Origin of the sequence: Pseudoalteromonas sp. c7(2019) (assembly GCF_011378625.1) — a bacterium.
Lineage (GTDB): Bacteria > Pseudomonadota > Gammaproteobacteria > Enterobacterales > Alteromonadaceae > Pseudoalteromonas > Pseudoalteromonas arctica.
The window spans coordinates 230,686-288,356 of sequence record NZ_WTKS01000003.1 but is presented as its reverse complement, the minus strand read 5'-3'; the positions used below and the strand labels follow the sequence as shown (position 1 = coordinate 288,356).

The following is a 57,671-nucleotide window of genomic DNA, read 5'->3' as shown; positions in this document are numbered from 1 at the left end:
TAAAGTAATCAAACAAGCACGCAAAAGCGGCGAAGATCACTTATCTTTAACTGAAAACACTGTTGAGCTTGATAAACGTACTGCACTTTATTATAAAAACGATTTACGCTGGCGTGAGCTTGCAGATGTGCTGCGTATTGATCCTAAAAAGATTAATTCTCGACTCTTAAACGATCCTTCGCGTCGCTTTGTGTATTTAAAGCGCCAAGTTACTCCTGCTGTAGCAAATTATATTGGTGATTTACGCCTCCCTGGTATCCATTTACTAGATGAATCTAAACGCTACTACCCTGCAGGTGAAGTTACCGCGCATGTTATTGGTTTTACCAATATCGATGGCAAAGGCATTGAAGGTATTGAAAAACTATACGAAAACGCTTTAACGGGCGAGGAAGGCCGCCGTACCATTCGTAAAGACGCACAAGGGCGTGAGGTAGAAGTACTTGACGAGCGTGAACGTGTAGAGCCAGAAAGTATAGAACTAAGTATTGATCAACGAATTCAAGCCATTGCGTACAAGGCCGTAAAATCAGCTGTACTGACTTATAAAGCCACATCGGGCTCAGCTATGGTAGTTGATGTTAAAACCGGTGAAGTACTGGCAATGGTAAATAGCCCTTCATTTAATCCAAATAACTTAAGCGATGCTGCACCTCATAAACGTCGTAACCGCGCAATTACAGATTTGTTTGAACCAGGCTCAACTGTTAAGCCTCTAGCCATTTTGGCTGGGCTAGACTACGGCGCCATTCAGGCAGATGACACGATTGATACCTACCCAGGTTGGATGCGTTTAGGTGGTAGTTTAGTTAGAGATACTCGTAATCACGGCGAACTAACACTGCGCGAAATACTAAAGTACTCCTCAAACATGGGAGTTGCGAAGGTTACTCAGTTAGTGCCTAAAGATTACCTTGTTGGCTTATACCAAAAAGTAGGGTTTGGCAGTGACACTGGAACAGGCATGGTCGGTGAAAGCAGCGGTTTGTTTTATCCAAATCGTCGTTGGTCTGACTTTGAAATTGCCACTTTATCATTTGGTTATGCAATTTCGGTAAGTACTGCGCAAATGGCGCGCTTTTATACCATGTTAGGCGCTGGTGGAGTTAACCGACCTCTGACTATTTTAAAGCAAGATAATATACCTGAAGGCGAACGTATTTTTAAACAAAAAGACGTAGAAGCCGTAGTCCACATGATGGAAAGTGTATTTGAAAAAGACGGTACTGCTCGCAACATAAAAGTTGATGGGTATCGTGCTGCTGGTAAAACAGGTACATCTAAAAAAGCCGTAGCAGGTGGTTATGGTGATGAATATGTAGGTTACTTTGCAGGTGTAGCACCGGCAAGTAATCCTCGTTTAGCCGTGGTAGTTATGATTAATGAACCAGGTGGTGATGTGTACTATGGAGGTGCCACCGCTGGCCCTGCATTTGCAGAAATCATCTCTAACGCATTAAGAATATTAAACGTAGCGCCTGACAAGGAAGAGGTTGCGTACGTACAAGGTAAAGATAACGATGCGTGATTTAAAGGATATTTTAAAATACATCGAAATAGATGCGCCCTCGCAACTGGTAAAACATTTACGCCTTGATAGCCGTGAAGTAACGCCAGGTGATGTATTTGTTGCTATTAAAGGCCATGCACTTGATGGCGGTCAATTTATTAATAAAGCAATTGAAAATGGCGCAACAGCTATTATTGCTGACAGATTATGTGAATTTGAAACAAGTTTTGAGCCACTATATTTAGTTTCGGAGCTTGATAAAAAGCTTCCAGAATTAGCAAGTCGCTTTTATAGCCAGCCAAGTCAGGCTCTTGATTTAATTGGTGTGACAGGTACAAACGGTAAATCGACAACCACAGCAATGATTGCCCACTTAGCGCAATTTTGCAGTACTGATTCGGCTATTATTGGCACTTTAGGTTATGGTCATCCTGATAACTTAATTCCACTGATTAATACCACACCTTCAACGGTTGATTTACAGCATATTTTGAGCGATTTAAATTCGCAGCATAAAAAGCTGGTAGCCATGGAAGTGTCATCTCATGGATTGGTGCAGCAGCGTGTTGCTAAATGCGCGTTTAAAGCGGCTGTGTTTACTAATCTTTCGCGCGATCACTTAGATTACCATGGTGATATGGCAAGTTACGGTGATGCGAAACTAATGCTTTTCCGTGATTTTGAGCCGCAAGTTGTAGTGCTTAATCAAGATGATTCTCAAGCTGAGCAATGGCTTGAAAAGTATGATTTCAATAACTTAATTTGTTATGGCCGCAAAAACTTAGCCCCTAAGAATGCTCAGTACGTTTATTTTTCTGATGTTGAATATTCAAGTGAAGGTATTTCGGCGCAGTTATCGACTAGTTGGGGTGATATATCGATTAAATCCCCTCTGTTTGGCGAATTTAATTTATATAACTTAACGGCCGCGATCGCTACATTACTAGGACTTGGTTATCCGCTTGAGCAATTAGTTTCAGGTTGTGCGCAGTTACAGCCAGTAGCTGGGCGAATGCAAGCATTTAGCCAAGCAGACATGCCGACGTGTGTTGTTGATTACGCCCATACACCCGATGCACTTGCACTTGCATTACAAGCATTGCAGCTGCATGTGCCAGGTGGTGTAAGTTGTGTATTTGGTTGCGGTGGTGACAGAGACAAAGGAAAGCGTGCATTGATGGCGCAAGCTGCAGAGCAAAACGCTAATAAAGTTATTATTACCAGTGATAACCCTCGCTCAGAAAACCCTGATGACATTATTGCAGATGTAGCTGGCGGTTTAACCCATCCTCAAAATGCACATTTAGAGGCTGATAGAGCAACTGCAATTCGTTTTGCTATAGAAAACGCTACAGCTGATGAGGTTATTTTGATTGCAGGTAAAGGCCACGAAGATTATCAAATTATAGGCGATAAGCGAATCGACTTTTGCGATCGCCGATATGTACAAGAACAACTAAAAAAAGCAGTAAGAGGGATAACACAATGATCCCAATGGATTTTTATTGGTTAGCTAATGTGCTAACAACCGATTATCAAGGTGATAATCAACACGTGCTTAATATAAATACTGATACTCGTACAGTGTGCGATGGCGAAGTGTTTTTAGCACTGAAAGGGCCAAATTTTGATGGGCATAAATTTATAGCTGAGGCTAAACAAAAAGGCGCTATTGGCGTTATTGTTCAGCACAAAGTTGATGTAGATATTCCACAATTTATAGTAAGCGATACACGTATTGCACTAGGTGCAATTGGCACCGCTGTTATGGCCCAAGTGGCGCCTAAAACAATTGCAATTACAGGTAGTGTAGGCAAAACCACCGTAAAAGAAATGTGTGCGGCAATTTTGTCGGTTCACGGTGATGTATTAGCTACTAAAGGTAATTTTAATAACGATATTGGCGTCCCACTTACGTTATTGCGCTTAGAGCCTCAACATCGTTTTGCGGTTATTGAACTAGGTGCAAATCACTTAGGTGAAATTGCTTACACTACTGCAATGACAAAACCAGATGTAGCCGTTGTATGTAATGTTGCAGCAGCCCACTTAGAAGGTTTTGGTAGTTTAATGGGCGTCGCAAAAGCTAAAGGTGAGATTTTTGATGGCCTTAAAGATGATGGCGTTGCGATTGTTAACTGCGATAGTGAATTTAGCCAATATTGGTTAGATAAGCTTGAAGGGCGTAATGTTAAACGTTTTTCTACAACTGAAAAACTAGATATTTGGGCAGAGAACATCACGCTTGATGCCAATGCGCGTGCAAGCTTTACGCTTTGCACTAAAAACAAGCAAGTACCTGTTACTTTGGCACTTCCGGGTAAGCACAATATTAGTAATGCACTTATCGCTGCTGCACTGACCAGTGAATTTAATGTAACCCTTGAAGAAATAGCCAATGCACTTGCCACAATGGGGGATGTAAAAGGGCGCGTTAATTTAATTGAAGTGTCTGATTTACTCACCGTGGTTGATGATACCTATAATGCCAATGTTAAGTCTGTAAAGGCTGCGATTGACTTGTTAAGTGATATGCAAGGTCACCGCATTTTAGCACTCGGAGACATGGGTGAGCTAGGTGAAGATGCACGTAAGTACCATCAAGAAGTTGGCGAGTATGCACTTGAGCAAGGGATTGATGAGTTATTTACATTAGGTGTATTAAGTAAATACGCAAGTGATGTGTTTGAACTACCTAATCGCCACTTTTCGAGCCGCGAACAGATGCAGCAAAAAATTCAAGAAAGTATTAATAAAGTGAATACTAAAACAACAATAGTAGTGAAAGGATCGCGCAGTTCTCGCATGGAATTATTAGTAACCGATTTAGTTAATGGCCAGCAACAAGCCATCAATGGAGTATCATAATGTTAGTTTGGCTGGCAGAGTATTTAACACAGTATTTTAGTGGTTTTCATGTTTTTTCGTATTTAACGCTACGTGCCATTTTAGGTATTTTAACTGCGCTAATTATGTCTCTTTATTTAGGGCCTAAGTTAATTCGTGGTTTGCAACGTATGCAAATAGGTCAAACAGTTCGAGACGATGGTCCGCAATCGCATTTGTCTAAGTCGGGTACGCCGACTATGGGCGGCTTACTTATTTTAGCGGCTATTTTTACCAGCACGCTACTTTGGGCCGATTTATCAAATAAATACGTATGGGCAACACTATTTGTAATTGGCTCATTAGGTATTGTTGGCTTTGTTGATGATTATCGTAAAGTTATTCGTAAAGATCCAAAAGGCTTAATTGCTAAGTGGAAGTACTTTTGGCAGTCGGTCATTGCATTAGTTGTAGCTACTGCTTTGTATTTTACCAGTGCACAAGCATCTGAAACATCACTTGTTGTTCCATTTTTTAAAGACGTATTACCGCAATTAGGTTTGTTTTATATCGTGCTTACGTACTTTGCGATAGTAGGTACATCAAACGCGGTAAACCTGACCGATGGTTTAGATGGCTTGGCGATTGTGCCAATTATTTTAGTGGCTTCAGCGCTGGCAATTATTGCTTACTTAACAGGTAATATTAACTTTTCGGCTTACTTACATATTCCACATTTACCGCTGGCGAGTGAGCTTGTGGTTGTATGTACTGCCATTGTGGGCGCAGGGCTTGGCTTTTTATGGTTTAACACTTACCCAGCACAAGTATTTATGGGCGATGTTGGCTCATTAGCACTTGGTGGCGCATTAGGTATTATTGCTGTTTTAGTACGCCAAGAGTTACTGCTTATTATTATGGGCGGTGTATTTGTGATGGAAGCACTATCGGTAATATTACAAGTGGGGTCGTATAAATTACGCGGACAACGCATTTTTAGAATGGCGCCGATTCATCATCATTATGAATTAAAAGGTTGGCCAGAGCCTCGTGTTATTGTGCGCTTTTGGATTATTTCTGTTGTGCTAGTGCTTGCTGGCTTAGCTACTTTAAAGATTCGATAAATGCAGTATTTAAACGAGATAAAAAACAAACAAATAACAGTGCTCGGACTCGGTGTAACCGGTCTGGGCATTGTGCGTTTTCTATTATCTCATGGCCTCACACCAAAGGTCGTTGATAGCCGAGTAACCCCGCCGGGGATTGATTGGTTAAAAGAGCACGCGCCAACTTTAGATACCCACTTCGGTAATTTGGATGACGTAGAGCTTTGTTCAAGCGATATGATTATTATAAGCCCTGGGCTTAGCTTAAAAACACCAGCTGTTGCAGATGCAATTAACGCAGGTGTTGAAGTGATTGGCGACGTTGAGTTATTTGCACGTATTAATACAAAACCTGTTGTTGCAGTAACGGGCTCTAACGGTAAATCAACCGTGGTGACGCTCGCTTATGAAGTGTTAAAAGAAGCCGGCTATAAAGTTGCTTTGGGTGGGAATATTGGCACAGCGGTACTTGATTTACTCAATGATGATTTTGATGTATATGTGCTTGAGTTATCGAGTTTTCAGCTAGATACCACAACGAGTTTAAAACCAGTAAGTGCAACGGTATTAAATGTGTCTGAAGATCATCTTGACCGCTACGACAGTTACCAAGCTTATATAGATTCAAAGCTTAGTATTTATAATTTCGCAGAGCTTATTGTTGTCAATGCAGACGATAGTCAAACACATCCAGTTGAGCGCGGTACAACCCCTTTAATTAGCTTTGGTGCTCAACAAGGTGATTACCATTTAGCGCAGCACAATGGCGAAACTCACTTTATGGTTAAAGGCGATGCCTTTTTACCTGTTGATACACTTGCGGTAGTGGGTAAGCACAATTATTTAAATACGCTTGCAGTAATGGCGCTTTTAAGTCCGTTTGAAGTAAGCAAAGAGCAATATAAAAATGCATTAGGTCAATTTAATGGGTTGGCTCATCGCTGCCAATTTGTAGCTGAGCTTAACGGTGTAAAGTATTTTAACGATTCAAAGGCAACTAATGTTGGAGCGACCATTGCTGCAATAGATAGTTTAGCTAGTGACGGTGAAAATCTGATTGTTATTGCTGGTGGCGATGCCAAAGGCGCTGATTTAAATGCGCTTAAACCTTACATAGAACAGCATGTAAAAGCATTAATTTGTTTTGGTAAAGATGCAAGTGACTTAGCTGCGATTACCAATAAGAGTTATTTAACTAACAATATGGAAGAAGCCGTTACTTTGGCCAAAGTACTTAGTAGTACAGGCAATATTGTTTTATTAGCCCCCGCATGTGCCAGCATTGATATGTATAACAACTATATGCAACGCGGTGATGACTTTGTTCAGTGTGTTATGGCAGGGGCGTTATGATTGCTTTTGCCGATATAAGAGACGCATTAACACCTAAGCCTTCGGCGCAGTTATACGATGTACCGCTATTGTACTGCGTAATAATGCTAATTGGTGTTGGTTTTATCATGGTGACCAGCGCATCAATGCCTACCGCAGAGCGGTTATTTGATGACCCGTACCATATTACCATTCGCCACAGCATGTTTTTGGCAATGGCTTTTGTGCTTTTTTGGATAAGTGTTTGTGTGCCAATGGAGTGGTGGAAACGATCAAACCCTTATCTATTAATACTAGGTATGGTGCTATTAATAGCGGTATTGATTATTGGGCGTGAAGTAAACGGCGCTAAACGATGGATACCTATTGGACCTGTTGGTTTTCAGGTGGCTGAGGCCGCTAAGTTGTACTTTTTTAGTTATATTGCGGGTTATTTGGTAAGAAAACGCGAAGAAGTACAAGAAAATATTAAAGGCTTTGCAAAGCCAATTGCTGTATTTGCAGTGTATGCACTGCTTATTCTGCTGCAGCCAGATTTAGGCACAGTGGTTGTTATGTTTGTAACAACGGTTGGTTTATTGTTTTTAGCTGGTGCTAAGTTATGGCAGTTTTTTGTACTTATTTTAACGGGCGTGGGTCTGGTTGTATTACTTATTATTGTTGAACCATATCGTATGGCACGTGTTGTTGGCTTTTTAGACCCTTGGGATGATCCTTTTGGAAAGGGTTATCAGTTGGTGCAATCGCTAATGGCATATAGCCAGGGGGGTTGGTTTGGCCAAGGCTTAGGTAACAGTGTACAAAAGCTACAATATTTACCTGAAGCACATAACGATTTTATTTTTGCCGTTATAGGTGAAGAACTTGGCTTAATAGGCGTTGTAAGTATTTTAACTGTATTAGCTACTTTAGTATTTAGAGCCTTATTAATAGGCCAACAAGCGCTTAAGTGCGGCAAGGAATACGAAGGCTACTTTTCATTTGCCATTGGTATTTGGTTTGCATTTCAAACCATGGTGAATGTAGGTGCGAGCGCGGGTATTTTACCGACGAAGGGTTTAACCCTGCCGTTTATTTCTTATGGCGGCTCAAGCTTATTAATTATGACGATTGCCACGGGTATTTTATTACGCGTAGATTTTGAAACCAAAATGGCAACCAAACAAGCCACCTCACGCGGAGGTAAGCGATGAGTAAAAAATTAGTAGTTGTGGCTGGTGGAACTGGCGGACACATTTTTCCCGGTATTGCAGTAGCCGATTATTTAAAACAGCAGGGCTGGCAAGTTAGCTGGATCGGCACACCAGATCGAATGGAAGCGAGCGTTGTACCTAAGCACAATATAGATATTGATTTTATTAACGTTAAAGGTGTTCGTGGTAACGGATTAAAGCGTCTTATTAAAGCCCCATTCATGGTAATTAATGCAGTATTGCAGGCGCGTAAGGTATTGAAAGAACAGCGTCCTGATGTAGTACTTGCAATGGGCGGTTATGTTACGGGTCCAACGGGAATTGCCGCAAAAAGTTTAGGTATCCCGCTGGTTATTCACGAGCAAAACGCTGTAGCGGGTATGAGCAATAAACTGCTAGCTAAGGTGGCTACACGAGTATTAGCTGCATTTCCAAGTGCTTTTGCACAGGGTCAAGCCGAGCTAGTAGGTAACCCAGTTCGCCAAAGCGTTATGAATATAGCCAAACGCGATGTATCAAGCCCTATTAATATTTTAGTAGTGGGCGGCTCGCTTGGTGCACAAGTGCTTAATCAAACATTACCAGAAGCATTTAAAGTACTAAATAATACAGCTCCAATAAGTATATGGCATCAAACAGGTAAGGGTCATTTAACTACCGTAGAAGCCGCTTATAAAATGCATGCTTTTACAGGCAGTAATACAAAAATAGCTGAATTTATTGATGATATGGACGCAGCGTATAGCTGGGCTGACATTGTTGTTTGCCGTGCTGGTGCGTTAACTGTTAGCGAAATTGCAGCGGCAGGTAAAATGGCCGTTTTTGTTCCGTTTCCACATGCCGTGGATGACCATCAAACAGCGAACGCACAATATTTAGTGATGGCTAATGGCGCATTATTAATGCCACAAGGGCAGTTTAATAAACAATCAATTGTTGAACTATTAAGCCCGTATTTAGCCCAACCTTCATTAATTACTGAAATGGCTACAAATGCAAAAAAACAAGCCATTTTAGATGCCACAGCAAGCGTAGCAACGCACTGTGAGCAAGTAACAAATAAGAGAAAATAAGTGAAAGAAACGTCAGTACAAGAAAAACACACACGCCCCGCAATGCGCCGAATAGAAACCATCCACTTTATTGGTATTGGTGGAGCCGGTATGGGTGGTATTGCTGAAGTACTCGCTTTTGAAGGCTACCGTATTACAGGTTCTGACATTGCCCACAGCGCTATGACAGATCGTTTAATTAAAGCCGGTGCTGAGGTATTTATTGGCCATCATGAAAATAACGTGAAAGATGCCAATGTAGTCGTTGTTTCAAGTGCGATTGATGAAACAAATCCTGAAATTATTGCAGCTAAAGCCGCAAGAGTCCCCGTTGTGCGCCGCGCAGAAATGTTGGCTGAATTAATGCGTTTTCGCCACGGTATAGCCATTGCGGGTACGCATGGTAAAACAACGACAACAAGCTTAATTGCGAGTATTTATGGACAAGCAGGGCTTGATCCAACCTTTATTATTGGTGGCTTGTTAAATAGCGCAGGTAGTAACGCAAAAGTAGGCAAAAGTGATTTTTTAATTGCAGAAGCTGATGAAAGCGATGCGTCGTTTTTACACTTACAGCCAATGGTATCGGTGATCACAAATATTGAAGAAGATCACATGGATACTTATGGCGGCAGTCTTGAAAAAATGAAAGACACGTATGTCGATTTCATTCATAACTTGCCGTTTTATGGCTTAGCTGTTGTATGTATTGATTCTGAAGTTGCTGCTGAACTTATCCCGCGTTTTGGTCGCCCAGTTATCACGTATGGCGAATCGAAGGATGCTGATTACCGCATGAGCGACTTTAGCCAATCAGCTAATACATGCACATTTACAGTAACTAACAAACAAGGTGAGTGTTTAACTGCCACGTTGAATATGCCAGGTAGACACAACGCACTTAATGCAACCGCTGCGATTGCTGTGGCAAAAGATCAAAACATTGCGAATCATGCAATTTTAGAAGCGCTGCAGAAGTTTGAAGGTATTGGTCGTCGTTTTCAACACTATGGTGAATTTGAAAACGAGCGTGGCAATGTGATGTTAGTTGATGATTACGGGCATCATCCTTCAGAAGTTGCAGCAACAATTGCAGCAGTACGTGAAGGTTGGCCTGATAAGCGTTTAGTAATGGTATATCAACCTCATAGATTTTCCCGTACACGCGACTTATACGAAGATTTTGTAAAAGTACTTGCTGATGTAGATCAGTTGCTACTGCTTGATGTGTATAGCGCTGGTGAAGATCCTATTGTTGGCGCAGACAGCAAAAGCTTATGCCGTAGCCTTCGTCAACGTGGCAAAGAGCCGCTGCATGTGGCAACAAATGCAGAGCTTGCAGGCGTTTTGGCCGCAAATTTACAAAATAATGATTTAGTATTAACCCAAGGCGCTGGTAATATAGGTCAGTTAGTTAAAACATTAGCTGCGACGGGTATGTCGATAGAAAAACTTAAGCAAGGTGAAGTATGACTCAGGTAAACACACAGTTTGGTAAAGTAGCGGTACTGCTAGGTGGTAACTCAGCAGAACGTGAAGTGTCTTTACGATCGGGTCAGGCTGTTTTAAATGCGCTGCAAAATAGTGGCATTGATGCAATTGCATTTGACCCGCAAAGTCGTTCTTTGTGGGAGTTAAAAGAATTAAATGTAGAGCGCGTTTTTATTGCTTTGCATGGTCGTGGTGGCGAAGACGGAACTGTACAAGGTGCGCTTGAATTTATGAACCTGCCTTACACGGGCAGTAATGTACTGGGTTCAGCACTTGCTATGGATAAAGTACGTTGTAAGCACTTATTTAAATCAGCGGGTTTAAGCACTGCACCTTATACCGTAGTTGACGCTAAAAAAGGCTTTGATGCTGCAGCTATTATGGGTGAGTTTAAAAAGGTAATGGTTAAGCCATCGCACGAAGGCTCAAGCATCGGTATGGCGCAAGCAAGTACAGCACAAGAACTTGAAGACGCACTAGCTAATGCATTTAAGTTTGATAATCAAGTGCTTGTAGAGCAGTGGATCACGGGACGTGAATTCACAGTTACAGTGCTTGGCGATGAAGTACAACCAGTCATTGAGATGACGACACCTAATGGTTTTTACGATTACCAAGCTAAGTATCAATCAAATACAACGCAGTATCATTGCCCTGCCGATTTATCAGAGCAAGATACTAAGTACTTACAAGCTATATCGCTAGATGCATTTGATTTAGTGGGCGCAAGTGGTTGGGGCCGTGTTGATGCGATGCAAGACGAGCAAGGTAACTTTTATCTCCTTGAAGTAAATACAGTACCAGGCATGACTGAAAAGTCGTTAGTGCCAATGGCGGCAAAAGCGAATGGGGCAACTTTTGAACAATTAGTTGTTCGCATTTTAGAGCAAACGCTTTAATATGCATCCCCTTTTAGAAAAAGCTCAGGAAATCAAACTGAAACTTAATTGGTCTCTGATTTTTGGTGTGAGCTTTTTTCTGATAGTTGTAATTGGCTTAGTGCAAATTACAACAGGTGTATCGGATTGGTTAGTTGAAAACAAAGATGCTCAAATTAAGCACCTTACAGTGCAAGGGCAGCCTAAATACACAGATGAAACGGCAATTATAAAAGCGATTAAAAAAGCCGATTTAAGTAGTTTTTTTGAACTTGATGTTAAGCATGTGCAGCAGCTAGTTCAAGACTTACCCTGGGTTGCTACCGCTTCGGTGCGTAAACAATGGCCTGATACTATACAAGTATATGTTGTTGAACATGAAGTAGTAGCACATTGGAATAGCGACTTATTGCTCAACCAAAGTGGTCAGGCATTTCAAGCCAGCAGCGATAAGTTAGATGATGACTTACCGCAGTTATACGGCCCAGAAGGCAGCGAAGAAGAAGCGTGGATTGCTTTTAAGCAATTTGATGAAATGCTAAAAGTTAACGGCTTAACGTTAACAAGTTTGGCATTGTCGGAGCGCTTTTCGTGGCAACTATGGTTAGATAACGGAATACGTTTAAATTTAGGACGTAAAGATAAAGCCAAGCGTGTACAACGTTTTATAGACGTTTATCCACGAATGGAACAACGTGCAGATGCACAAGTAGATACAATAGATTTACGGTATGATACCGGCCTTGCAGTCAGCTTTAAGCCAGTGCAAGAAGAACAATTACAAAATAAGAGTAAGGCATGACTAAGTCAGCAGAAAGAAACCTAGTAATAGGGTTAGATGTTGGCACCTCGAAAGTGGTTGCCACGGTAGGTGAAATCACCGCAGATAACAAGCTCAGCATTGTTGGTGTGGGCAGCCAAGTATCTCATGGTATGGATAAAGGCGGCGTTAACGATTTAAACTTAGTGTCTGAGTCTATTCGCCGAGCAATAGACGAAGCCGAGTTAATGGCTGATTGTCGTATTAGCTCTGTGTATTTGGGTATTTCTGGCAAACATATACAGTGTCAAAATGAAAGTGGCGTGGTGGCAATTAATAACACTGAAGTCACTGACGAAGACATTGAAAATGTAATTCATATTGCGCGTTCTGTGCCTATTTCGGCAGAACGTAAAATGCTGCATGCATTGCCGCAAGAATACAGTATCGACATGCAAGAGGGCATTAAAAACCCACTTGGTATGAGTGGTGTTCGTATGGAAGCGCGTGCACACATTATTACGTGCTCAAACGATATGGCAAAAAATATCGAGAAATGCGTAGAGCGCTGTGGTCTTGAAGTCGATCAACTTATCTTTACTGCATTAGCGTCATGTTATTCTGTACTAACAGATGACGAAAAAGAGCTAGGTGTTGCAGTACTTGATATTGGTGGCGGCACTATGGATATCACCATTTATATTAATGGTGCACTTCGTCACTCAGCGGTTATTCCTGTGGCGGGTAACCAAGTTACTGGTGATATTGCAAAAATATTTCGCACACCTATATCACATGCCGAGTCACTCAAAGTACAATACGCATGTGCTAGTAGCCAAATGGCAAGTAGCGAAGACACAATTGAGGTACCAAGTGTAGGCGGACGACCAGCAAGGTTAATGTCGCGCCATACATTATCTGAGGTGGTAGAGCCTCGTTTTAGAGAATTATTCGAGCTTGCGATGGAAGAAATTCGTCGTTCAGGCTTAGAAGACCAAATTGCGGCAGGTCTCGTTATTACAGGCGGAACTGCTAAAATGACTGGCGCGATGGAAGTGGCAGAAGATATATTTCAAATGCCAGTAAGAATAGGCAAACCAATCGGGATGGTTGGTTTGACAGACTATGTAGATGATCCTTCGTACGCAACCGCTGTTGGTTTGTTACAATACGGGCGTACTATGCAATCGATGAATGCACAAAAGTCGAAAGCAGAGGATAACAATAATTGGTGGAACCGCATTACTAAATGGTTCCAAGGCGAGTTTTAAGACTCAAGTCGGAGAGTAAACATGTTTGATATAATGGAACAACACAGCGAAGAAGCTGTAATAAAAGTAATCGGCGTGGGCGGTGGTGGCGGTAACGCTGTTGAGCACATGGTTAAACAACAAATAGAAGGCGTGCGTTTTATAGCCGCTAATACGGATGCGCAAGCATTACGTAACTCTGCTGCCGATATTACAGTTCAGCTAGGCACGCAAATAACCTCTGGGTTGGGTGCGGGCGCAAACCCTGAAGTAGGCCGTAAGTCGGCTGAAGAAGATGCAGATACAATTCGTGCCAGCCTTGAAGGCGCCGATATGGTATTTATTGCAGCCGGTATGGGCGGTGGTACAGGTACTGGTGCAGCACCGGTAGTTGCTAAAATTGCTAAAGAACTCGGTATTTTAACCGTTGCAGTTGTAACACGTCCTTTTGATTTTGAAGGTAAAAAACGTGCAGCAGCCGCTGAACAAGGTATTAACGAATTGTCAGAAATTGTAGATTCACTTATTACAATTCCGAACAATAAATTGCTTAAAGTTTTAGGAAAAGGGACTACACTTCTAGATGCCTTCGCTAAAGCTAATGACGTATTATTTGGTGCGGTACAAGGTATAGCAGAGCTAATTACACGTTCTGGTTTAATTAACGTGGATTTCGCCGATGTTAGAACTGTAATGTCTGCAATGGGTACTGCAATGATGGGAACGGCGTCTGCGTCAGGTCCTGATCGTGCACAAGAAGCAGCAGAAGCGGCTATCTCAAGCCCACTACTAGAAGACGTTGATTTAACAGGTGCTAAAGGTATCTTAGTTAATATCACCGCAGGTATGGACATTGCGATTGAAGAATTTGAAATTGTTGGTAATCACGTTAAAGCACTTGCGTCAGAAAACGCAACGGTTGTTGTTGGTGCGGTAATCGACCCAGAAATGACTGATGAGCTACGTGTAACGGTTGTCGCAACTGGCTTAGGCGGCGATCGTCGTCCACAGTTTGGTATTGTTGATAACGGCTTTAAAAAAGCATCAGGTTCTGATGTTGCAAGCACATCAAACCAAACGAGCAGTATGTACGTACCAAGCTTTGCAAGCCAAGATACAAACACTGAAGAAAACACTGCTAAAGCGCAAACGCAAAGCAAAGAAAAAGCGCCTACAACTAGTTCAAGCAGTCCATCAAGCTCTTCAGCACAAAATAGTAAAAAAGCGGATAAATCAGAAGGTGGTGATTATTTTGATATCCCCGCTTTTTTACGTAAGCAGGCTGATTAACATTTAATAATACTTTTGTTTGAAATATGTACAAATATTGAAAGACAAAAGGATTTATGTTAAAATCCGCCATATAACTGTAACTGATTTAAAAGTGAGCATACCTATGATTAAACAGCGTACGATTGCAGAAGTAGTCAAAGCCATAGGAATTGGACTTCATAAAGGTGAGAAGGTCACAATAACTCTCCGACCTGCGAGCGCAAATACTGGGATTGTATTTCGTCGTGTCGACCTTGATCCGGTTGTTGATTTTGAAACAACACCTGAAGCCGTTGGTGATACGCAGTTGTGTACCTGTTTAATTAACAAAGATGGTGTTCGCTTATCGACTACTGAGCATCTTATTGCAGCCGTTGCTGCAATGGGAATTGATAATCTAATTGTAGAATTAGATAGCTCAGAAGTGCCGATTATGGATGGTAGTGCATTACCATTCATATATCTGTTACAAAAAGGCGGAATTGAAGAGCAAAACGTTGCTAAACGCTTTGTCCGTATTAAAGAAAAAGTACGCATTGAAGAAGGTGATAAGTGGGCTGAAGTTGAACCATATGATGGTTTTCATATCGACTTTGAGATTGCATTTAACCACCCAGCTATCAATGAAAGTCGCCAACGTATTGGGTTGGATATAACAACGCAAAGCTTTATTGAAGAAATTAGCCGTGCGCGTACTTTTGGATTTATGAAAGATATTGAATACATGCATGCAAACAACCTAGCGCTAGGTGGTAGCATGGATAGTGCTGTGGTACTTGATGAGTTCAAAGTTTTAAATCCTAACGGTTTACGTTATAGCGACGAGTTTGTTAAGCACAAGATATTAGACTGTGTTGGTGACATGTTTATGACAGGCCATAATCTTTTAGGTAAAGTAACTGCATTTAAATCGGGTCATGATTTAAATAATAAATTACTTCGTAAAATTATGGCTACAGAGTCAGCATGGGAGTGGGCAACATTTGAAACGCCTGTGACGATGCCTGCACCCGGTCTTGAGTTAGCTCCAGCCTAAAAGCAGTAAAAGAGCAGCTCGAAAAACAGTTATAAAAAATGACGCTAATTAGCGTCATTTTTTTTGCGTGAAATTTAATAGCTCTATACTTTATTATAACTCTAAAAGAGCTTGTAACTGATTTAAACTAGCTACTGTATAGGTTGGCTTTATTCCGTCGGCTAATTGTTCACCAGGGTGTTGTAACCAGCAAGTATCAATACCTGCATTGTTGCCGCCAAGTATGTCACTTGCAGCAGTATCACCTACCATAAGTATCTCGCTTTTATCTGGGTTACCCATTAGCTCAAATGTGTGCTCGAAAATCGCTTTATTCGGTTTTGCTATACCTACAAGTTCAGATATAACTAACCATTCAAACATATCTTTTAAGCCAGTATGCTCAAGGCGTACGGTTTGTAAGCGGGCAAATCCGTTAGTAATAATACCTAATCTAGCATTTGGCTTAAGTTTATTTAAAAGCTCAATAGCACCAGGTAATGGCTCGCAAATTTGCGCCATAGAATCTAAAAAAGCATCGTTTAGCTCTTTTGCTGGCACATTAAGTTTTGAAGCCCACTCATTAAAGCGTGTTACTTGTAAGTAATCTGCGCTAATAGTGCCATTTTGATAATTAACCCACAGCTGCTTATTGGTTTTTTGATAATGAATATAATCGTCTTGGCTAAAATCTACGTTGTAAGCTTTAAACATGCGAGTCATGCCCGCTAAAATATCAAACCTAAATAAGGTTTCGTCTGCATCAAACAATACATAGTTGTACTTCATTAAACTTCCTAAATTAATTTGTTTGGCCGTATAGCTCAGGGTGTAAAAAAGGCGCCATAGCTAAAGTGAGTGCTTGTGTATAGGTACTTTCGCGCGTGGCATGATTGTTGGTAAGTAGACCAATAGCGCCACCTTTTTGTTTAACGTTGGTGGTATTAAATGCTTTGTCCATTACATCGCCAAGTTCTTCACCTTTAAGTAATGCATTATAAAGTACTTGGGGTAGAGGAAGGTTGCTGCTACGCCCTACAACTTGATTTAAGGCATTATCAATAACAACGTAAGCAAAGGTTGCTGCACCATAGCTAAATTGCTCTGCACCGCCTTCCATTGCAACGTAATAGTGAGCTTGGTGGTGCTTTTTGCAATAATTAACACGGTTTTGCGCGCCAATACGTGTTTCGTCTTCGCCAATAGGCTGATCGGGCACGCCTGAGGGAGCATTCACACCTTCACAGTCAATGATACATTCTGGAAAATACATAGTAAAAATATGTTTAGCGGCATTTATTTTTACAGGATTTTTAGAACCGACAATAATTTTTAATTGTTGTGACATGCTGATCTCACCTTGAGCAAAATCAGCAGTGTACGTGAGTTAGCTTTAACAAAAAAGAGTCGGTAATCAAATAGGTAAATCGAGTGGTGCTAGGTTTTCCAGTGCACGCTTTTTCAAAATAATATCTTTAATTAATGGGGTAAGCACAAGCTCCATAGCCAAGCCCATTTTGCCGCCTGGTACTACAAGCGTATTAATACGAGACATAAAACTGCCTTCGATCATGCGTAAATAATAAGGAAAATCAACATCATCAATACCCCTAAAGCGAATAACTACAAAGCTTTCATCGAGAGATGGAATATCTTTGGCGCTAAATGGGTTTGATGTATCAACAGTAGGCACTCGTTGAAAATTAATATGGGTACGAGAAAACTGCGGGGTAATATGATTTATATAGTCATCCATACTGCGCACAATAGAGCCCATAACCGCTTCGCGAGAATGGCCTCGTTCGGATGTATCGCGTATTAATTTTTGAATCCACTCAAGGTTAATAATTGGAACCATGCCTATTAATAAATCGACATGCTTTGCAACGTCTACATCTTGATCAACTACGCCGCCGTGTAACCCTTCATAAAACAATATATCAGTATTACTATCAAGGTCTTGCCAAGGAGTAAATGTACCCGGTAATTGATTATATGGGACGGCTTCATCAAAGGTGTGTAAGTATCGGCGTAACTTACCTTGGCCTGTTTCACTATAGTTTTCAAACAACGCTTCTAAAGCACCAAAGTCATTTGCTTCTCGGCCAAAGTAACTAATGTGTTTATTTTCTTGTTGTGCTTCACGTACTTTTTTATCCATTTCAGGGCGAGTGTAACGATGAAAGCTATCTCCTTCGATAAAAGCCGCTTCAATATTAAGGCTACGGAAAATATGTTTAATTGCATTGGTTGTGGTGGTTGTACCCGCACCAGACGAACCCGTAATCGCAATAATAGGATTTTTAGCTGACATGTTAATTCTCTTTTTTAGGACCAGGTTTTATAACCAGACTAAACTTAACATTATTTTAAGCCGTTTGGGTATCTTAAGAGTTGACTGACTTAGCTCAAGTGACGTCATCAGCAAATAACGTTATCATGAGGTGCTTAAAATTAAAACGAGAGAAAGCATGAAACTTATTAAACCATTACTTGGGATATTTTCTATAGCAGCGCTTAGCCCAATTATGGCGCAGGCTAGCATGCCAAAAAGCCAAGTATTACTTGCTGATTTAAATACGCCTTATGGGGTACAAGTTAATATAGTGAGTGATAAAAACAGTTATAACAACCAACCGCACTTAACAAGTACAGGTTTATACTTTACTCATGAGGTGACTGCAGGTGAGCAAAACCAAACCGATATTGCTTATTACGATTTAACATCAAAAAAAGTTATTAATATCAGTAACTCTCCCGTAAGCGAATATTCACCAACGGTTATGCCAAGTGGTGATGCAGTATCAGCGATTGTTGTAGAGGCAGATGGTAAGCAAAAACTGTGGCAATACCCACTCAAAAGCGAAGATGCGCCAAGTCGTATTTTTGATTGGATTGAACCTGTTGGGTACCATGCATGGGGTGTTCAAAATGATTTAGTAATGTTTATTTTAGGAAAGCCTCACACTCTTCAATATACTTCTGTTGCACAAGCGAAGGGGAAAATAGCTGCCAGTAATATTGGCCGAACGCTTATTTATAACAACTCTACAGCTGCATTTTTATTTAGTTACACTAAAAACGAGCAACATATTTTAGCGAGTTTTAATCCACAGGATAAACAAGTTGAAGACCTACTAAGGTTACCTGCTCAAGTTCAAGATTTTATTTTGAAAGATGATGAAACTATCGCTTATGCTATTAAAAACCGCGTTTATCAGCGTAAACTTGATGGAAGTGATGAAGTATCGCAATGGCTTAATTTAAGCACCTACTGCGAAACAAATATAACAAGAATGAGTTACAACAATGAAAAACTCGCTTTTGTATGTGATATAACGCAGTAAAGCAGACAAATAAATTCAGATTTTATTGTGTGTATGCGTTAATCTAATACGCAAATTAACTAATAGGGATTACACGTGGCTTATAGTGCAGACGAGCTGACAGAACAGCTCATTAAATTACAGTGTAGAAGTAATTTTAAGATTAAAAATATTGCAGAGTACATGTTAGTAAACTCTAAAGAAGCATTTTATACCCACAGCGAAAGCGGCAAGGGTAAAATAGTAATTCGCCCAGCATTTGAGGTGTTTAGCGATGACTTTAGTGATATTGATGGCGTAACTCGTGCGCAAGGCTACTTTCATAGCAGCGAGATGACACGCTTTCCTACACGTATTTTTAAAAGTGCTCAGCCTATTCACTACGGTGTGGCGTTTAAAATAAATTCTGAGCAAGCAGCCAAAGACTTTATAGCCAAGCTAACGATGATTATTGGTAACTAGTAAAACATAAACGTAAAAAGCCGCTGAATTTATATTCAGCGGCTTTTGTGTTTTTATAGCTTAATAAACCTAAGGGTTACTTACTTTTTAAGAAGCTATTAACCGATTCAAGTTCACGTGTTTTAAGCGCGATACAATCGTTTGTGCTTTCTTCAAGCTTACTTAATGTACGAGCGTAACCGGCTACATCAGCTACTTTTTCGTTAAAAAAGGTCTTTGTTTTAGCTAAACTTTCTGCATTACAACTCGCCGTTGTAAAGTACGGCAAGTTAGGAATAAAGAAAGGCGGTAAGCTTGCTGTTACTTTATCGTAGTTACTGTAAACCCAGTCAATAAATAACGCTTGGCGCTCATCTGTATAACTTTGACCTGACAAAATAGTACGCATGTCAGATGCAGTTACTTCATCCGTTAAGCTATAAGCTAATACCGCTTTTTGTAACTCAGGTTTACCAAAAAAGCCCATTGCAGCAAGCATGTTAGTGCGTACTTGTGGATCTTTTGTGGTTTTAAACGTTGTCATGAACTGATCAAGCAGCGCTTTGTCACCATGAAAAGCAGCAAGAGTTAAGTAAGTACCCGCTAAATAAGGATCTACTTTTTGTGGATCATTTAAATAAACTTGTGTTTGTTCTTTTGCCTTTTTGATGACGTTTTGATCTTCACCATCAAAACCTAAGCGTGATACAACGGCTGCACGAAGTTGTGCGATAGCTCCGTCTTCTCCCGCTTTAGCTTCTAGGCCATATTTTTTAGCCGCAGGCGTTACCGCATTACGAATAAATTCAGGCCATAAATCTTTATTGCTATCGTCTTTAAAAGTACGTTGTTGCGATACTAAGTAACCAAGTGCGGTATTTGCTACGCGAGGATGGCTATCGCTTACGAACACTTCAAGTGTTTGCATTAATTTAGCTGCAGATATAACACCAGCATCAAGTAGTGCATCAGTAGCCGATAGTAACGCTAAGCGCTCACGGTCACTCAGTACGCTTGGCGCTTTTTTAACAAGTGCGCTAAATTGTGCGTCATCCATTACCCAGCGATAGTAGCCTAGTGCACCTTGGTCAGGATAAATCCACTCTGGTTCAAAGTCTAAGTCTAGCGTTTGGCTTTGTTTATTAAGTAATACGTTTGCTGTTTTTACTTTATCGCCAGCACCATATTTAATTGCAACCGGTACATTCCATAGCTGCTCTGGCGCATCCACACCTGCATTTACAAAGCGGCTTTGTGAAATAGTTACTTTGCTGCCTTGTTGAGTTACTTTAACTAGTGGGAAAGAAGACTGTTCAATAAACGATTTTAAAACACTCGCTACATCTTTATTTGATGCTTTACCAAGTGCTTCCCACAAATCAGCCGCTTCAGCATTTTTGTACGAAAACTCTTTTAAGTAGCTTTGAATACCTTTTTGAAACGCATCTTCGCCAATCCAGTTTTCAACCATAGCAAGTACTGAGCTGCCTTTACTGTAAGCAAGACCTAAACCATCCATAATGTCGGCTTCGGTTTTAATTGGCTTACGAATAGGCTTGGTGCTTAGGCGTGCATCAAGTGCCATTACGTTGTTTTGTGGCAGGTCTAGGTGCGATTCAAACTCAGGGTTAAGCTGCTTAGTAATTTTTGCAGCCATCCAGCTAGCAAACGCTTCGTTTAACCATAAGTCGTTCCACCATTTCATGGTTACTAAGTTACCGTACCATTGGTGAGCAAGTTCGTGAGCAATAATTGATACATTACGTTGTTTTTTACTACGTGTTGCGGCAGCTAAATCAACCAATAAAATATCTTCTCTGTAGGTAACTAAGCCTGAGTTTTCCATTGCGCCAAATGGAAATTCTGGTACCGCTACTGAGTCTAATTTTTTGTAAACGTAAGGAATACCAAAATACGCTTCAAGTGCGCCTAGTACTTTTGGCATATTTTCTTTTGCGTATTGGGCTAAGTGAATTTTACCTTGTGGCGTAATTACACGACCAGGAATTGGCATGCCTTTAATTTCTAATTCTTCAAATGGGCCAACGGCCATTGCCACTAGGTATGAAGGGATTGGCGGTGTTTTATCAAAAAAGTGTGTGGTCATATCGCCATCAACCGTTGTTTTTAGTTCTGGCGTATTTGAATATACTTTTTGTGATGTAGGCGCAGTAATCGTTAACTGAAATGGAATTTTGTAACTTGGCTCGTCAAAAACAGGAAATGCACGGCGTGCATCACTCATTTCAAATTGAGTAAATAAGTAAGGTGTGCCTTGGTCTAATGTTTTGTATAAACCAACACTTTGACGGTTATATGGCGCTGAAAAATCAACTTTAAGTGTGTATTTACCTGGTTGAATTTGTTCATCACAGCTAAATTTAACTTTACCTGTTTTAAGCATTTCATTGTTTAAATCACAGTTTTCATCACCAAGCAGTTGTGCCATTTTAACAGCGTAAGCTACGCCATTTAACTCAATATATTTTGTTGGCTTTAGTACTTCTAGGGAAATCTCAGTCATCCCTGTGAATGTATCTTGGTTCGGGTCGAGTGTTAACGAGACCTGTTGTGAACTTGGTTTTGCGAGTTTTTCAATAACGAATTCGTTAGCGTTTGCAGCACCCATTGCCAAAGCAACGCTCACTGTTAAGAGGCTTTTAAGAAACATAGTGATCCCTAGATTGTTGTTGTTAGAAACTACCCTAAATAGGCTTTTTTATGCTCATATAATTAGGGGGTTAGATATCCTAACAGTTTTTTTAAATAGAGTAATTGATTATAACGGTGACTTTAAAGGGAAATAGTAACAAAGTTTGTCAGTGGCTTTCGCGTGTTATAAAACGCTGCCAATGCAGGTGTGAGTTAATAATACGTATTTGTTGGACAACGGTATTTAATAAGTGGGTATCGCTAAACACATCGTGTGGATACTCGTTAAAACCCATCAAGTAATTAAAAGCGTCTTTAGAGTTAGCTTGTAGGGCGTATATACGCACTTGTTGCTCAAAGTTAAGACGAAGACTGCTTATAGCTGTTTTCATACCGAGTTGATCTACGTTTGGTATATCACATTTTTGCAGGTAACCGGCTCGCTCACCTTCACCTGAAAACCAAATACGTACTTTTTCACTGTACCTGCCAGTTTTAGCGGGTAAGTCGAACATTAATCGGTGTTGGTTTTGCGATTTGATGAATGTTATATATTCATTAAATCCAGCATTTATAAGTGCTTGATGTACAGGAACTAAGCGAGGTTTTATTTTACCGTGGGTATGAAAATTAAAGCATAAGACGTTTTTTTCAAGGGACAGATCATCAAGCGTTAAATAACCAATCTCATCGCTATAAGCACCACTATAATATGCAATTAAAGGGAGCCAAAAATGCCAGTGTTTTGGTTGCTCTCGTGCAACTTTAAAATCACCGTATATATATCCATTATAAAGAGTGTGCAGTTCCATGGCTGAAAAGGGCCGGCGACCAAGATGGGTTTTCAACGTAATACCTTGAAAATAATGATGTGTTTTATTTTATACCCAACTAGCAGTAGATGCTAGTCGGGTTTTATCCGCTTTTAGAGTAAAGCGTATAAAGTATTATTCACTCAATGCGCGAGCTAAACCTGTAGGTTCAATTTCTGCACATACTTGGTCGTCATTCCAATTGATACCAACAAGTGCGTTATCTTCATTTAAGTCTTCAACCCATGCATCTAAAAATTCATCAAGGTTGATTTCTACTGGGCTGTAATCTTTCCACTCTTCTTTACACTGTGCTTTAGCTGCTGCTTCACTTTCCCAAAGCAGTAGTACGTCAGTTTCGTCAAATTGGTTAGAATCGCACACTACAAAGCCATTATCTTCTGCACCAAGTGCCCAAATTACTTCGCTAACACGTACTTTTTCTACGAAGTTAACTAGTTGTGATTCAATTTCGATATCGCTCATGTGTTTACCCTTTTAAATTAGTGACGAGGATTGGTGTCTATTGCTGCTTGGCGCTCGTCATATTGCTTATGAAAAGCAACAAGCGCTGAATGCTGACTAAAGTCAGCTAATTCGCGAAAGCAAATCCAATCAAGCAGGCAGTATAAACTGATGTTGAGGTATTCACAGCTTTTAAATTCTTCATCGCTTAAATGGGTATTTAAAAAGCTTAATGTTTGTTCAATACGTTCGTTTTGCAGATTAAAAAATAATTTATCGCTTTTGGTGTCAAATCCAGAACGTTTACATAACACCATTTCTACTAACGAATCGTTACAAGCATTTATAGTCGTAAGTAAGTGCTCTTGAGGCCACGTTAGTTTTGGCTGACCTTTTTTTTCAAGTAAATAACGCAATATAGAATTAGAGTCACTAAGAGTTAAGTCGCCATCTACCAGTATTGGGATTTTTCGAGCTGGATTTTTACTGGCCATAGTAGGGCGATCTTGCTCAGAAAATATATCGAGACTTACAAGCTCTAGTTTGCAGCTGTTTTGTTGTGCCCAAATTCTAATGCGGCGCACGTAAGGTGAAGGTACAGAACCAATTAATTGCATAATTACTCCATAAAAAAGCCGCATAAGCGGCTTTTATCAAATGTTACTTACAGTACAGTTAAATTTATTCTGAACGGCTAGTAACTTCAAGTAAATGATAACCAAATTGAGTTTGCACAGGGCCTTGTACTTGATTAATTGGCGCAGAAAACACAACTTTATCAAACTCTGGAACCATCATACCAGGGCCAAACTCACCAAGAGCACCGCCATCCTGACCTGATGGGCAGTTTGAATGCGCTTTGGCTAGTTCAGCAAAGTCTTCGCCTTGCTCAATTTTTGTTTTTAAGTCTAAGCATTGTGCTTCACTGTCTACAAGTATATGTCGTGCGCTTGCTACTGTCATAAAATCTCCCGAGTATAGTGTGGTGTTTTTTTAACCGAATTGAAATATCATTCTAGTTAGTTTCAACTAATTGTACCAGTATAAACTTATTTATCAGAAAACGCAGTTTCAATTGCAGTAATCATTTGCTCTGAATTAGGTGCCACTTTGCTGTTAAACCGTAAAACTGTTTTACGATCAGCAGACACTAAGTATTTATAAAAGTTCCAATTTGGAGAGCTAGTTTGCTCATTCAAATATTTAAAAATTGGATTTGCTTCGCTACCACGAACTTTGCTGGTGGCAAACATGGGAAAAGTTACACCATAATTTACAAAGCATACTTTCGCTGTTTCTTTTTCATTGTCTTCTTCTTGAAAAAAGTCATCAGAGGGGAACCCTAATACGACTAAACCTTGCTCTTTGTATTGTTGATATAGCGCTTCAAGGCCTTTAAATTGATATGTAAAACCACAATTACTTGCCGTGTTTACTATTAACAAAGGTTTATTTTTAAATTGGCACAAGTTAATAGATTCTTTTGAGCGAAGCTTTCGTATATCTACATTGGTAAAATCTTGGCAGTCCTGTGTAGAGGTTTTATTTATGGTTGATGGTGTTTGAGCTTGAAGGGGAGCATTAATAAGTAAAGCCGTTAAACCTATTATAATTATTTTAAGCATTACATTACCTAAACTTTACGATTGTTTGATTGGATAATCATACGCTAATATGGAACAAATTGATCAACCCTCTAATGACCTATGACAATCCGTTTAGCAACTATTAATGATCTTAATGAAATTGTAGCCATTTACAACGAAACTATTGCAGGGCGAATGGTAACTGCAGATACGCAAGAAGTGAGCGTTGACGAAAAGCGTGACTGGTTTAATAGCCACAACGATAAAAGGCCTATTTACGTTTACTGCGAAAATAACCAAGTACTTGCTTGGGTAAGTTATAAATCGTTTTATGGGCGCCCAGCTTACGACGGCACAGTAGAAATGAGCATTTACATTACCAGTAAAGCGCAAGGTAAAGGGCTTGGTAAAAAGCTAATGATATTTGCTCAAACACAAGCTAAGCAATTAAATATTAAAGTATTACTCGGCTTTATTTTTAGTCATAACTTACCGAGTGTTAAATTGTTTAAGCATTTTGATTTTGCAATATGGGGTGAGTTGCCAAGCGTTGCCATAATGGATGATAAGGCGTATAGCCTTACTATTTTTGGAAAACATCTGGAATAAATTATTTTTCATAATGTTGTAATATTTTTTTACAAAATAAGACGAAGGGTTTATGCCAATTAAATAAAAATAGTCTACGCTATTAACATATTAAGTTTATTAATTTGAAGTGTAGCTTGATGATTCGAAAAATATTAATTGTTGATAGTAGCAGTGTCATCGCAATGCGTGTGAAAGTGCTTTTAGAATTAATAGGATGTGAAGTCGAATTAATTCATTTCAGCATGCTAGACATGTATACCAATATAGGCGACTACGACTTAGTTGTTGTTGCCCATGGTGTGCCTGTTGATTCTATAAAACCGCTTGTTAGCCAAGTAGCGCAAGAGCGTTTTATGCTGCTTGCTCCAAAAGCACAAAGTGGTGAGCAACTAACTGCGTTTAGTGAGCTAAATCATGTTGCGCCTGACGCAACCGTGATCTACCCGTTTTTTTCTAATAAAGAAATTACTTCTCTTTTAGAGAGCCTACTAGAATTAGGCTCTAATCATATTTTGCAGTTACCTACTATTTTACTCGTCGATCATGTTCCTGAACGCCTCGAAAAAATGAAAAATAGCTTGATTGGTGCTCATATCGAGACCCATACAGCAACCACCTCTGCAGAAGCTTTAGAAATTACGAAAGAAAAGCAAATCGATATACTAATAAGTGATTTTGTTTTAGATGACGGAACCGGTTTAGAAATTTTTTCAAACTTAAAAATAATGCAACCACATTGCCGTTGCTTATTATTTACCTCACGTCCCGATCAAGTTTCAATGATTGAAGCTATTCGTCAAGGTGTAGAAGACGTACTTATTAAGCCATTGAACGACAGCTCATTATTACAATCAATACATAAACTGTGGCAAACAGAGTTATTAAAACGCCATAACGCAGAACTTGTCGAAAGGCTACAAGATACGGTTGATGCCCTGATTGAAAAAGACAGCCTACTTCAGGTTATTTATAAGCATACGCCTGATGCAATTATGTTGTTTGAGAAGTGCGGTAGAGTGATAGAAGCTAATGATGCTTGTTTAAAACTATTTAACTTACCGTTTAACGAACTAGAAGGTAAATCAGTATTTAGCTTTTTAGATGATGATTCTACGTTAGGTATTAAAAATAAAATTTCGACATTAAATAGTAATCGCCAATTTAGCTGCGACTTACGTTTATCTAAAACTGCAGGGGGCTATATACCGTTAGTGGGATCTTTTAATGAAATAGATCACCATGGCGAAATAGCACTTGCCGTAATATTTAAAAATGTAACCCACCTTAAGCAAAAAGAAGATTTACTACTTGAAGCAAAAGATCTCCTTGAAGAGCAAGTAAGAGCGCGTACCTCACAACTCGAGCACGCTAAAAACGTCGCTGAGGCTGCAAACTTAAGTAAATCAGAGTTTTTAGCAAACATGTCGCATGAACTTCGAACACCTATGCACTCTATTTTAAGCTTTTCACGTTTTGGTTTAAGCAAGCTAGAAACTGGAGATTTTGCAAAAGAAAAACTCATTAAATACCTATCGCGAATAGAGAGTAGTGGTGAGCGTTTACTGTCGTTACTAAATAATTTACTCGATCTATCTAAGCTAGATGTGGGTAAGTTTCCATTTAATCCTCGTCCATATAATTTAGCGAACATTATAAAAACAAGTATTGATGATGTATCTGGTACGGCAATGGAAAAAGAAATTGAGGTTGTATTTACCGCGCAGCCATTACCTGTAATTGCGCAATGTGATGAAGAGCAAATAAATCAGTTACTTCGAAACGTATTAGGTAATGCACTTAAATTTAGCGAACCCAAAAGTAAAATACGGGTAAATTTAGAGTCAGATAATAAGCTTGCTACTATAGAGGTTACCGATAATGGGGTCGGTATACCAGAAGATGAGCTAGAACATATTTTTACTAAGTTTGTACAAAGCAGCAAAACAAATAGCGGTGCCGGTGGTACCGGATTGGGCCTTGCATTGTGTAGAGAGTTTGTGTCTTTACATCAAGGTGAGATCACTGCACGTAACAACGAAAATGGTGGTGCAACTATATCTATACAGGTGCCATTAGAAATAAATCTAGATGATCATTTGGCTGAAGATCAATTAATACAACACAGTAATTAATTGCTAGTTAGCATACCAAGTAACTTTTTTGAGAATTTGAATGGATGATAAATTATGGCCTTAACTAAAATACTTGCCGTTGATGACGAACCCTTTAACCTTGAAATTATTGAGGAAATTTTAGAGGAGCTTGATTTTGAATTACAAGTAGCAACGAGTGGTCCTGAGTGTTTAAACATGGTTGAAGGCTATATGCCTCAGGTTATATTGCTCGACGTAAGTATGCCGCAAATGAACGGCTATGAAGTATGTAAGGCACTTAAAGCAAACCCAAATACAGCACACATTATTGTTATGTTTGTGTCTGCTCGTGGCACAGTTGAAGAACGCATGGAAGGCTACTCGGTTGGTGCAGAAGACTATATTGTAAAACCCTTTGGCCATGATGAACTTAAGTCAAAGCTTAAAAATTTAAACCAAGTACTTGTTGAAAAACAAAGCCTTGAAAAGCAAGTTGAAGATGCTACATCAACTGCATTTAATGCCATGGCTAACAGCAGTGAAATGGGGCAGATAGTTAACTACGTTGAAAACATAGGTTTTATTAACGACCCTCAAGAGCTAGGTAAAGCGCTTATAGATTGCCTACAATCTTTTGATTTGCAAAGTAATATTGAGTTTAGAGAGAACGATGAAATTAGTCACTTTGCATTAAGTGGCGTGTGTTCACCTATTGTGGTGGAGCTATTTGAAATGCTTAAAAACAAAGGGCGTTTACATGAATTTTCGCATCGAATTTTAGTTAACTATGAATTGATTAGCTTACTTATTTTAAATATGCCTGATCACGATCCAGATAAGCACGGGCGTATACGCGACCACGTATGTTTTATTGTCAGTGTTACCGAGCAGCAACTACGCGCCATCATGACTAAGAAAATGCTTGAATCACAACAAGCAAAACTTAATGCCGTAGCAAGTACAGTTCACAGTAAGTTTCATGGCTTAATTAGCTTATTGAATGACAACCGTCAAAACAACGAAAAAGTGTTTAAACAGTTACAAGAAGAGCTCGAAGAACGTATCCCATCAATGGGATTAGATGAAGATCAGGAGGTGTTTATTTATAAAAAAGTAGATGAAACTATCCAAAACTCAGTGGCTAGAGAGGAGTCTGTTAAACAGGTAAAAGCAGCTTTTGCTGAAATTGAGCAAGACCTGTCATTGCTTTTAAAGAGCTAAATATACTTAATTAAACAATGTTACTTTAAGGCTTACTCCAACTGCATTATGCATCTCTGGGTAAGCCTTTTTCTACGATTCTGATTAACCTAGCCGTTTTACGAATTTGTAATCGTTGTTTATCGTTTTGTTGAGCAAGCGCCCATTCAATATGTTCTAAAACAAGCTCGCTGCATATTTGGCTTTTATCTTGTAGGGCATGAATAATAGCCGGGCTAAACTCTGCATTACCTAAACCGACCGCTATATTACGTAACCAACGTTCGTGACCTATGCGGCGAATAGGGCTGCCTTCGGTATTTTTTAAAAATGTAGGCTCATCCCAAGCAAATAGCTCAAGTAAATCTTTATTTTTTAATTGAGTACGAGGATGAAAATCATTTTCATCCGTTATTTGTCCATAACGATTCCAAGGGCATACCAACTGGCAATCATCGCAGCCATAAATGCGGTTGCCTAATAAAGTTCGGTATTGTTCGGGTATGGGTCCTTGGTGTTCTATCGTTAAGTACGATATGCATTTACGTGCATCAACAACGTAGGGCTCTACAATTGCACCTGTTGGGCAAAGAGTAATACAAGCAACACATTTTCCGCAGCCTTCAAACGTGTTCTCTGCATCTATTGGTAGAGGTAAATCAATAAATAGCTCGCCTAAAAAAAACCACGATCCTGCTTCTTGATTAATTAATAACGAATGCTTACCACGCCACCCTAAACCGGCTTTTTCGGCAAGTTGACGCTCAAGTACCGGGGCTGAATCTACAAAGGGCCTAAAGCCATATTCGCCAATTTCTTGCTCTATTTTTTGGCCAAGTTTTTTTAAACGATTACGCATTAATTTATGGTAATCACGACCCAGTGCATAACGACTTATGTATGCTTTTTCTTTATTTTTTAAGGTTTTTGCAAAGCCAGCATCGGGAGGGAGATAATTCATTTTTACGGATATAACACGCTGTGTACCAGGTACTAATTCAGCAGGGCGAGCGCGTTTCATGCCGTGAGCAGCCATATAATCCATCGAGCCGTGGTAGCCAGCATCAAGCCAGCGTTGCAATTGGGCTTCGTGCTTAGATAGGTCAATATCAGTAATACCTACTTCGCTAAAACCAAGCTCTTGCCCCCAGGTTTTTATTTGTAGGGCTAATTTTTCATAGTCTGGGGTAGGGTTGCTCACACACTTCACACACTTAAATTAATAGCTGCGTAATTTACCATATTTCTCTGAGCCCGAAAACGCTTCTTAGCGCACGAAGCGCTTTAACTGTTGTTGGGTCTGTAAGCTTAACTGTTGAGATTGCTCGCTATCGGCTAATGCCGTATCTATTTGCTGTTTAGCTTGCTCACCTAAAGCTACTATTTGCTCTACCGATTGGTGAGTATTAGTTTGAGTGCCCTCAAGCATATGTACAGCACTGGCTATTTGTTGTAGTTGCTGTTGGTTGTGCTCAAACTCACTAAGCATTTTTGTAAAACCCTCGGAGGTTGCACTAATTGAGCTTTGTGCATTATTGGAGTGAGTCATTAATTGCTCTGACTCTTTATTTGTCTCGTTTACCAAATCATTCATCTGATTTATAAAGTCGCTTATTTGCCTAGTTGCGCCACTTACCTTTATTGAAAGTGTGCGTACTTCGTCTGCAACTACGGCAAACCCTCTGCCAGCTTCACCCGCTCTAGCTGCTTCTATTGCGGCGTTAAGGGCTAACAAATTAGTTTGATCAGAAAACTCTTCAACCATTTTTAAAATACTACGAATGTTTTCACTGTTTTCTTTCAGTCCCGCAATTGTATTTGAAAAGCTACCCAGCATATTAGTAATAAGTTTAACCTGCTCCACTAAAGCAGCGAGCTCTGATGCAGAGAGTTTTACAAAGTTAAGGTGTTCATTATTAACGTTATGCACGTTATCTGTATTATTCACAATGTTTTGTAAGCTTTGGGTTATTTGCATACTGGCATTAATAATACTTTGGCTTAATTGTATTTGTTGCTCACTTGATTGCTCAGTATTTTGCATTGATTGGGTGACTTGTGTATTACTGTGTGCACTAGCTTGAGCACTGTTATAAGTTGTGCTGAGTAACTCACTTAAATGGGCAGTAAATATATTATATTGTGTACTTAAATCTTTAAATTCGTCATACGAAAAGTGAGGAAGTTTTGCTGCTAAATTTGCATCTTGTTGGTTTATTTTTATCAAAGTATCGCGCATAGCGGTAACAGGGCGAACAATTAAAAAACGCATATAAAAAAGAGTAAAAATAAAACCAGATATAATAACAAGCGTAAGAAGCCAAAATAGCCCTGTACTTTGCTGTTGTTCGCTTAAGCTCTGATGCAGCCAAAATAACGTAATTGCTTGGAACAATAATACAAAACTTAAATTACCGACTATTTTACGCGTTAACGTAAAAAAGAATGTTTGCTCTATATAGTTATAAATTTTCATAAAACTACTCATTATGCTTAAGCCCTACGATTCTTATTTTAGTTAGGGAGGTGTTAGTTAGCTTTTTTGTAACGATAACAAGTAAGCTTTGGTTCGCGCTGGGTAATTTGTAAAAATTCCGTCTATGCCATACTCAAGCATTAGCGCTATATCTTGTTCTCTATCGACCGTATAAGCATAAATCTTTAAGCCTCTTTTTTTTGCATCATCGGCAAAAGCCTTATTTATAAAGGTTTTATCTGCATGTACGCTATAAGCGTTTAAATCACTTGCAAACTTTGCATAGTTAATTGGAATAGAAGAAGTAAGGGCGCCTATTTTAAGCCATGGTAGCTTGCTTTTAAGCCACTGTAGTTGATGATGATCAAACGATGATACTAAAATATTTGCTTTCGATATTTTGTTAGCTTCAATGTTTTGTTCTAGTTGAGCCACAAACCTTTCTAGTTCAAATGTATGTTTAAGCTCAATATTTAATAAATATTTATTATTATTCCAATCAAACAACTGCTGAAGAGTAGGAATTTGTTCACCATTTCCAGCATCAAGTTTAGAAAGTTCATGTGCAGTAAAGTTACTCACCCTACCTTTACCGCTGGTGGTTCTATCGAGCCATGAGTCGTGTATTAACATGTAATCATCGATGGAACTTTGAATATCTACTTCAATACCATCAACACCTACTTTTAACGCTTCTAAAATAGCGCTTTTGGTGTTTTCAGGAAAATCCCCACTGGCACCACGGTGTGCAAATACTTTCATTGTCGAGCCTTTTTAGTGATTGACCACGTTTCAAAACAAGCGGCACTAACAATAAGTGCTCCACCAACTAACGTCATAACAGTAGGACGTTCATGAATAATTACTATAGCCAGTATGGTGCCATAAAGTGGTTGTAAGCAAGAAATTAACCCCGCAGTTGCCGCTGATAAATGCTTTAAACTTGCTGCAAATAACGAGTGCGGTGTAGCCGTAAAAATAACACCCGCTATGGCAATTAAAATTAGGTCGTGATTACTAACCTCATATACCGGCACTTCTATAAATGCGCACAGCATAATGCTTGCCACTAAGGTTTGATAAAACATAGTTTGCGGGCCACCATATTGGCTAAAGTAGCGCTTATGGGTAATGTTTCTGATTGAAAAAAACAATGCCGATATCACACCTGTTATTACACCTAGGGTCACATCGTCGCCCAAGTTTGCACTTGGTACTAACAGGTAAATCCCTAAAACAACCACCGCCGCACTTATTATATCTTTTGCTTTTGGCCTGCTTTTATTAAATAAGGGCTCTAAAAACACCGTCATTACGGGATAGCTAAAAAATGCCAGCATTCCAATAGTTATACCGGCCATTTGCATACCAGCAAAATAGGTAACCCAGTGAATACCCACCGCAACACCTAAAAATAACGCAATAAGGTAGTCTTTAGGTTTGTTGAGTTTAATTTGTTTTTTTTGAAAATACAGCATGGCTAAAATAGCCATTCCTGCAATTGCAGTTCTGTAAACGGTAATATCTAAAGCATTTAAACCAATAAGCTTGGCAAATAGAGCGGTTCCGCCAAAAAGTAATACCGCTATGTGCAAATAAATTAAACTTTGCTGCTGAGATTGCATTTAATTTCCTTGTTGTACTTTTTGAACATATTAACATTGCTTAAAAATTCTTAAGATGAATTTTTTTATCGCATGACAAATGTCATAAAAGTTGATGACACTTCACACTCTTATTATTTTTATACGCTGGCATAGTTACCTTACTCAACAGGGGATAATTATGAATTCTTTAATTTTAATCAGCTTAACTATTAATGAAGTGCTAGAGGCGTTAAGTTTTACGATTACGTACGCAGATTGCTTTATGCTGGCATGCATTTTTATGTTATTTATATTTATTAATAAAAATAGTCCTATAAGTAAAAATAATATGCCTGAGGTATTAGTATGAGCTCGCTTAACTCCTTTTCTCAACAAAGTGATAAAGGTTTTTGGAAATATGGGCATTTAATTTTTACAGGCTTTTATTTACTCCCACTAATAATTAATTTTGCGAGCTTTACTGCTAACCAAATAACGATGTCTTTAGCCTTTTATGTTGCTTTTATTCTTTTATATGTAAAAGCAATAAACTGCAAAAGTGCAGGGGTGACCAAGTTGTTTGTAGCCATGCTATTAATTTGTTTTTGCGCCACTTTTTACACCACAGGTACTCCTACTTTATTTGGCTTTGCAGCCTACGTAGCAGGCTATGCATACAGTTACCATCAAAGAATTTATGCTGCACTCGCAATTATATCTACGGTTTTATTAAGCGCATATATTGGTGATATAGGGAAGGTTCAATACTTTTTAGCCGTTGCTTTGATTTTATGTGCAGCCTTATTTAGTTACGGTATTGCAGCTAAAAGAGAGAGCCTGTACAAAAAACGTGAGCAAGAAAGCGCTAACCAATTAGAGCAATTAGCAGCAATTGCTGAGCGTGAACGGATAGCCCGCGACTTGCATGATATTTTAGGCCATTCACTGTCATCAATTGCTTTAAAAGCTGAGCTTGCAAATAAATTAAACCAAGGTGAGCGTTACGCTCAAGCAAATAACGAAATTGCACAAGTGGCCGATCTGGCAAGGCAGTTACTTAGTGATGTAAGAAGCGCCGTTAGTGATTTAAAACAGCTTAACCTTGTTAGCCAAGTAGCACAGTTAAAACAAAGATTAATAGAACAAGACTTTAACGTTTCATTTAATGTGGTTTTAAATACTCTACCCGCTAAAGTAGAGGGCATCGCCGGCCTTATAATTAAAGAAGCCGTTACCAACTTGCTACGCCATAGCAGCACAAAAAATTGCGAAATAAATATAGAACAAACAGCGCTGCAACTACTCATCACCGTTATTGATCGTGCACCGTGCTCCACATTAAATTCGGGCAATGGCCTAAATGGTATTAAAGAGCGAGCAGAGCAACTCAATGGCAGTGCAACATTTACCTGTGGCGATATTTTTACTTTAAATGTAATGCTACCAATTTCAGCTAAGGATTTACAATGATCAGAGTGTATTTAGTGGAAGATCAAGCGCTTGTGCGCGACGCAGTAGCAGCATTGTTAGGACTCGATTTTAATATTGAGATTATTGGGCAAGCAAGTAATGGGCAAGATGCACTTAATGCAATTGAGGCGCTTGATAGTGATTTACATCCCGATATAATTTTAACCGATATAGAAATGCCAACCATGAATGGTATAGAGCTGAGTGAAAAAATAGCCGCTAAGTTCCCCGCTATAAAAATGGTTATTATGACCACATTTTCTCGTGCGGGTTATATTAGGCGAGCGCTTACGGCAGGTGTTAAAGGTTTTATTTTAAAAGAAGCACCCAGTGAAGAGCTAATAAATGCGCTTAAAAAAGTAATGCAGGGGCAAAAAGTAATTGACCCAGAGCTTGCTATTAATGCACTAGACGACTCCGACCCGCTTACCGATAAAGAGCGAAAAGCGCTTAAACTTGCAAGCGACGGCCTTAAAACAAGCGACATAGCCAAGCAGTTATTTATAAGCGAAGGTACTACACGTAATTATTTATCAGACGCTATTGCTAAGTTAAACGCCACTAACCGTATAGATGCTGCACGTATAGCTAAACAAAAAGGATGGCTTTAAATAGTGGGTTTATAAATTATAAGCAAAGTATTACTTATAAAAGTAACGAACAGCGCTTAAAATTAGCTTAAAATTAGCTTAAAATTAGCTTAAAAAGCGTTAAAAGAGGGTTTAATGGCAAATTTAATAGAACTAATAACTAAAAATAGTACTGCAATACTCACTATGAATACCGCTGAAAACCGTCACAACCCAGCATTTTTGGCTGAGTTTAATTTACATCTTGACCATATTGAAGCAGATCAAAACATTAAGTCAGTTATTTTAACGTCTGCGAGTGACAAAAACTGGTCATTGGGCATCGACCTTCAATGGATGTCCAATCCAAGTATTTTACCTGCTGCAATTTCTGACTTTATGATTCAAATAAGTGACTTGTTTAAGCGCATAGTTACTTTTCCTATGCCTATTATTGCTGCGTTAAACGGGCATACCTATGGCAATGGTTCGGTGCTTGCGTGTGCGTGCGATTTTAGATTTATGAAGTCAGATAAAGGCTTCTTTTGTTTTCCTGAAGTGGACGTAATGGTGCCGTTTGTACCGTCGATGTTTCCTATAATTAATAAAGCAATTTCGCAAACATTCTTTAATCGTTTAGCTATGTCAGGAGAGCGTGTTGGTGCACAGCAGTTGCTAGAGAACAAAGTAGTTGAAGCTGTGTTTGCAAATAACGATGAACTACAAGCGGGTGCACTTGAGTTTGCCCAGCAATTTAATAAAAATCGTTGGATTTACGCTCAAAATAAAACACAAATGAATAAGCAGATTTTACTTACGATGAAAGAAGAAGACCCAAGCTTTATTGATAATATAAGCAAACTGCTCTGGAAAAACCTACAAAAAAAATAGTATAAGTCTTAGTATTGCTACTAGATGAAAATACTTTGCAGTTAAGGGGTCGTTAAGCCCCATTGCGCTAGATTTTTAAACTATACAGCAAGATAAACAGCAAGGTAAAAGTGCTTTCTTAAAAGTTTAATCGCTTTTACCTGTCTCATTATAACTATATGGGTTAAAATACCTACATAACCAACTAACAAGATAGTGAATGTCAAACCAAGATCCAAATCTCAGTCGAGAACAAGAAAAGTACGAAAACCCAGTCCCTAGTCGTGAGTTTATACTTACTCACCTTCAAGAGCGTTCAAAACCTGCTAACTACGCGCAATTATGTGAAGAACTAGCAGTAAACGATGACGAACGCCAAATAGCATTTAAACGCCGCCTTCGCGCTATGGAGCGTGACGGACAGCTGTATTTTAATAAATTTAAATGCTATGCCCTAATTGACGAAGCCGGTTTAACCAAAGGCAAAGTAATAGGCCACAGAGACGGTTTTGGCTTTTTAGAAGTTGAAGGCGAGAGTAAAGATTGGTTTATTGCTAAGCACCAAATGAATATGGTGTTACATGGCGACATTGTACTAGCTAAAGGCACTAAACGTGGCTCTGGCTCAAAATGCGATGCACGTATTATAAAAGTGCTTACTAACGAGCGCGCGCCAATTGTTGGCCGTTACTTTGTTGAGCATGGTGTTGCCGTTGTGGTAGCTGAAGACCCGCGCATAACGCAAGATATAATGATTTTACCAGGCAACGAAAACGGTGCCCGCCATAACCAAATGGTGCAGGTTAAAATCACTCAAAATCCAAGCCGTAACATGAACGCGGTAGGTAAAATTATTGATGTACTTGGTGAGCATTTAGCCCCAGGTATGGAAATCGAAGTCGCACTGCGCAATCACGATATTCCACATGTATGGCCAGAAGAAGTTGAAGCACAAGTTGCTCACCTAGGTGAGTTTGTTGAAGACGCTGACAAACAAGGCCGCGTAGATTTACGTGACTTACCACTTGTAACTATTGATGGCGAAGACGCTCGCGACTTTGATGACGCCGTATACTGTGAACCTAAAAAATCGGGTGGCTGGCGCTTATGGGTTGCCATTGCCGATGTATCGCATTACGTAGGAATGAACACGCCGCTTAACAAAGAAGCAATTTTGCGTGGTAACTCAGTGTATTTCCCTGAGCAAGTAATTCCGATGCTACCAAAAGTGCTTTCTAACGGATTATGTTCGCTTAATCCAAAAGTAGATCGCTTATGTATGGTTGCCGAAATGACCGTATCGAGCTCGGGTAAACTTTCGGGCTATAAGTTTTACGAAGCGATAATGAACTCGCATGCACGTTTAACTTACACCAAAGTAAATGCCATTTTACAAAACGACGAAAAACTACGCGAAGAATACTCAGCCGTAGTGCCACATTTAACTGACTTACAGCAAATGTATATGGCACTTAAAGCAGCACGCCAAGACCGTGGTGCCATTGAGTTTGAAACCCTAGAAACACGTTTTGTATTTAACGCTCAGCGTAAAATAGAATCAATAGTGCCTGTTATTCGTAACGATGCGCACAAACTAATTGAAGAATGTATGATTTTAGCCAACGTATCGGCGGCTAAAATTCTTGAAAAGCACGAAGCAAGCGCTCTTTATCGTGTGCATGACGAACCAGACAGCGAAAAGCTAGGTAACTTTACTAAGTTTTTAGGCGAGTTAGGTATTCAAAGCACATTAAGCGACGAGCCAACGCCAAAAGAAATAACTCAAGTATTAGCGCGACTAGGTGACCGCCCAGAAGCCGAACTTATTCAAACTATGCTACTGCGTTCAATGAAACAAGCTGTATATCAGCCAGATAACATTGGTCACTTTGGTTTAGCGTTATCGGCTTACGCGCACTTTACATCGCCAATACGTCGTTACCCAGATTTAGTAGTACATCGTGCTATTAAAGCAGTTATAAAAGCACAAGGTCAGCAAACGTCTGGCGAATACGCTTATACCGACGACGAAGTTGATCAACTAGGTGAGCAGTGTTCTACCACAGAGCGCCGCGCTGACGATGCAACTCGCGAAGTAGCCGATTGGCTTAAATGTGAGTTTATGCAAGATCATGTAGGCACTGAATTTAACGGTGTTATTTCATCGGTCACTAACTTTGGTTTGTTTATTCGTTTAGACGATTTACAAATTGATGGGCTTGTTCACGTTACTAATTTAGGCGACGAGTTTTTTGCGCATGATGCAGCAAAACACACCCTAATAGGTGAGCACTCTCACAAAGTTTATCGCCTTGGCGATAAAGTAACAGTAAAAGTTGCGTCGGTTAGTTTAGACGATCGCCGTATCAACTTAACGCTTAAAGGCGATGTTGCACAAGACAGATACTCACGTCGTCGTGCGCCAAAAAAAGGTTCAGGTAAATCTGAGCATGCGCCAGCAAGTGTGCGTTCGCAATTAAAAGCAGGCAAAGTACCGGGTAAAAAGTCGCACAGTGATGACAAACCAAAAGGTAAAAAAAAGCCAGCAAATAAAGATAAAGGCAAGTCTGCAACTAAACCCGCAGATAAAAAAGCAGCAGACACTGCCGTAAAGAAAAAGCCGAAGAAGAAGGCAGTTAAAAAGCCTAAAAGAGCTGGCAAAAATGCCCGTAAAAGTACTAGCCCAGGAGCAGATAATACGTGAGTAATGAATTAATTTTTGGCTTTCACTCTGTTGAAGCAATTTTAGAAAGCGAGCCAGAGCGCTTTGTAGAAATTTACGCCCTTAAAGGTCGTGACGACAAACGCTCAACTCCGATTATTGATGAAGCACGTAAGTTTGGTATTTCAGTACAGTTTATGCAGCGTAAAGCCCTTGATAGCAAATCAAAGGGTGAGCAGCATCAAGGTATTATTGCCAACGTAAAAGCAGCGCCAACGTTTAACGAAAAAGATCTTGATGCAATAATCGCTCGTGAAGACACACCGTTTTTACTTGTACTTGATGGTATTACCGATCCGCATAACTTAGGCGCATGCCTACGTAGTGCAGACGCTGCAGGTGTTCACGCTATAATTGTACCTAAAGATCGCTCTGCAAAACTTAACGGCACAGCACGCAAAGTAGCTTGTGGCGCAGCCGAAACAGTACCGCTTATTCAAGTGACTAACCTTGCACGTACGCTTCGCGAAATTAAAGATGCAGGCGTATGGGTTGTAGGCACTGCTGGCGAAACTGATAACCACGTATTTGATGCAAGCTTAACGGGGCCAATGGCGATTGTTATGGGCGCAGAAGGCGAGGGCATGCGACGCTTAACGCGTGAGCATTGCGATATGCTCGTTAAAATCCCAATGGCGGGTACTGTTTCAAGCTTAAACGTATCGGTAGCCACGGGTATTTGTTTGTTTGAAGTATTGCGCCAACGTAACGCAAATAACTAATATATAAAACGATAAGTTTTATGTATTAAAAAGCCGAGATTGAAATTCAATCTCGGCTTTTTTGTATCTGTAACTTACGCTTTAACTATGTAAGCTTTGGTAAACGGTTTAATAACAAGGCAATAATTTAGATGTGTAGTGTTCTTACATAAAAAATTATTAACGCTGTTAGTGAACCGTTTAACCAGCTTTCAATTTAGAATGAGTAAGTGTAGCCCATCTGTACAGTACGTGGCTTACCTGGTTGAATGCCACCGTTTGAACGGTTAGCAACGTATGTTTTATCAAACAAGTTATCAACGCTTAGGTATACTTTTTGATTTTCATCGATTAAGTATTTAGCAGCTAAATCCCATACTACGCGGCTATCAATTGCGTTTAAGCCCGACTGCGTTAAGTTAGCATGCGCATCAGATACGTAACGTATTTGGCTGTTAACTACAAACGCAGAAAACTCAGCACCTAACGATAACGCTACTTGGTTTTCTGGTACGTAAGGCATTGCATCGCCTTTTTCTACCGTGCCCCAAATTTCTGAATCAAAATCGTTTTTAAACTCAGAGTCTGTGTAGGTATACGTTAATTTAACTGGGAACATAGCTGTATCAGTTGCAAACGTACGTGCTGCACTAAATTCAAAGCCCGCTACTTCTACTTCACCGTAGTTGTATTGGTCGCCAATGTTGTCGTCGCTACAACCAACCGCTGCAGTACAGTTACCGTGCATGTTGCTGTAGTCAGAGTAAAACGCAATTACTTCACCGCTAAAGCCATCCATATTAAAGCGAGAGCCAAACTCAATGTTTACACTTTCTTCTTCTTCTTGGTCAGCATTACCAGGTGCTGCTGGTGCATAACCTTTTTGAATGCCCGCAAGTAGCGTTACGTTTTCGTTAAGCGTGTAAGTAGCACCTAGTGACGGCACTAAAATTTCAGTGTCGTTCGACACATCTTTAGTTAAACCGTTGCTGCGTGTTGGATCTGATTTAGACCACTCTTCACGCGTAATCGTAATATCTTCATAACGAAGACCTGCACTTACTACTAATGCATCAATTGTCCACTCGTCTTGAATAAACAATGTACTTGCTTCTGCGCTATCTACACGGTTGCTGTCAGAGCCCGGAACGCCTTGCTCTGTAAGCGTTAAGCTTAGGTCTTGATTAAGTGTGTATTTGTCTTCCCACTGAAAACGATCCATTTCGTCTTCGTGGTAACGTACGCCAACAGTCACATAGTGATCGCCTGCAGGAATATGTAATTCAGACTGAATACCTTTAGCTTGGTAATCGCGGTTATTAGCTTTAATACCAATACCTTCAATACCTTCGCTTGTAGGGTTTGCTTCAAATTCACTGTATTGTTCAAGGTAGCTTTCGCTTACTTTGCTGGCTTTATACCAGTTACGATGAAAATCGTTTAAGTAAGCCGTAGCTAAAAACTCATAGCCATCACCAAAACGGTACGCGTAGTTAAGTTGGTATGCGTTGTGGCGAGTATTCATTTCATCGTTTTGCGATGCAGCATAACGACGGTAAGGGCTTTTTTGGTAGTCTTCGTCTGTTAAGCCCATATATGTTTCGTCTGATGTTTCGTCAGAGTACTTAATTTTTAGCTCTAAATTATGCGCATCGTTTTGACCAAACGTATGGCCAAACTTTAATAGTAAATCTGTTTTTTCAAAGCCGGTGTTGTCATTGCCTACTGGCAGCTCTTTAAAACCATCTGCGCCGTAAGTAAATACTTCAATTAAGCCTGCTGTGTTGTTTTTTTCTTTACCAAAGTAAGCGTGACCTTTGTAGTAACCATCACCACCAAGGGCTGCATCTACCATACCTTTTGAGCTATTTGGCTCAGTAGGTAAGCTGCGCGAAAGTAAGTTTAAAACACCACCCGTAGTACGCGGGCCATACTTAACTGATGCCGCGCCTTTTAATACTTCAATAGACTCCATACGACCCATAGTAGGGAAGTAGTAAGCAGAAGGTGCAGAGTATGGTGCTGGTGCAACTAATACACCGTCTTCCATTACTGATATTTTATCGTTACGGCCAGTACCTGTGCCGCGCATACCAATATTAGGACGAAGGCCGTAGCCGTCTTCTTCTTGTACGTAAACGCCCGGAACAGACGCTAAAACGCGAGAAATATCAGTAAATTTGAATTTTTGAAGTTCTTCATCAGAAATAAACGTAGCCGAACCAGGAATATCGTTGATTGCTTGCTGAGAGCCAATAACGGTAATTTGTTCAAAGCGTTGTTCTTTATCGCTGGTGTCTTTTGCTATTGCAGTAGCACTAAAAGACAAAGCAACCGCAGTTGCCAAAGTAGATACTAAAAACTTAGGGTTCATTGTGTTCCTAATCATGTCAATTATCTTAATTGGCGTAATTTGAACACGTTAACGAATACGAATCAATGTTATTAACTATTTAATTATTCAGTTTAATAGAACTAAAAACACCTACTTATGCAACTTAGTTAACTAAATTGTTTCTTTTGTATTACTTCACAACTCATAAACTAATTATAAAGTTTTGATTAGCTATAACCTAAACGTAGCGCTATAAACTCCGCGAGCTTATCTACGGCATGATCAGATTCACCCGAACTTTTAATTAAACTAATACCAATATTGCCAAGAGCCGGTAAATGTTTGGTTTGAACTTGATAGTTAAGCTCACTCGGTACTGTGCTTTTAGCAAGTACGGTAATGCCTAAGCCTTCTTTTAATGCAGCAATAAGGCCGGTTAAATCTGCGTTGCTATAGACAATACGGTATTTTATGCCCGCATTTTTTAATGCATCAATTGCACGGCGACGATAAATACACCCCTCTGGGGCAGTAACTAGCGTAACCACGTCGTTTTGCGCAAGTGACAGGTCGCCCACCCACACTAACTCGTCTTGCATAAAAATAGGAAACTTATCAGAGTTGAGTCGCTCATTGAGCGCAAGTACTAAATCGAACTGATCTTGCCTTGAGGCCGAAAGTAAATGTTTACTTAAACGCGATTTAACCTCTAACGATACCTCAGGGTAGAGCGCCACAAAGTCGCCAATAATAGAAGGTAAAATGCGCGCTGCAAATTCGCTCGGAATACCCAAGCGCACTTTACCCGCGATATTTTCTGATGTGAACTGCTGCAAAATAGCATCGTTGTGTTGCATCATTTGTTTTGCCATAGGCAATAATAGCTCGCCGTACTGGTTTAATACTTGGCGCTGTCCTTGTTTTTTAAATAGTTTATAGCCAAGCACGTCTTCTAGGCGCTTTATTTGCAAACTAACAGCTGGTTGCGATAGGCCAAGTAAATCGCCAGCTTTAGCAAAACCACCTATTTCAACTACCATTACAAACGTACGTAAAGCATCGGTTGATATGTTTTTCATATTTAAAATTACAATTTATATAGCTATATATATAAGTATTATTTATCAATTGATAAAAAATTACAATTTGTTGTTGGTAGGCGTGGGCAATATACTTTTATAATCGAAAATACACAGGTATTTGTTATGACTTTTAACCCAATAATGTTTGCCCGCCACAGCAACGCAAGTAGTGCGGTTACTAACGCTTTGCAAACTAACAACAATCACGTTGTAATGGATTTTAGCGGCACCGAAACCAGTGTATTTTTAAGTGCCATTTTAGGCCTTGATTTAACAATGCTTACCGCCAGCGGTTTAGGCTTAAAAGGCACGCTTGATGGCGACTATAATTCTGACTACAGCTTTGCTGTTTATTACTTTAGCGAAACCGCCTTTAGATTCGTACTGCCACACAACGCAAGCCTTCAACTACAAGCACTTATAAACGAGCAACAACTACGTTTTGATATTGATTATGTAGTACGCACCGACCTAGCAAGCTTTATTTTAAGTGGCGACAATGCGTTTGATACTCTAGTTAATGCTTTTAAATTAACACCAGGTTTGCGCTTATCAAATGCGCAACTATGCTACGGTGCGCAAAGTGGTGATGTATTTATTACCGCCATTGATAAAAACGACGAACAACACTTTGTATTAGTAGCTAAACAACAAGAATTACAAAAATGGCAAAGCTACATGCAAGCGCAAGGTTTTGCACTTATGCATAGTGAAGCCGCATAACGAATACAAATAACAGGTAAACATAATAATGTTTGCCTGTTTTTAATTGCGATTAAGCAATTAAAGTCTATTTAAGCCACGCCCTAAACAGGGTTAATTTAAACGTGAAGGAATGTTATGACTTCTAAAACTGTACTACATGCTAAGCACCTAGAAGCGGGCGCAAAAATGGTTGATTTTCATGGCTGGGAAATGCCAATCAACTACGGCTCACAAATAGAAGAACACAATAGCGTGCGTACCGACGCAGGCATGTTTGACGTATCACACATGACAATTGTTGATATTGAAGGGCCTCAAGCACAAGCATTTTTACGTAAGCTAGTAGCTAACGACGTTGCAAAATTAACCGTACCAGGCAAAGCGCTTTACACAGGCATGCTTAACGAGCAAGGCGGTGTAATAGACGACTTAATTATTTATTTCTTTAGCGAAACGTTTTACCGCCTAGTTGTTAACTCAGCAACACGCGAAAAAGACCTAGCGCATTTAGCTAACGTATCGAGCGACTTTGATGTAACCGTTACAGAGCGCCCAGAGTTTGCAATGATTGCAGTACAAGGCCCTAACGCTAAAGCAAAAACAGCCACTCTTTTAAATGCTGAGCAACAAGCCGCGGTTGAAGGCATGAAACCGTTTTTTGGTGTTCAAGTAGGTGATTTATTTATTGCCACAACGGGTTATACTGGCGAAGACGGTTACGAAATAGTAGTACCGAACGACCAAGCAGCCGATTTATGGCAACAACTGCTAGACGCAGGTGTTAAGCCTGCTGGTTTAGGTGCACGCGACACGCTACGTTTAGAAGCAGGTATGAACCTTTACGGCCTAGATATGGACGAAAGCGTATCACCACTTGCAGCTAACATGGCATGGACCATTGCATGGGAACCAGAAGATCGCGACTTTATTGGTCGTGACGTACTTGTTAAGCAACGCGCAGAAAAAAGCACTGACAAACTAGTTGGCTTAGTGTTTGAAGAAAAAGGCGTTTTGCGTAGCGGTTCTAAAGTAATTGTTGACGGTGGGATAGGTATTATTACATCAGGTACTTTTTCACCAACACTTGGTTTTAGTGTCGCCCTTGCACGTGTACCACGTTCAACAGGCGATACAGCTCAAGTAGAAATGCGTAAAAAATTAGTAAACGTTAAAGTAGTAAAGCCTAGCTTTGTACGTAACGGTAAATCAATAATTTAAATAATTTGGTTATACCAATCACAATAATTATTGTGATTGGTATCCACCCAATATAAACCAAAGGACAAATAAAATGAGCAACATTCCTAGCGAGTTAAAATACGCACCTTCACACGAGTGGGTTCGCAGTGAAGGCGACGGTACATTTACTGTTGGTATTTCTGAGCATGCACAAGAGCTTCTTGGCGACATGGTATTTGTTGAATTACCAGAAGTTGGCGACGAAGTAGACGCTGGCGAAGACTGTGCAGTGGCAGAGTCGGTTAAAGCAGCATCAGACATTTACGCACCTATCAGTGGCGAAATTGTTGCAATTAACGAAGAGCTTGAAGATTCACCTGAAACAGTAAACAACGACGCTTACGGCGACGGTTGGTTATTCCGTATTAAAGCATCTGACGAGTCTGAGCTAGACAACTTATTAGACGCTGAAGGTTACTCGCACACTATCGACGAAGAATAATCATTTTTTGAAGATAACTAAAAGCCCCGTTTAATGTATAAAAATGGGGCTTTTATGATTTTACAGCGCACAACCCCATACTGAGTGAACTGTTAAATCGTCAAATATTTTAATTAATGCTAGTTACCCATTAGCATTTAGGATCATAGGAATCTGGATTCATGTCAAACGCCAAATCTCTTGAAGAACTAGAGCAAAAGCAAGATTTTATTCGCCGCCATATTGGGCCAAGCCCAGCACAAGTAAGCGATATGCTAAGTGCTTTAGAAGTATCGAGTGTGCAAGAGCTCATTGACCAAACTGTACCGGCTAGCATTCGTCTAGAACAACCGCTAACAGTTGGACAAAGCCGTACTGAAGTTGAAACACTAAGCTACCTAAAATCAGTAGCCAGCAAAAATAAAGTTTTCAAATCGTACATTGGCCAAGGCTACCACCCAACTAACGTACCGCACGTAATTTTACGTAACGTACTAGAAAATCCAGGTTGGTATACAGCGTACACACCGTACCAGCCAGAGATTGCTCAAGGGCGTTTAGAATCATTATTAAATTTTCAAACTATGACCCTAGATTTAACCGGTCTTGATTTAGCAAGTGCATCACTACTTGACGAATCAACAGCGGCTGCAGAGGCTATGGGCCTTGCAAAACGTGTATCAAAAGCAAAAAAAGCCAATGCCTTTTTTATCGCTGACGACGTACACACACAAACAATCGACGTAGTAACAACGCGTGCCGAGCAGTTTGGTTTTGAAATAATTGTAGGTAAAGCAGAAGATGCCGTAAACCACGACATTTTTGGCGCATTGTTCCAATACCCAACTACATCAGGCGAAGTAGTAGACATAACTGACCTAATTGCTGGCGTACAAAGCAAAAAGGCGATTGCCTGTGTTGCTGCCGACATAATGAGCTTATTACTATTAAAAGCACCGGGTAAACTAGGCGCAGACGTAGTACTTGGTTCGGCTCAACGTTTTGGCGTACCTATGGGTTACGGCGGCCCTCATGCTGCATTTTTTGCAACACGTGACGCATACAAACGTTCATTACCAGGTCGTATTATTGGTGTATCTAAAGACCGTTTAGGTAACGACGCACTACGTATGGCAATGCAAACGCGCGAACAACACATTCGCCGCGACAAAGCCAATTCAAACATTTGTACAGCGCAAGTATTACTTGCCAACATGGCAGCGTTTTACGCGGTGTACCACGGCCCACAAGGCTTAAAAACTATCGCGCAGCGTATACATCGCTTTGCTGATATTTTAGCAAGTGGCCTAAAAGCTAAAGGCATCGCACTTAAGCACAGCACTTGGTTTGATACGCTAACAGTAGTAAGCGACAGCAAAAACGACGTAACAGCACGTGCAATTGCAAAAGGCGTAAACTTTGCTACAAACCACGAAGGCGAGTACTCAATTTCGGTATCAGAGACAACAACACGTGCCGATGTAGCTGAGTTATTCGATATTATTTTAGGCGAAGGCCATGGCCTAAGTGTTGACGCTATTGCAGCCGACGTTGAAGCAAATGGCAGCGAGTCAATTCCTGCAAGTTTAGTACGTGACGACGAAGTACTAACGCATCCAAACTTTAACAGCTACCACAGCGAAACAGACATGCTTCGCTACATCAAGCGACTAGAAAGCAAAGATTTATCGCTTAATCACTCAATGATCTCGTTAGGCTCATGTACCATGAAACTAAACGCGACTGCTGAGATGATCCCAATTACGTGGCCTGAGTTTGCAAACCTTCACCCATTCTGCCCGCTAGATCAGGCAGAGGGTTACCAAATAATGATTGGCGAGTTACATGACTGGCTAGTAAACATTACCGGTTACGATGCAGTATCGCTTCAGCCAAACTCTGGCGCGCAAGGTGAATACGCAGGCTTAATCGCGATTCGTAAATACCACGAGTCACGAGGGGATGCACACCGTAATGTATGTTTAATCCCAAGCTCTGCGCACGGTACTAACCCTGCATCAGCGCAAATGGCGAGCATGAAAATTGTGGTAGTTAACTGCGACAAAAACGGTAACGTAGACATGGCCGACCTTAAAGCGAAAGCTGAGGAAGTGTCTGAAAACTTATCGTGCATCATGATCACATACCCGTCTACGCACGGCGTATACGAAGAAACAATTCGCGAGATTTGTGACATTATTCATGAGCACGGCGGCCAAGTTTACATGGACGGCGCAAACATGAACGCGCAAGTTGGCGTAACAAGCCCAGGCTTTATTGGCTCAGACGTATCGCACTTAAACTTGCATAAAACGTTTTGTATTCCACATGGTGGCGGTGGTCCAGGTGTTGGCCCAATTGGTGTTAAATCGCACCTTGCGCCGTTTATGCCAAACCACAGCGTAATTAACGTACCAGGTACTAACATCGGTAACGGTGCAGTATCGGCAGCGCCTTATGGCTCAGCCGCTATTTTACCTATTTCATGGGCTTACATTACCATGATGGGTAGCGAGGGCTTAAAACAAGCCACTGAAATGGCCATTGTGAACGCTAACTACTTAACGCATGAGCTAAGCAAGCACTTCCCAATTTTATACCGTGGTCGTAACAACCGTGTTGCTCACGAATGTATTGTTGACCTGCGCCCGCTTAAAGAGCTATCAGGCATTACTGAAATGGACGTAGCTAAGCGCTTGCAAGACTACGGCTTCCATTCACCAACTATGTCGTTCCCAGTGGCTGGCACATTAATGATTGAGCCAACTGAGTCTGAATCAAAAGGTGAGATTGACCGCTTTATCGAAGCAATGGTGTCGATTAAAGGCGAAATTGAAAAAGTAATTTCTGGCGAATGGTCAATCGAAAACAACCCGCTAGTGTTTGCACCGCATACACAAGGCGACGTGTTAGGTAACGAATGGGACCGCGCGTACGACCGTTTTTACGCTGCATTCCCAGTGCCTGCAGTGGCTAAAAACAAGTTTTGGCCAACCGTTACACGTATTGATGACGTATACGGCGACCGTAACTTAGTATGTTCATGCCCAGCGGTAGAGACTTATCGCGATTAATTTTTGAAAAAAATTCCACTGTAGAGAGGAATTTATCGAAATTATAAAAGCCGTTGCAGCAATGCAGCGGCTTTTTTGTGTGTGGTGATTCGCCATAAATAATATGGCGTAGGTTGGGAAGAGTGCAACGAAACCCAACAAATCACAAATATACTTACTCGCTCAAAAGCCAAGAGTATGTGTTATTTATTGTAGGCGTTAAGCTTGCTGACGCGCTGGCGGCAGCCTTAAAGTTATAAATAACATTGTGCGCCTGTAGCTTTTAGGCTACATTTATTTAGCAAGTTGAATAAATTGGAGTAATTATCATGGCGCTACAAACATCAGATTTTAACCCGTTTGACTATATGGAAACACAGCAAGAAATTAATACATTTTTAGAAGAGTGTTTAGCTGATGATGATCCAAATACCTTTATTGAAGCACTTGGCTTATTAGTTAAAAAGCATGGCGTGAGTGATATTGCTAAAGCAACGGGGTTAAACCGTGAAAGCTTATATAAAGCAGTTAACGGTAAAACTAAGCCACGTTGGGAAACTATTTTTAAAGTGATGAAAGCACTTAACTTTCGCCTTACAACACAAGTTGCATAGGCTAGGTAGAGTGAAACGAAACCCAACAATTCACAAATATACTTACTCGCTCAAAAACCAAGAGTATGTGTTATTTATTGTAGGCGTTTAGCTTGCTGACGCGCGGGCGATAGCTCGAATAAGTATTTGAATAGGTGCTTGAGGTTACCATCACCGATAATGTGAATGCCTTTCGCGCTTTTTAAATATTAGAAACCTTATTCAAGGTTTTTTGCCAGATTGCTGGCGGCAACCAAGGGGCGGCTACCGCCGACCGCCCCTTGGAACCCCTCGGCGCACCCGAGCATCACGCTATTTCCTTCAATGCACAATTGATGTGAACGTAAACGGCGAAGATAGGCCATCCATGGCCTAGTTCCGCCTTATCGCGCATCCATGCGCGACATTACTCATCAATTGCTTATTTTCAGGGCGTGATGACGGGGAAGGGTGTTAAACGTGAGGTTGGTGTTTGGTCTTGGCAAGAAACAAGACCTGCACCTCTCTGTAGTTCCTCTAGGCTGGGTGGAGTGTAACGAAACCCAACGAATCACAAATATACTTACTCGCTCAAAAGCCAAGAGTATGTGTTATTTATTGTAGGCGTTTAGCTTGCTGACGCGCGGGCGGCAGCCCGAATAAGTATTTAAATAGGTGTTTGAGGTTATCATCACCGATAACGCGAATACGTTGGGCACTTCTAGAAATTAGAAACCTTATTCAAGGTTTTGTCGCGCTGGCGACGGCAGCCAAAGAGGGGCTGCCGCTGGTCCCTCTCTGGACACTCTCAGCGCACCCGAGCATCACGCTATTTCCTTCAAAACACAATTGATGTGAACATAAACGCCATGAAAGCACATCCATGTGCAAGCATGGCTTTCATTTCATCCATGAAATGCATTACTCATCAATTGCTTATTTTCAGGGCGTGATGACGGGGAAGGGTGTTAAACGTGAGGTTGGTGTTTGGACTTGGCAAGAAACAAGACCTAACGCTCTGCAATTTTTTGGCTGGTCCGATCCTTTTGATCCTATTTTATTCTACTGATGTAATACAAGCATATACTATGACTCACAAATTTCTGATAGGAAAGTAACTTGAGCTTCGGTAAGTTCGTATACTTTATTACTTAAAAGCTTAACAACCTCTAGGCAGATACTTTTCTTTTGCCCTTCTCCTGACAATTGAAAAGGAGCTTTATCTGGATTTTCGAGTTTTGCCGCATTCTCAGCATACATAAAAATTTGAGTATTCAAGTTAGCTGCTTTTGACTTATTGTCTCTTAGCTTCTTTTTAATAATTGAATATTTAGCATTTTTTAATATTTTATTTACGGAATCGAACATAAGCTCATTGGGTAAAAAATCTTCAACTTCCCAGTCAAAATTTTTACTTTTCTTATCCCAGACAGTACCGTCTTCCTTTGGATAAACTAATAGCTCTATACTTAGGTTTGAGAATCTATTTTTGTTAACGCTGTTCTCTAAATTTTTATATTCGATTCTACCCGCTTCATCATTATCCAAAATTATTTTTATTTGCGGTTTAAAATCAAGGTCTATTGCCAAATTATTGTAAAATTGGACTGAACCAGATATTTTTGAAGCACTCCCAGACCAGATTATGTTGGGGGCAATCATCTCGTTGTGTTCGATCAGTGCTTCTAAGTATTTTTTATCTGTCTCACCTTCCACTATAATATTGTAAGGTAATAAATTCCATCCATCGTTATTCTCTATGCCTAGATGCTCTCTTATACCCTTAGCTTTAGCTGATTCAGATGAAAAAGATTGAGCATGTGTGGATTTTTCAAAAAACGAACGATCTTTTTTCCTAACGTAATTTTTCTCATTCACATCACAGACATACAAATAAGTGTATTCTAAATTATTTAGATCAATAAAATGCTGCGAGTGAGTAGTCATAACCACAGTTTGTTCTTTTTCTCTAGCTATCTTTTTTACAGCTCTAAATAATTGTTTTTGTGCTTTCGGTTGAAGAAATATTTCAGGCTCATCTAAGCCCCAAATGACTTTTTTATTAGCATTTGAGGCGATATAGTTCATTAAAGTCAATAAAGCAGTTCTTTGAGCACCACTACCTTTAGAAGAAATAGAATGGTCATTACCGTCATCTATCGTAACTTGAGTCATTCTGGATACAACGTCACGTAATTTATCAAACTCAGCGAACGTAATTTTGATTGCACTGTTAGAGTCCAAAGAGCTTAGAATATTTAGCTCTTGTAATTGTTGATTTAGTTCTTTCTGGATATCGTTTAACGCAGCTTGGGCTTGCGCCTGAAATTGTTTTAATGTTTCTAAAGGCTTTTGCTGTTTAGCTCTTTTTTTATCAAGCTTGAGCAAACCATCTGAAGCAAAAAGTTCTGACACTAAACTTGGTATATCGACATTATTAGACTTTACATAAAAATACTTAAAGTGTTTTACGATATCTTTAAATGCTTTTTCCGTCTGGGGGAGTGTTTTAGTTTTATCAGAACTAGATATCTTATATTCAATGGTCAGGTCTTTTTTAAACGTGGCTTTGACCGTTATGACTTCTGATACATTAATACAAAACTTACTTGTTAGCTCAGTATTTTGAAGTTCGCCACCTCTACCATAATAAATATGGTGTGGTATGTCAGTTGTTACATCATATAGCTCAATGTCTTCAATATGGTTGAAAAAAATATTCAGTGCCTCTAGTACGTTAGTTTTTCCAATATTATTCTCCCCGCAGATCGTAATGGGCTGACCATTAACCACCTTTATTTCAACATTCATAAGTGAACGAAAGCGTTTAATCGTGAAGTGTTCGAATTTATAGTCCATTATTGCTTTTCTATCACATCAAATAAATATACGAGTACATACTACTAATTTTATTAGATAAGTCCAGAATCCAGAATCAGTAAATTGGTAGGAGCAGGTATTTCTTTTTGCCTTTTGTGATTTAAAAATGCAAAACTTGCCCCTAGTAACCCCATTTAAAAAGGGCAATGTTATTGCCCTTTTTTACGCGCTCAAACTAGTAGTTCTAAACTATAGCGCTACTAAGCTTTGCTCTAGCATTGCCTTTATTTGTTTTACTATTTTAGCTTCTGTTTCAGGTTCGAATTGTTGTATACGTGGGGTATGAATATGCCCTGTAGGTATACTTGAATTAAGCGCATCGCGCAGGCGAATACTTCGGTACGATATTTCGTTAGACAGGTAACCACCGCCGCCGCCATTTACCGCAATACTATTTTTAAGCTCGCCGTACGATCCCGCTTTATAGGTTTTTTCAAGCGTGGTGACTTCGTGATTGTCGATAACTTTATAAGGGCCTTTAGCTTTTTGCATGTAATTTACTGGCAAGCTAAATTTTACAAACTCGTTGCCCGGGAGTGGTCGGCCATTAAGTTTTGGTATTACTGGGCTTGTTTGCGTTCCGCCATACACAATATTGGCATTATCTGGGGCAGTTACACTGCGGCGTTTGCCCGGGAAGTGCTCTAAATCAAATTCTGTTCTGCCCATACTTACGGTTACTACCATGTCTACATTATTAAGTGCGTAGTAAGGGGCAAGTAGTGATTCTATTATACCTTGGTCAAAGTCTTCGTAGCGTACAGGCACCATAACGGTGTTAATTTCTGCACTCACGCCGTTGTAATTAATAACTTGCCCGTCGAGTAATAACGCCGCAACACCTGAGGGGTTACTTTGGTTTATATTTCTATCGAGTAAAAAAGGGTCAAAACCTGTTAGTAATATTTTTTTAGTGCTGCCTGACGAAAAAGCAAGGTCGGTACGCCCTCTGCTGCCTTCCTCAAGTAGGGTTAGTAAAGTATTTAGTTGAGCCTGCGTAATTGAAAACTTAGGAGAAGTTGTGAGTATTACTTTGCTTGAAAGCAGGCGTGCCCAGTAGAGCTCTCGGTCGTCGTAATTGTTGGTTTTTACTATGCGTTGCTTGGCGTTTTCCCACAGTTCAAAGCTAAAGCTTTGTACTAATATTTTTGCACTTTTGAAGTCGTTTAATTTTTTAAATTGTTGTTCAAAACTTGATATTTGTGGGGTAAATGCTTTTAAAACACTTGGCATAGCTGTTTGGGCTTTGTTGATGCGCTGTTCTTCAACAGTTAAAGGGTTACTTAAAACAGCGAATGAAGAGGCAATTAAGCTGGTCGCTAGTAATACTTTGATCATAATATTCCTAATATAAGGCTATTTTTTATGTGTAATTTACTATCCTACTATTGCTAACTTAGAGCAATCAATTAACGTTGAATCGACTGATATTTGCTTTTGTTGTTTGTTAAAAACCAATGGGGCAAATTTTGCTCAGTATACCAAGGGTCTAGATTTACAGTTTATTGCTCATTGAGTTAATTACTATGTCTAGACCGTTATGAATAGAATACGAAAATACCTTTTTAATTGTTTTTTACACTGTATTTTTCCATCTACTTCGGTTTCTCTTCTTCAATGATTATTGAGTACGTTAGCCAACTATCGCTGGGTACCAACTTGCAAGCACTACACCAAATAAGCCGACTAAAAATACAATGGATATCAACATCATTAAAGCAGCGGTGGCGATTGTTATCACTCTATTAAACGTTTTACCTGCATACCTGACTAACTCAGCTATAAGCAGCGGCATAATATAAGAACATACGCTAATAGTTAACACGGTTGGACCTGTAAACGTTGTTGTATCAATTCCTAGTGAGCCGAATATTAAAAACCAGGCAAAAATCATCAGCCTAAAAAATAAAACGCCGTTTGCTGCAAGATATAAACGTATCGCCCAAATTTTATGTTTAGTGATATTACGCTTTCTGGCCGCTTGTACGGCTAATATACTCGCTAAAATAACCACGCAACCACTAAGCATAGTCAACGCATGCATCAAGGTGTTACCAACGGTTCCTCTGGCTATCATAAGGTACATACCTGCTAAAGAGATGGTACAGGCTAACATTACGAACACGCGACCATTGTAGCGGTGAAACTTAGTATACTTTGCTCTTATTGTAGGTATTAGCTGTAAGCTACCACCCATTATCATCACGATGGCGAGTAACACATGCAGCGCGTACATTGAATTACCGGTGGGATCGCTGGCAACATAGGCGGTGCTATTTAGACGACTCCAGCCAGATATTCCCGTAGTGACCCCCGTAAGCCCGTATCCCAAAGCGAGGTAAATAACAAAACAGATTTGTGCCATCAACAGGCACGTGAACCACATTTTTTTACTCATCTCAAGTAGCTCATTGGGCGTTTTTTGTATTGTTTGCATTAACATGTGCTTTTCCAAAAAGTCTTTTCAATAGCCCAAATATAAAGACTTTCATGGTGATTTCTTCTCAAATTCGGAATTTGAGCAACGATATATTGATAATTTTTTGTAATTAGCTAGGGTGGTATAGACACATTCACTAACAAAGTTTTTTTGCCAACATGCATGTTAATTTGTACCATGTAATTCAGACCAAGTTGTTGGTTAAAACGTCATTTTAAGAGCACGCTATTATGCAAAATTATTCCCCTTATTACCTTCTTCTTTTTGTTTGTATGGGGTTAATGTTTTTAAATGCGCTGAAAAAAGATAAGCAGCTGGTTCATTATTTATTTGTGATATTTTGTGGCTCCCTTTGTATGGTGGCAGCACAAAAGCTCAGTGCGCAAAGTATAGGCGCGTATCAATATTTAATCGGGTTGTTCACTTGCGCAACATGTAATGTTTCATGGCTGATTGCAAGAACGTTATTTCGTGAGCATTCGCCAATTTCCCGCAGGCATGTGACTTTTGCTGCAACCATTGCGGGCTTGATCATGTTTAATCAAACATGGCACTACTTAGTGAGCCTTGATCCTCAGCCTTTACCTACCAGTGATGTAATGTGGCGTTTAAAGCAAGGGGTGAATGAGGTCACTATATTGCTTTCATCAAGTATCCTTGCGCTTTCTTTTTGGGAGGCGTTTAGAGGTTATAGTAAAAAAACACAGTCACAAAAAATGCAATCAATCATCTTTGGGAGCGCTTGGATTTTAGCTGTGTTTAATGCAAGTATTTTTCCTAAGTTTATCTTTAGTGCGGCTGAAATTGAGCTGTATAACCCCATTATCATAACTTCATCTGCACTTTTAATCGTATTTGCAATGCAGGGAGTTATGCTGCTTCAAGCAAAAGTAATAAATAACCAAGCGCTTAAGCAAAAAGATGATATTGGCACTATTAACAATGACACATTTAATCTAAATGAAAACTGCAATCAAGATGTAGAGTCTGAATTGATAGTTGGCATTACAAAGCTTATCAATGAGCAGCAGCTTTACTTAAAAGCCAGCCTCAAAATTTCAGATTTTGCACAAGCGCTAATGGTGCCTGAGTACAAAGTTAGCCGAGCAATCCGCTATCACTATAAAGCAGCTAACTTTAATTTATTTATTAACCAATACCGCGTTAAGTATGCAAAAAAGTTATTAATAAACGATCAGACCAAAGAGTGGAGTATTTTAAGCATAGCACTTGAGAGTGGCTTTTCTTCTCTTGCGACTTTTAATCGTGTGTTTAAAAGTATTGTGGGTGACATTCCTAATGAGTATCGAAAACAAAACGGTGGCTACTATAATAAAGGTATACGGGAGCTTGTTGATTAGCCAGCTATGTTTAGTTAGCTGTAAATAAAACAAAAGAGTCTAATTTTAACTTTATATCAATGCTCTAAGTTTATAGTTTATTGCTCATTGAGTTAATTAATATGTTTAGACCGCTGCGAATAGAGTATGAGAATGCGTTTTATCATGTGTGAATCGTAGAAGAGGGCGTGAAAACACTTTTTTTAGTGATGACGATTTTAAGCATTTTTTATTGCATAGAGCAAACAAGCCTTCGTTTTAGTATTGAAGTGCATTCGTACTTCTTAATGATCAATTTCTATCACCTGCAGATAAAAAATCCAAGATTAATTTGACCTCTATGGATTCTACTTTCGGTTCTAATGAAAATTAAAAACCGTTGTAGCAATACAACGGTTTTCTATATAGTGCTAGCCACATGGGCGTTAGCCCGAAGTAACCTTTGAACACCTTCGCTTTATTCGTCAGGCCCTTTTAAAGTAAACACTAAATGTTTACGCATATCTTTTAAAATAACGCCTTTTTTAAGCATTGCGCCGCTTAAGCGTTTTTGCCACTTTAATAAATCTGGCTCTGCGGCGGCTAAGGCTTGCTCGTTTTCAAACTGAAAGCACAGCAGTAGTGTACTTGGAAATAAGTGGTATTCCACATCAAACCAGCATTGCAGCATGCCTGGGAGCTCAGCGCGGCCTTGTTCTTCTAATTTTTCAGCTGTATTAAGTACAAGTGCTTGCTGTTTTATTTGCACTGCAGAGAGTTTTTTCATTAATAAAATCCAAGTTAGCGGCTAAAAAATGCAGCCGGAATGTGGGCATTATACGCAAGCTTGTAGGCAGGCAACAACTTTGAAAGGGAGTTAATGTCCAATAGAGTGTATCTGCTTAAAATAAAGGGTCTTGTCACAAGGCACCTCCAGTTTTTCCAACCTACGTAGGTCGGATAAGCGGCGCAGCCGTGCCATCCGACATTTTAAATTTAACCACAGAACCCCGGTTTGGATATTAATATGTTTTTTAGCTCAATAGTTAAGTAACCTTAATCAAGGCTTTAGCAAAGTTGCTTGCGACAACTGGGGATTGGTTGTCGCAAGCCGCCTTTAGAGCCTCACCGCATTACGATTAATACTTATAAGAGGTATCAATCGGGTCGGTTTATTTAGATCGGCGCTTGTCTAGCACATAACGTACGGCCATTCTTGCAACACCCGCACCAATACCTGAAACTACTGCCCATGTAACGGCCTCTTTGAGATCGGTTTCTTCGCTTGGTCTATCTTTTGGGGCTGGTTCGTTGGTAACCTTTTCCCACGATTTTTGTAAAGTTTTCCTTGTTAACATACCTGCTGATGCAGCGGCGAGACCTATACCTATCGTCGTAATTAGCTGTTTATTACTCATATTACCCTCGATTATTTAGTTGTAGCGTGAGTTATCAATATGTAACTCTTTAAGTAAGAACAGTAGTACCAGCAATTTACATACCGATAGACTCTGAAGACTTTAAATCAGGTTTTTTAAGCGGCTATTATTCTCTTTGTGTAATTTAATCGTTTAAATCACATTTAAGCATCAGCTAAGTAACTAACGTAAAGCCTGTGCCACTGTGCTTAGGTCTATTTTTGAGGCATTTACTCAGCAAATTAACTTACCTTCTAGTCGGCTTGTCTGTACATATAGTAAACACCTCCGCCCTATGCTTTAATATTAAAAACAAGGGAGGGCGTTATGAGTAAAAATAGATTTTTATTTAATAAATACGTTGCGGTAATGGCTGTGTCGGGCACTTTGGCTGCACCGCTACCAGTGCTGAGCAACGATAAGGGGCCGCTAATTGAGCAGCTTTGTGCTAGTTGCCATAGTTTAACTAATCTTGAGCGCAGTGCGGGTTATAGCCAGCAGGACTGGCAAACATTAATAAGCTATATGGTTGATACGGGCGAGGGTACTGCGCTTAGTAAAGATATAAGCGCTTATTTAGCTGAGCATTATCCTGTTAATACCAAGCGCGAATCTAAGGTTGTTACGGGCGATTTGAAGCTCAATTTTAAGTACTGGCAAGTCCCTACGCTTGGGCAGCGCGCTCGCGATCCGGTACAAGGTAAAAACGGACTTATTTGGTGGGTTGGCCAGTGGGGTAATATTTTAGGCAGGTTAGACCCTAAAACCGGCGATATGAAAGAGTACACACTGCCAAGTGGTACCTATGCGCACAGTGTGTCGCTTGATAAAAATCAAACTCCTTGGTTTTTAGGTAATAAAAATGGCACGGTTGGATATTTAGATTTAAAAACCGAAAAATTTAAAGTATATAAAATGCCCGATAAAAACGCCAGCGACCCGCATACCGGTGTATTTGACGA

General features: G+C 39.9%; 50 protein-coding genes (2 of these 50 only partly in view). 30 read left to right on the top strand and 20 right to left on the bottom strand.

All coding sequences use genetic code 11. The features are described from left to right. The 13 genes from GQR38_RS04965 to lpxC form a co-directional block, all read left to right on the top strand. A protein-coding gene (locus GQR38_RS04965; protein WP_010554293.1) for a peptidoglycan glycosyltransferase FtsI crosses the window boundary here: on the top strand, positions 1-1,528 show its 3' portion. The gene continues 290 nt to the left of window position 1, outside the view; 1,528 of the gene's 1,818 nt are visible here — the last part of the coding sequence; its start codon lies off the left edge, out of view; its stop codon occupies positions 1,526-1,528. Beyond that, positions 1,521-2,999, top strand: coding sequence for a UDP-N-acetylmuramoyl-L-alanyl-D-glutamate--2,6-diaminopimelate ligase (murE, locus tag GQR38_RS04960; RefSeq protein ID WP_165721136.1), 1,479 nt, complete (start codon positions 1,521-1,523; stop codon positions 2,997-2,999). The genes GQR38_RS04965 and murE overlap by 8 nt, the downstream gene beginning before the upstream one ends. Continuing rightward, complete coding sequence (gene murF / locus GQR38_RS04955; protein WP_165721135.1) at positions 2,996-4,378, top strand: UDP-N-acetylmuramoyl-tripeptide--D-alanyl-D-alanine ligase; 1,383 nt, start codon at positions 2,996-2,998, stop codon at positions 4,376-4,378. The genes murE and murF overlap by 4 nt, the downstream gene beginning before the upstream one ends. Beyond that, the gene (mraY, locus tag GQR38_RS04950; protein ID WP_007582922.1) at positions 4,378-5,460 is read left to right on the top strand and encodes a phospho-N-acetylmuramoyl-pentapeptide-transferase; all 1,083 of its coding nucleotides are present in this window, start codon (positions 4,378-4,380) and stop codon (positions 5,458-5,460) included. Before murF ends, mraY begins: the two co-directional genes overlap by 1 nt. Continuing rightward, positions 5,461-6,795 (top strand): UDP-N-acetylmuramoyl-L-alanine--D-glutamate ligase, encoded by a 1,335-nt coding sequence (gene murD / locus GQR38_RS04945; RefSeq protein WP_165721134.1) that lies wholly within the window; start codon positions 5,461-5,463, stop codon positions 6,793-6,795. It abuts the gene before it with no gap. Beyond that, entirely contained in the window at positions 6,792-7,967 is a 1,176-nt protein-coding gene (ftsW, locus tag GQR38_RS04940) for a cell division protein FtsW (RefSeq protein WP_007582927.1), read from the top strand. Before murD ends, ftsW begins: the two co-directional genes overlap by 4 nt. Then, a complete protein-coding gene (gene murG / locus GQR38_RS04935; protein WP_007582929.1) occupies positions 7,964-9,040 on the top strand; it encodes an undecaprenyldiphospho-muramoylpentapeptide beta-N-acetylglucosaminyltransferase in 1,077 nt (358 codons plus the stop codon). Before ftsW ends, murG begins: the two co-directional genes overlap by 4 nt. Then, positions 9,041-10,492: a UDP-N-acetylmuramate--L-alanine ligase gene (gene murC, locus GQR38_RS04930; protein WP_002957994.1), complete on the top strand. Its 1,452-nt coding sequence runs from the start codon at positions 9,041-9,043 to the stop codon at positions 10,490-10,492. Further along, positions 10,489-11,409: a D-alanine--D-alanine ligase gene (locus GQR38_RS04925; RefSeq protein WP_024592944.1), complete on the top strand. Its 921-nt coding sequence runs from the start codon at positions 10,489-10,491 to the stop codon at positions 11,407-11,409. Before murC ends, GQR38_RS04925 begins: the two co-directional genes overlap by 4 nt. A 1-nt stretch (position 11,410) precedes the next feature. Continuing rightward, complete coding sequence (locus GQR38_RS04920) at positions 11,411-12,190, top strand: cell division protein FtsQ/DivIB (RefSeq protein WP_007582934.1); 780 nt, start codon at positions 11,411-11,413, stop codon at positions 12,188-12,190. Beyond that, on the top strand, positions 12,187-13,419 hold the full coding sequence (ftsA, locus tag GQR38_RS04915; RefSeq protein ID WP_007582937.1) for a cell division protein FtsA: 1,233 nt from the start codon (positions 12,187-12,189) through the stop codon (positions 13,417-13,419). The genes GQR38_RS04920 and ftsA overlap by 4 nt, the downstream gene beginning before the upstream one ends. Positions 13,420-13,440: 21 nt before the next feature. Next, on the top strand, positions 13,441-14,688 hold the full coding sequence (ftsZ, locus tag GQR38_RS04910; protein WP_165721133.1) for a cell division protein FtsZ: 1,248 nt from the start codon (positions 13,441-13,443) through the stop codon (positions 14,686-14,688). 106 nt (positions 14,689-14,794) lie between these two features. Beyond that, positions 14,795-15,706: a UDP-3-O-acyl-N-acetylglucosamine deacetylase gene (gene lpxC / locus GQR38_RS04905; protein WP_024592892.1), complete on the top strand. Its 912-nt coding sequence runs from the start codon at positions 14,795-14,797 to the stop codon at positions 15,704-15,706. Between the two features lie 93 nt (positions 15,707-15,799). Here the strand turns inward: lpxC and yjjG are convergent, their stop codons facing one another. The 3 genes from yjjG to GQR38_RS04890 form a co-directional block, all read right to left on the bottom strand. Continuing rightward, positions 15,800-16,474: a pyrimidine 5'-nucleotidase gene (gene yjjG / locus GQR38_RS04900; RefSeq protein ID WP_165721132.1), complete on the bottom strand. Its 675-nt coding sequence runs from the start codon at positions 16,472-16,474 to the stop codon at positions 15,800-15,802. Positions 16,475-16,487: 13 nt separating this feature from the next. After that, the gene (yjjX, locus tag GQR38_RS04895) at positions 16,488-17,033 is read right to left on the bottom strand and encodes an inosine/xanthosine triphosphatase (protein ID WP_007579903.1); all 546 of its coding nucleotides are present in this window, start codon (positions 17,031-17,033) and stop codon (positions 16,488-16,490) included. 66 nt (positions 17,034-17,099) lie between these two features. Further along, positions 17,100-17,999: a phosphoribulokinase gene (locus GQR38_RS04890; protein ID WP_007579904.1), complete on the bottom strand. Its 900-nt coding sequence runs from the start codon at positions 17,997-17,999 to the stop codon at positions 17,100-17,102. 157 nt (positions 18,000-18,156) lie between these two features. Here GQR38_RS04890 and GQR38_RS04885 point away from each other — a divergent pair, with 157 nt between their 5' ends. Together GQR38_RS04885 and GQR38_RS04880 are read left to right on the top strand one after the other, a co-directional pair. After that, the gene (locus tag GQR38_RS04885) at positions 18,157-19,032 is read left to right on the top strand and encodes a hypothetical protein (protein ID WP_165721131.1); all 876 of its coding nucleotides are present in this window, start codon (positions 18,157-18,159) and stop codon (positions 19,030-19,032) included. Positions 19,033-19,107: 75 nt separating this feature from the next. Beyond that, a complete protein-coding gene (locus GQR38_RS04880) occupies positions 19,108-19,473 on the top strand; it encodes a hypothetical protein (RefSeq protein WP_007579906.1) in 366 nt (121 codons plus the stop codon). A gap of 76 nt (positions 19,474-19,549) precedes the next feature. On the opposite strand, the gene GQR38_RS04875 is transcribed toward GQR38_RS04880, so the two are convergent. From GQR38_RS04875 to GQR38_RS04850, 6 genes are all read right to left on the bottom strand, one after another. Continuing rightward, positions 19,550-22,123 (bottom strand): M1 family metallopeptidase, encoded by a 2,574-nt coding sequence (locus GQR38_RS04875; RefSeq protein WP_165721130.1) that lies wholly within the window; start codon positions 22,121-22,123, stop codon positions 19,550-19,552. Positions 22,124-22,271: 148 nt separating this feature from the next. Beyond that, a complete protein-coding gene (locus tag GQR38_RS04870; protein ID WP_024590219.1) occupies positions 22,272-22,952 on the bottom strand; it encodes a hypothetical protein in 681 nt (226 codons plus the stop codon). Between the two features lie 99 nt (positions 22,953-23,051). Continuing rightward, positions 23,052-23,402, bottom strand: coding sequence for a DUF2750 domain-containing protein (locus GQR38_RS04865; RefSeq protein ID WP_007579911.1), 351 nt, complete (start codon positions 23,400-23,402; stop codon positions 23,052-23,054). Between the two features lie 17 nt (positions 23,403-23,419). After that, complete coding sequence (locus tag GQR38_RS04860) at positions 23,420-23,998, bottom strand: glutathione S-transferase family protein (protein ID WP_165721129.1); 579 nt, start codon at positions 23,996-23,998, stop codon at positions 23,420-23,422. Between the two features lie 64 nt (positions 23,999-24,062). Continuing rightward, on the bottom strand, positions 24,063-24,344 hold the full coding sequence (locus GQR38_RS04855) for a peptidylprolyl isomerase (RefSeq protein ID WP_002958009.1): 282 nt from the start codon (positions 24,342-24,344) through the stop codon (positions 24,063-24,065). Between the two features lie 86 nt (positions 24,345-24,430). Continuing rightward, positions 24,431-25,006 carry a glutathione peroxidase gene (locus GQR38_RS04850; protein WP_024609133.1) on the bottom strand — a complete coding sequence of 192 codons (576 nt, stop codon included), beginning with the start codon at positions 25,004-25,006 and terminating at the stop codon, positions 24,431-24,433. Between the two features lie 81 nt (positions 25,007-25,087). Between GQR38_RS04850 and GQR38_RS04845 the strand changes: the two genes are divergently transcribed. The 3 genes from GQR38_RS04845 to GQR38_RS04835 all read left to right on the top strand — a co-directional run bounded on the left by GQR38_RS04845 (position 25,088) and on the right by GQR38_RS04835 (position 28,872). Then, positions 25,088-25,576 (top strand): GNAT family N-acetyltransferase, encoded by a 489-nt coding sequence (locus GQR38_RS04845; RefSeq protein WP_007579917.1) that lies wholly within the window; start codon positions 25,088-25,090, stop codon positions 25,574-25,576. 119 nt (positions 25,577-25,695) lie between these two features. Then, positions 25,696-27,690, top strand: a complete 1,995-nt coding sequence (locus GQR38_RS04840) for an ATP-binding protein (RefSeq protein ID WP_024609134.1) — start codon at positions 25,696-25,698, stop codon at positions 27,688-27,690. A gap of 54 nt (positions 27,691-27,744) precedes the next feature. Next, positions 27,745-28,872, top strand: a complete 1,128-nt coding sequence (locus tag GQR38_RS04835; protein ID WP_165721128.1) for a response regulator — start codon at positions 27,745-27,747, stop codon at positions 28,870-28,872. Between the two features lie 46 nt (positions 28,873-28,918). Here GQR38_RS04835 and queG read toward each other — a convergent pair whose 3' ends face one another. From queG to GQR38_RS04815, 4 genes are all read right to left on the bottom strand, one after another. After that, positions 28,919-30,052 carry a tRNA epoxyqueuosine(34) reductase QueG gene (queG, locus tag GQR38_RS04830; protein WP_007579922.1) on the bottom strand — a complete coding sequence of 378 codons (1,134 nt, stop codon included), beginning with the start codon at positions 30,050-30,052 and terminating at the stop codon, positions 28,919-28,921. A 66-nt stretch (positions 30,053-30,118) separates the two neighbouring features. Next, positions 30,119-31,339, bottom strand: coding sequence for a methyl-accepting chemotaxis protein (locus GQR38_RS04825; RefSeq protein ID WP_165721127.1), 1,221 nt, complete (start codon positions 31,337-31,339; stop codon positions 30,119-30,121). Positions 31,340-31,384: 45 nt separating this feature from the next. Beyond that, a complete protein-coding gene (locus tag GQR38_RS04820; protein WP_165721126.1) occupies positions 31,385-32,089 on the bottom strand; it encodes a glycerophosphodiester phosphodiesterase family protein in 705 nt (234 codons plus the stop codon). Then, a complete protein-coding gene (locus GQR38_RS04815) occupies positions 32,086-32,952 on the bottom strand; it encodes a DMT family transporter (RefSeq protein WP_007579930.1) in 867 nt (288 codons plus the stop codon). The genes GQR38_RS04820 and GQR38_RS04815 overlap by 4 nt, the downstream gene beginning before the upstream one ends. A 327-nt stretch (positions 32,953-33,279) precedes the next feature. Here GQR38_RS04815 and GQR38_RS04810 point away from each other — a divergent pair, with 327 nt between their 5' ends. The 5 genes from GQR38_RS04810 (at position 33,280) to rlmB (ending at position 39,266) form a co-directional block, all read left to right on the top strand. Continuing rightward, positions 33,280-34,383 carry a sensor histidine kinase gene (locus tag GQR38_RS04810; protein ID WP_165721125.1) on the top strand — a complete coding sequence of 368 codons (1,104 nt, stop codon included), beginning with the start codon at positions 33,280-33,282 and terminating at the stop codon, positions 34,381-34,383. Continuing rightward, entirely contained in the window at positions 34,380-34,994 is a 615-nt protein-coding gene (locus GQR38_RS04805; RefSeq protein ID WP_165721124.1) for a response regulator transcription factor, read from the top strand. Before GQR38_RS04810 ends, GQR38_RS04805 begins: the two co-directional genes overlap by 4 nt. A 114-nt stretch (positions 34,995-35,108) precedes the next feature. Continuing rightward, entirely contained in the window at positions 35,109-35,843 is a 735-nt protein-coding gene (locus GQR38_RS04800; RefSeq protein WP_165721123.1) for an enoyl-CoA hydratase/isomerase family protein, read from the top strand. Between the two features lie 199 nt (positions 35,844-36,042). Further along, the gene (rnr, locus tag GQR38_RS04795; RefSeq protein WP_165721122.1) at positions 36,043-38,526 is read left to right on the top strand and encodes a ribonuclease R; all 2,484 of its coding nucleotides are present in this window, start codon (positions 36,043-36,045) and stop codon (positions 38,524-38,526) included. Beyond that, positions 38,523-39,266 carry a 23S rRNA (guanosine(2251)-2'-O)-methyltransferase RlmB gene (rlmB, locus tag GQR38_RS04790; RefSeq protein ID WP_007378377.1) on the top strand — a complete coding sequence of 248 codons (744 nt, stop codon included), beginning with the start codon at positions 38,523-38,525 and terminating at the stop codon, positions 39,264-39,266. Before rnr ends, rlmB begins: the two co-directional genes overlap by 4 nt. A gap of 196 nt (positions 39,267-39,462) precedes the next feature. Here the strand turns inward: rlmB and GQR38_RS04785 are convergent, their stop codons facing one another. After that, positions 39,463-41,619 carry a TonB-dependent receptor gene (locus tag GQR38_RS04785; protein WP_165721121.1) on the bottom strand — a complete coding sequence of 719 codons (2,157 nt, stop codon included), beginning with the start codon at positions 41,617-41,619 and terminating at the stop codon, positions 39,463-39,465. A gap of 188 nt (positions 41,620-41,807) precedes the next feature. Then, positions 41,808-42,659, bottom strand: a complete 852-nt coding sequence (locus GQR38_RS04780) for a LysR family transcriptional regulator (RefSeq protein ID WP_024599314.1) — start codon at positions 42,657-42,659, stop codon at positions 41,808-41,810. A 126-nt stretch (positions 42,660-42,785) separates the two neighbouring features. On the opposite strand from GQR38_RS04780, the gene GQR38_RS04775 reads away from it, so the two are divergent. From GQR38_RS04775 to GQR38_RS04755, 5 genes are all read left to right on the top strand, one after another. Beyond that, complete coding sequence (locus GQR38_RS04775) at positions 42,786-43,385, top strand: hypothetical protein (protein WP_165721120.1); 600 nt, start codon at positions 42,786-42,788, stop codon at positions 43,383-43,385. A gap of 117 nt (positions 43,386-43,502) precedes the next feature. Beyond that, on the top strand, positions 43,503-44,585 hold the full coding sequence (gene gcvT, locus GQR38_RS04770) for a glycine cleavage system aminomethyltransferase GcvT (protein ID WP_121955113.1): 1,083 nt from the start codon (positions 43,503-43,505) through the stop codon (positions 44,583-44,585). 73 nt (positions 44,586-44,658) lie between these two features. Then, positions 44,659-45,048 (top strand): glycine cleavage system protein GcvH, encoded by a 390-nt coding sequence (gene gcvH, locus GQR38_RS04765; protein ID WP_024590231.1) that lies wholly within the window; start codon positions 44,659-44,661, stop codon positions 45,046-45,048. A gap of 161 nt (positions 45,049-45,209) precedes the next feature. Then, the gene (gene gcvP / locus GQR38_RS04760; protein ID WP_165721119.1) at positions 45,210-48,101 is read left to right on the top strand and encodes an aminomethyl-transferring glycine dehydrogenase; all 2,892 of its coding nucleotides are present in this window, start codon (positions 45,210-45,212) and stop codon (positions 48,099-48,101) included. Positions 48,102-48,409: 308 nt separating this feature from the next. Beyond that, entirely contained in the window at positions 48,410-48,694 is a 285-nt protein-coding gene (locus GQR38_RS04755; RefSeq protein ID WP_007579952.1) for an addiction module antidote protein, read from the top strand. A gap of 1,044 nt (positions 48,695-49,738) precedes the next feature. Here the strand turns inward: GQR38_RS04755 and GQR38_RS04750 are convergent. The 3 genes from GQR38_RS04750 to GQR38_RS04740 all read right to left on the bottom strand — a co-directional run bounded on the left by GQR38_RS04750 (position 49,739) and on the right by GQR38_RS04740 (position 53,975). Next, on the bottom strand, positions 49,739-51,511 hold the full coding sequence (locus tag GQR38_RS04750) for an AAA family ATPase (protein WP_277344164.1): 1,773 nt from the start codon (positions 51,509-51,511) through the stop codon (positions 49,739-49,741). Positions 51,512-51,721: 210 nt separating this feature from the next. Then, positions 51,722-52,870: a hypothetical protein gene (locus GQR38_RS04745; RefSeq protein ID WP_165721117.1), complete on the bottom strand. Its 1,149-nt coding sequence runs from the start codon at positions 52,868-52,870 to the stop codon at positions 51,722-51,724. 295 nt (positions 52,871-53,165) lie between these two features. Further along, positions 53,166-53,975 carry a DUF2306 domain-containing protein gene (locus tag GQR38_RS04740; RefSeq protein WP_165721116.1) on the bottom strand — a complete coding sequence of 270 codons (810 nt, stop codon included), beginning with the start codon at positions 53,973-53,975 and terminating at the stop codon, positions 53,166-53,168. Between the two features lie 353 nt (positions 53,976-54,328). Here GQR38_RS04740 and GQR38_RS04735 point away from each other — a divergent pair, with 353 nt between their 5' ends. Beyond that, a complete protein-coding gene (locus GQR38_RS04735) occupies positions 54,329-55,333 on the top strand; it encodes an AraC family transcriptional regulator (RefSeq protein ID WP_240917377.1) in 1,005 nt (334 codons plus the stop codon). Between the two features lie 436 nt (positions 55,334-55,769). Here the strand turns inward: GQR38_RS04735 and GQR38_RS04725 are convergent, their stop codons facing one another. After that, positions 55,770-56,078, bottom strand: a complete 309-nt coding sequence (locus GQR38_RS04725) for a hypothetical protein (protein WP_165721115.1) — start codon at positions 56,076-56,078, stop codon at positions 55,770-55,772. A gap of 385 nt (positions 56,079-56,463) precedes the next feature. Further along, positions 56,464-56,709 (bottom strand): DUF4235 domain-containing protein, encoded by a 246-nt coding sequence (locus GQR38_RS04720; protein WP_002958040.1) that lies wholly within the window; start codon positions 56,707-56,709, stop codon positions 56,464-56,466. 327 nt (positions 56,710-57,036) lie between these two features. Between GQR38_RS04720 and GQR38_RS04715 the strand changes: the two genes are divergently transcribed. Next, positions 57,037-57,671: the 5' portion of a cytochrome C gene (locus GQR38_RS04715; RefSeq protein ID WP_165721114.1), read on the top strand. The gene runs 598 nt beyond the window's last position; the window shows 635 of its 1,233 coding nt (coding positions 1-635); it begins with the start codon at positions 57,037-57,039; the stop codon falls past the right edge of the window.

What these genes read in the sequence shown, in the direction of transcription:
- GQR38_RS04845 (WP_007579917.1), top strand. Translation starts at nt 25,088, where the DNA reads ATGACAATCCGTTTAGCAACTATTAATGATCTTAATGAAATTGTAGCC.
- yjjG (WP_165721132.1), bottom strand. Translation starts at nt 16,474, where the DNA reads ATGAAGTACAACTATGTATTGTTTGATGCAGACGAAACCTTATTTAGG.
- GQR38_RS04810 (WP_165721125.1), top strand. Translation starts at nt 33,280, where the DNA reads ATGAGCTCGCTTAACTCCTTTTCTCAACAAAGTGATAAAGGTTTTTGG.
- gcvP (WP_165721119.1), top strand. Translation starts at nt 45,210, where the DNA reads ATGTCAAACGCCAAATCTCTTGAAGAACTAGAGCAAAAGCAAGATTTT.
- GQR38_RS04785 (WP_165721121.1), bottom strand. Translation starts at nt 41,619, where the DNA reads ATGAACCCTAAGTTTTTAGTATCTACTTTGGCAACTGCGGTTGCTTTG.
- GQR38_RS04780 (WP_024599314.1), bottom strand. Translation starts at nt 42,659, where the DNA reads ATGAAAAACATATCAACCGATGCTTTACGTACGTTTGTAATGGTAGTT.
- GQR38_RS04805 (WP_165721124.1), top strand. Translation starts at nt 34,380, where the DNA reads ATGATCAGAGTGTATTTAGTGGAAGATCAAGCGCTTGTGCGCGACGCA.
- GQR38_RS04815 (WP_007579930.1), bottom strand. Translation starts at nt 32,952, where the DNA reads ATGCAATCTCAGCAGCAAAGTTTAATTTATTTGCACATAGCGGTATTA.
- gcvT (WP_121955113.1), top strand. Translation starts at nt 43,503, where the DNA reads ATGACTTCTAAAACTGTACTACATGCTAAGCACCTAGAAGCGGGCGCA.
- GQR38_RS04875 (WP_165721130.1), bottom strand. Translation starts at nt 22,123, where the DNA reads ATGTTTCTTAAAAGCCTCTTAACAGTGAGCGTTGCTTTGGCAATGGGT.
- GQR38_RS04755 (WP_007579952.1), top strand. Translation starts at nt 48,410, where the DNA reads ATGGCGCTACAAACATCAGATTTTAACCCGTTTGACTATATGGAAACA.
- lpxC (WP_024592892.1), top strand. Translation starts at nt 14,795, where the DNA reads ATGATTAAACAGCGTACGATTGCAGAAGTAGTCAAAGCCATAGGAATT.
- GQR38_RS04735 (WP_240917377.1), top strand. Translation starts at nt 54,329, where the DNA reads ATGGTGGCAGCACAAAAGCTCAGTGCGCAAAGTATAGGCGCGTATCAA.
- GQR38_RS04800 (WP_165721123.1), top strand. Translation starts at nt 35,109, where the DNA reads ATGGCAAATTTAATAGAACTAATAACTAAAAATAGTACTGCAATACTC.
- murD (WP_165721134.1), top strand. Translation starts at nt 5,461, where the DNA reads ATGCAGTATTTAAACGAGATAAAAAACAAACAAATAACAGTGCTCGGA.
- GQR38_RS04920 (WP_007582934.1), top strand. Translation starts at nt 11,411, where the DNA reads ATGCATCCCCTTTTAGAAAAAGCTCAGGAAATCAAACTGAAACTTAAT.
- GQR38_RS04820 (WP_165721126.1), bottom strand. Translation starts at nt 32,089, where the DNA reads ATGAAAGTATTTGCACACCGTGGTGCCAGTGGGGATTTTCCTGAAAAC.
- GQR38_RS04720 (WP_002958040.1), bottom strand. Translation starts at nt 56,709, where the DNA reads ATGAGTAATAAACAGCTAATTACGACGATAGGTATAGGTCTCGCCGCT.
- GQR38_RS04865 (WP_007579911.1), bottom strand. Translation starts at nt 23,402, where the DNA reads ATGAGCGATATCGAAATTGAATCACAACTAGTTAACTTCGTAGAAAAA.
- GQR38_RS04885 (WP_165721131.1), top strand. Translation starts at nt 18,157, where the DNA reads ATGAAACTTATTAAACCATTACTTGGGATATTTTCTATAGCAGCGCTT.
- GQR38_RS04835 (WP_165721128.1), top strand. Translation starts at nt 27,745, where the DNA reads ATGGCCTTAACTAAAATACTTGCCGTTGATGACGAACCCTTTAACCTT.
- GQR38_RS04745 (WP_165721117.1), bottom strand. Translation starts at nt 52,870, where the DNA reads ATGATCAAAGTATTACTAGCGACCAGCTTAATTGCCTCTTCATTCGCT.
- GQR38_RS04740 (WP_165721116.1), bottom strand. Translation starts at nt 53,975, where the DNA reads ATGTTAATGCAAACAATACAAAAAACGCCCAATGAGCTACTTGAGATG.
- murF (WP_165721135.1), top strand. Translation starts at nt 2,996, where the DNA reads ATGATCCCAATGGATTTTTATTGGTTAGCTAATGTGCTAACAACCGAT.
- GQR38_RS04825 (WP_165721127.1), bottom strand. Translation starts at nt 31,339, where the DNA reads ATGAGTAGTTTTATGAAAATTTATAACTATATAGAGCAAACATTCTTT.
- ftsA (WP_007582937.1), top strand. Translation starts at nt 12,187, where the DNA reads ATGACTAAGTCAGCAGAAAGAAACCTAGTAATAGGGTTAGATGTTGGC.
- GQR38_RS04855 (WP_002958009.1), bottom strand. Translation starts at nt 24,344, where the DNA reads ATGACAGTAGCAAGCGCACGACATATACTTGTAGACAGTGAAGCACAA.
- murE (WP_165721136.1), top strand. Translation starts at nt 1,521, where the DNA reads ATGCGTGATTTAAAGGATATTTTAAAATACATCGAAATAGATGCGCCC.
- yjjX (WP_007579903.1), bottom strand. Translation starts at nt 17,033, where the DNA reads ATGTCACAACAATTAAAAATTATTGTCGGTTCTAAAAATCCTGTAAAA.
- gcvH (WP_024590231.1), top strand. Translation starts at nt 44,659, where the DNA reads ATGAGCAACATTCCTAGCGAGTTAAAATACGCACCTTCACACGAGTGG.
- GQR38_RS04850 (WP_024609133.1), bottom strand. Translation starts at nt 25,006, where the DNA reads ATGCTTAAAATAATTATAATAGGTTTAACGGCTTTACTTATTAATGCT.
- GQR38_RS04925 (WP_024592944.1), top strand. Translation starts at nt 10,489, where the DNA reads ATGACTCAGGTAAACACACAGTTTGGTAAAGTAGCGGTACTGCTAGGT.
- GQR38_RS04840 (WP_024609134.1), top strand. Translation starts at nt 25,696, where the DNA reads ATGATTCGAAAAATATTAATTGTTGATAGTAGCAGTGTCATCGCAATG.
- ftsZ (WP_165721133.1), top strand. Translation starts at nt 13,441, where the DNA reads ATGTTTGATATAATGGAACAACACAGCGAAGAAGCTGTAATAAAAGTA.
- GQR38_RS04890 (WP_007579904.1), bottom strand. Translation starts at nt 17,999, where the DNA reads ATGTCAGCTAAAAATCCTATTATTGCGATTACGGGTTCGTCTGGTGCG.
- GQR38_RS04775 (WP_165721120.1), top strand. Translation starts at nt 42,786, where the DNA reads ATGACTTTTAACCCAATAATGTTTGCCCGCCACAGCAACGCAAGTAGT.
- GQR38_RS04750 (WP_277344164.1), bottom strand. Translation starts at nt 51,511, where the DNA reads ATGGACTATAAATTCGAACACTTCACGATTAAACGCTTTCGTTCACTT.
- GQR38_RS04860 (WP_165721129.1), bottom strand. Translation starts at nt 23,998, where the DNA reads ATGCAATTAATTGGTTCTGTACCTTCACCTTACGTGCGCCGCATTAGA.
- mraY (WP_007582922.1), top strand. Translation starts at nt 4,378, where the DNA reads ATGTTAGTTTGGCTGGCAGAGTATTTAACACAGTATTTTAGTGGTTTT.
- rnr (WP_165721122.1), top strand. Translation starts at nt 36,043, where the DNA reads ATGTCAAACCAAGATCCAAATCTCAGTCGAGAACAAGAAAAGTACGAA.
- GQR38_RS04725 (WP_165721115.1), bottom strand. Translation starts at nt 56,078, where the DNA reads ATGAAAAAACTCTCTGCAGTGCAAATAAAACAGCAAGCACTTGTACTT.
- ftsW (WP_007582927.1), top strand. Translation starts at nt 6,792, where the DNA reads ATGATTGCTTTTGCCGATATAAGAGACGCATTAACACCTAAGCCTTCG.
- murG (WP_007582929.1), top strand. Translation starts at nt 7,964, where the DNA reads ATGAGTAAAAAATTAGTAGTTGTGGCTGGTGGAACTGGCGGACACATT.